The organism is Psychrosphaera sp. B3R10, from assembly GCF_018861025.1.
Lineage (GTDB): Bacteria > Pseudomonadota > Gammaproteobacteria > Enterobacterales > Alteromonadaceae > Psychrosphaera > Psychrosphaera algicola.
This window is the reverse complement of record NZ_JAHKQH010000012.1, coordinates 1-47,194: the sequence shown is the minus strand read 5'-3', so window position 1 is coordinate 47,194 and position 47,194 is coordinate 1. Positions and strand designations below refer to the sequence as shown.

The 47,194-nt window shown below is 40.9% G+C and carries 25 protein-coding genes; 14 read left to right on the top strand and 11 right to left on the bottom strand.

The window, feature by feature from the left end; all coding sequences use genetic code 11:
- Positions 1 to 1,383: 1,383 nt before the first annotated feature.
- Positions 1,384 to 2,367: an alpha/beta hydrolase gene (locus KO525_RS04845; protein ID WP_215962666.1), complete on the bottom strand. Its 984-nt coding sequence runs from the start codon at positions 2,365 to 2,367 to the stop codon at positions 1,384 to 1,386.
- 427 nt (positions 2,368 to 2,794) lie between these two features.
- Here KO525_RS04845 and KO525_RS04840 point away from each other — a divergent pair, with 427 nt between their 5' ends.
- Positions 2,795 to 4,225, top strand: a complete 1,431-nt coding sequence (locus KO525_RS04840) for an arylsulfatase (RefSeq protein ID WP_215962665.1) — start codon at positions 2,795 to 2,797, stop codon at positions 4,223 to 4,225.
- Positions 4,226 to 4,370: 145 nt separating this feature from the next.
- On the opposite strand, the gene KO525_RS04835 is transcribed toward KO525_RS04840, so the two are convergent.
- From KO525_RS04835 to KO525_RS04815, 5 genes are all read right to left on the bottom strand, one after another.
- On the bottom strand, positions 4,371 to 5,450 hold the full coding sequence (locus tag KO525_RS04835) for a glycoside hydrolase family protein (protein ID WP_215962664.1): 1,080 nt from the start codon (positions 5,448 to 5,450) through the stop codon (positions 4,371 to 4,373).
- Between the two features lie 62 nt (positions 5,451 to 5,512).
- Entirely contained in the window at positions 5,513 to 6,931 is a 1,419-nt protein-coding gene (locus tag KO525_RS04830) for a sulfatase (protein ID WP_215962663.1), read from the bottom strand.
- A gap of 59 nt (positions 6,932 to 6,990) precedes the next feature.
- The gene (locus tag KO525_RS04825; RefSeq protein ID WP_252736633.1) at positions 6,991 to 8,559 is read right to left on the bottom strand and encodes an arylsulfatase; all 1,569 of its coding nucleotides are present in this window, start codon (positions 8,557 to 8,559) and stop codon (positions 6,991 to 6,993) included.
- On the bottom strand, positions 8,559 to 9,914 hold the full coding sequence (locus tag KO525_RS04820) for a sulfatase (RefSeq protein ID WP_215962662.1): 1,356 nt from the start codon (positions 9,912 to 9,914) through the stop codon (positions 8,559 to 8,561). The genes KO525_RS04825 and KO525_RS04820 overlap by 1 nt, the downstream gene beginning before the upstream one ends.
- 322 nt (positions 9,915 to 10,236) lie before the next feature.
- On the bottom strand, positions 10,237 to 12,153 hold the full coding sequence (locus KO525_RS04815; RefSeq protein WP_215962661.1) for a hypothetical protein: 1,917 nt from the start codon (positions 12,151 to 12,153) through the stop codon (positions 10,237 to 10,239).
- A 387-nt stretch (positions 12,154 to 12,540) separates the two neighbouring features.
- Here KO525_RS04815 and KO525_RS04810 point away from each other — a divergent pair, with 387 nt between their 5' ends.
- From KO525_RS04810 to KO525_RS04800, 3 genes are all read left to right on the top strand, one after another.
- Positions 12,541 to 14,094, top strand: coding sequence for an arylsulfatase (locus tag KO525_RS04810; RefSeq protein WP_215962660.1), 1,554 nt, complete (start codon positions 12,541 to 12,543; stop codon positions 14,092 to 14,094).
- Positions 14,095 to 14,340: 246 nt separating this feature from the next.
- On the top strand, positions 14,341 to 17,064 hold the full coding sequence (locus KO525_RS04805; RefSeq protein ID WP_215962659.1) for a GH116 family glycosyl hydrolase: 2,724 nt from the start codon (positions 14,341 to 14,343) through the stop codon (positions 17,062 to 17,064).
- Between the two features lie 157 nt (positions 17,065 to 17,221).
- A complete protein-coding gene (locus tag KO525_RS04800; protein ID WP_252736634.1) occupies positions 17,222 to 18,727 on the top strand; it encodes a sulfatase in 1,506 nt (501 codons plus the stop codon).
- 116 nt (positions 18,728 to 18,843) lie between these two features.
- On the opposite strand, the gene KO525_RS04795 is transcribed toward KO525_RS04800, so the two are convergent.
- Positions 18,844 to 20,904, bottom strand: a complete 2,061-nt coding sequence (locus KO525_RS04795) for a Sip1-related alpha-galactosidase (protein WP_252736635.1) — start codon at positions 20,902 to 20,904, stop codon at positions 18,844 to 18,846.
- A 330-nt stretch (positions 20,905 to 21,234) separates the two neighbouring features.
- On the opposite strand from KO525_RS04795, the gene KO525_RS04790 reads away from it, so the two are divergent.
- The 4 genes from KO525_RS04790 (at position 21,235) to KO525_RS04775 (ending at position 27,995) form a co-directional block, all read left to right on the top strand.
- A complete protein-coding gene (locus KO525_RS04790) occupies positions 21,235 to 23,775 on the top strand; it encodes a glycoside hydrolase N-terminal domain-containing protein (protein ID WP_215962658.1) in 2,541 nt (846 codons plus the stop codon).
- A gap of 430 nt (positions 23,776 to 24,205) precedes the next feature.
- Positions 24,206 to 25,339: a hypothetical protein gene (locus KO525_RS04785; RefSeq protein WP_215962657.1), complete on the top strand. Its 1,134-nt coding sequence runs from the start codon at positions 24,206 to 24,208 to the stop codon at positions 25,337 to 25,339.
- A complete protein-coding gene (locus KO525_RS04780) occupies positions 25,336 to 25,860 on the top strand; it encodes a polysaccharide biosynthesis/export family protein (RefSeq protein ID WP_215962656.1) in 525 nt (174 codons plus the stop codon). The genes KO525_RS04785 and KO525_RS04780 overlap by 4 nt, the downstream gene beginning before the upstream one ends.
- Positions 25,860 to 27,995, top strand: a complete 2,136-nt coding sequence (locus KO525_RS04775; protein ID WP_215962655.1) for a polysaccharide biosynthesis tyrosine autokinase — start codon at positions 25,860 to 25,862, stop codon at positions 27,993 to 27,995. The genes KO525_RS04780 and KO525_RS04775 overlap by 1 nt, the downstream gene beginning before the upstream one ends.
- Before the next feature lie 60 nt (positions 27,996 to 28,055).
- Here KO525_RS04775 and KO525_RS19940 read toward each other — a convergent pair whose 3' ends face one another.
- Genes KO525_RS19940 through KO525_RS04755 form a run of 4 tightly spaced genes read right to left on the bottom strand, consistent with a single transcriptional unit; the run spans position 28,056 to position 31,312 of the window.
- On the bottom strand, positions 28,056 to 29,228 hold the full coding sequence (locus KO525_RS19940) for a sensor histidine kinase KdpD (RefSeq protein WP_215962654.1): 1,173 nt from the start codon (positions 29,226 to 29,228) through the stop codon (positions 28,056 to 28,058).
- Positions 29,225 to 29,926, bottom strand: a complete 702-nt coding sequence (locus tag KO525_RS04765) for a response regulator transcription factor (protein WP_215962653.1) — start codon at positions 29,924 to 29,926, stop codon at positions 29,225 to 29,227. The genes KO525_RS19940 and KO525_RS04765 overlap by 4 nt, the downstream gene beginning before the upstream one ends.
- The gene (locus tag KO525_RS04760; RefSeq protein WP_215962652.1) at positions 29,923 to 30,306 is read right to left on the bottom strand and encodes a DUF3019 domain-containing protein; all 384 of its coding nucleotides are present in this window, start codon (positions 30,304 to 30,306) and stop codon (positions 29,923 to 29,925) included. Before KO525_RS04760 ends, KO525_RS04765 begins: the two co-directional genes overlap by 4 nt.
- 1 nt (position 30,307) lies before the next feature.
- Positions 30,308 to 31,312 (bottom strand): MipA/OmpV family protein, encoded by a 1,005-nt coding sequence (locus tag KO525_RS04755; protein ID WP_215962651.1) that lies wholly within the window; start codon positions 31,310 to 31,312, stop codon positions 30,308 to 30,310.
- A 195-nt stretch (positions 31,313 to 31,507) separates the two neighbouring features.
- Between KO525_RS04755 and KO525_RS04750 the strand changes: the two genes are divergently transcribed.
- From KO525_RS04750 to KO525_RS04725, 6 genes are all read left to right on the top strand, one after another.
- Entirely contained in the window at positions 31,508 to 37,360 is a 5,853-nt protein-coding gene (locus tag KO525_RS04750) for an autotransporter outer membrane beta-barrel domain-containing protein (protein WP_215962650.1), read from the top strand.
- A gap of 57 nt (positions 37,361 to 37,417) precedes the next feature.
- Entirely contained in the window at positions 37,418 to 40,210 is a 2,793-nt protein-coding gene (locus tag KO525_RS04745) for a TonB-dependent receptor domain-containing protein (RefSeq protein WP_215962649.1), read from the top strand.
- A 49-nt stretch (positions 40,211 to 40,259) separates the two neighbouring features.
- Complete coding sequence (locus KO525_RS04740) at positions 40,260 to 42,299, top strand: S9 family peptidase (protein ID WP_215962648.1); 2,040 nt, start codon at positions 40,260 to 40,262, stop codon at positions 42,297 to 42,299.
- On the top strand, positions 42,296 to 42,823 hold the full coding sequence (locus tag KO525_RS04735; protein ID WP_215962647.1) for an energy transducer TonB: 528 nt from the start codon (positions 42,296 to 42,298) through the stop codon (positions 42,821 to 42,823). Before KO525_RS04740 ends, KO525_RS04735 begins: the two co-directional genes overlap by 4 nt.
- A 264-nt stretch (positions 42,824 to 43,087) precedes the next feature.
- Entirely contained in the window at positions 43,088 to 44,350 is a 1,263-nt protein-coding gene (locus KO525_RS04730; protein ID WP_215962646.1) for a TIGR03032 family protein, read from the top strand.
- Positions 44,351 to 44,665: 315 nt separating this feature from the next.
- The coding region (locus KO525_RS04725; protein ID WP_215962645.1) for a thrombospondin type 3 repeat-containing protein at positions 44,666 to 47,194 on the top strand (2,529 nt) is incomplete at its 3' end.

Genomic DNA, 47,194 nt, shown 5'->3' with positions numbered 1-47,194 from the left:
CACAAAACGTCATCCCCTAGCTTGTAATATGAGTCGAGCCTTAGCGATATTTGGGACCTCCAACCAAGTGCAGAGGAAGTTCATAATTCGCCTTGCAGGCTGCGCCTTTCTTTGCCTTGCAGGCGGCTATTTCGACTGCGTCGACCTTACTTTTTGCAACAGCCCAAAAAGTAGGCAAAAAGGCCGCTTTCGGCCAAATCCCTAATCCTTATTTAAGATTTATATTATCGTCGAAGACGGGATGAAAGTATGTCCATATACAACCATCCCTTGCAACGGCGTCCCTGCCGTTCACTTCGAGATAAAAATCTCAACTAAGGGGGATTTAGACGAAGTTATATGTAGCCTGAACTTTAGGTGTGATAAAACGTTTTTTTAGAAAAACCGTCATTCCAATTAAACAGAAAAACCGTCATCCCCGTAGCTTGTAAAGTTAGGCAGTCTAAGCGATATTAGGGATCTCCAACCAAGTGCAGAGGAATCACATAATTCGCCCTAAATTGGCTCATAAGTTCAGAACAAAAACCGTCATCCCAAAAGAGCCACAGCGATATTAGGGATCTCCAACCAAGTGCAGAGGAATGTCATAATTCGCTTTCAACTGGCTCATAAGTTCAGAACAAAAAACGTCATCCCAAAAGAGCCTAAGCGATATTAGGGATCTCCAACCAAGTGCAGAGGAATGTCATAATTCGCTTTCAACTGGCTCACAATAACCAGAACAAAAAAACGTCATCCCAAAAGAGCCTAAGCGATATTAGGGATCTCCAACCAAGTGCAGAGGAATGTCATAATTCGCCCTAAATTAGCTCACAATAACCAGAACAAAAAAACGTCATCCCCGTAGCTTGTAAAGTTAGGCAGCCTAAGCGATATTAGGGATCTCCAACCAAGTGCAGAGGAATCACATAATTCGCCCTAAATTGGCTCATAAGTTCAGAACAAAAAACGTCATCCCGTAGCTTGTAAAGTTAGGCAGCCTAAGCGATATTAGGGATCTCCAACCGAGTGCAGAGGAATGTCATAATTCGCTTTCAACTGGCTCACAATAACCAGAACAAAAAAAACGTCATCCCCGTAGCTTGTAAAGTTAGGCAGCCTCGGCGATATTAGGGATCTCCAACCGAGTGCAGAGGAATGTCATAATTCGCTTTCAACTGGCTCACAATAACCAGAACAAAAAAACGTCATCCCCGTAGCTTGTAAAGTTAGGCAGCCTAAGCGATATTAGGGATCTCTAACCGAGTGCAGAGGACGTTAAAAATTTCAGCAACTCTGACCCCATTGGTCGGAATACATAGAGTTTTTTGTTGCGGGATAAAACTAATGGCTTAGTTTTATCCCGCACGGTAGGTATTGTGGGGTTGGTGTTTACTTACTTACCTATTTAATGATTTTAATAGTTGGTTGGCCTTCTAAATACCCTAGAGACGTTAAAAATTCGTCTAATTTGTATAACGTATCGGTAAAATTCTTTTTAGAGTTGTAGTTGAAGAATCCGTGTTTCCCGCCTTTATACAAATACAGTTCAGAGCGAGAACCTAATGCCTGCATTTTGTCTCGGAACGACTCAGCTGTCGCAACTGGTACAAGATGATCTTTTGTCCCTAAAAATACAATTGTTGGCGGCACATCTTTTGTTAGATTATGCATTGGCGAAAAATCCTGCCAGTAATCTTTCACGCGATTAAAGCCATAACCTGCTTTGCTATTGTCATAAACCGGGTTAAATAATGCTAATGCACTAGGCATAGTGTCGATGTTCAAATTATCATTTGGGTCGTCAAATTTTGATATGGTTGCCATAGCTACTGCCAAATGGCCACCTGCAGAACCACCTGACGCAACAATTTTGTTCGGGTCGATGTTAAATTGGGCAGCATTTGCCTTAAGCCAGCGCATTGCGGATTTAGCATCCATTACCGCTTCTTTTGGAGTCGTTTTGTTGCGACTTTTAACTCGATATTCCGCTGCAATCGCCACCATTCCACGAGAGGCTAAATATTCACTTTGGCGATAAAATTGTGCTGGACTACCACCGTTCCAACCGCCACCGAAGTAAAATAGTATTGCAGGGCGTTTTTTGTTGGTATTGCTTGATGGTGGCAAGAACACATGCATCTTAAGTTGTGTCTTCCCTATGGTTTTGTACAAAACTTTCTTGTCAGGTTGCGGCACTGGATCTGCTTTTGCCTTCGCTTTCGCTTTCGCCTTCGCCTTCGCTTTTGCCTTTGCATCTGATTTAGATGCAGAACTTACTTTTTCCGACGAAGCGTCAATAGTCGACTTTTCTACTGTCACTGCCTGTTCACTCGCGCATCCGGTAACAAATACACAAGCAAAAAGTAAACTGAATATTAATTTCATTTATGGAGCCTTTATAATTCTAATTAGTGACCTTTAAAACAAGGTTAAAACCGAAAAAGCGTAAAAATATGTATTAACTAAAGTGCATACAGATTGGGCACGACGCATTCGATTATTTGTCGGGTTCAGTTTAACTTACAATTTAAAGCCGCAAAGGTTGATACATAAGATTTTAGTGGTATTTTTTTACGGTTGTTGCCAATTAAAACTGTTTTAATTTTATGGTCAATAATTTTGATAATATAAAGCACATTGGACAAGGATTTAATTTTCCAATTGCAATTTTTGCTGTGCGAATAAAAAATTATTCAACGTTATTGGTAAATAAACCGTTTTAAAGAAGAAGAACAACATGGCAATACTCCGTCAAACAGGGTACAAATTTCTCACCACTTTTACACTACTTTCGGTCCTTTCGGCCTGTAACATGTCATCGACAAAATCCGTTTTAGAGAGCAAAGTAGAAAATCCGTCAAAATCACCAACAAAACCTAATATCGTTATCATATTTGCAGATGACATGGGGTTTGGTGATATTCAAAGTTATAACACCGACAGCCTTGTGCCAACGCCTAATCTAAACGCACTTGCATCTGAAGGTATGAAGTTTACTGACGCTCATTCTTCTTCAGCCGTTTGTACACCGTCACGTTATTCATTGTTAACCGGGCGTTATGCCTGGCGTACAGCGCTAAAGAAAGGAGTGCTTGATGCAGAGTCTCCGCTGATGATAGACACTAAGCGCGAAACTATTGCTGGCTTGCTAAAAAAAGCGGACTACGAAACGATTATGGTTGGTAAATGGCACTTAGGACTAGGGGAAGGTAAACCTGATTATCGTGGCCAGTTATCACCGGGACCAAATGTTCTTGGCTTTGATTATTTTTACGGCATCCCTGCATCATTAGATATGGGACCTTATGTTTATATCGAAAACGAACACGTTGTGACGCCATTAACAGGTAATAAAATCGCAGCGAGCAAACATAGAAGAGGCGGTGGTGATGGCTTTTGGCGTAAAGCTGAAATAGGTGACGGCTTTAAACACCAAGAAGTACTGCCTAATTTAACTAAAAAAGCGGTAAGCAAAATTGCTGAAGCGGCTAACAAAGAGAAGCCATTTTTTATGTACTTCTCACTCCCTTCACCACATACACCGTGGTTACCAGCTAAAGAATTCCAAGGCGTTAGTGGTGCAGGCACTTATGGTGATTTTGCCGCTAATACAGACCATGTTGTTGGTGATGTTTTAGCTGCAATTAAAGCCGCTGGCATTGAAGACAATACGATAGTTATCTATTCGTCAGATAATGGCGCGCACTGGAAACCAAATGATAAAAAGAAATATGCGCATCGCGCAAATGGCGAATGGCGCGGACAAAAAGCCGATATTTATGAAGGCGGACATCGTGTACCACTTATCATAAAGTGGCCTGGTAGAGTTGAAACAAATGCCGAATCGGCTGCCCCAATCGTATTAAATGATATTGTTCGCACTATGGCATCAATTGTAGGTGTGCAACCAGGACAGGGTGCTGCGACAGACTCTTTTGACTTTTCACAGGTATTACTTGGGCAGAGCGACAAGTTTGACCGCGCACCTATGATCCATCATTCAATTAAAGGTCGTTTTGCTATTCGAGTTGGCGATTGGAAATTAGTGGAAGGCAAAGGAAGTGGTGGCTTTTCTAAACCGGCTAATATAACACCTAAAAAAGGTCAGAGCCCGTTTGAGTTATACAACTTGGCCCTTGACCCTGCAGAAAAAAATAACCTGGCAGATAAAGAACCAGCCCGAGTAAAATCGATGTTAATTGAACTTAACGATATACGAAACCACGAAACGGTTTCATTTTAGGAAGGGAACTAAACCTTCGATATAAAAAAGCTAGGGCACTTAACATGCCCTAGCTTTTTTTGCTCTAATTCACCAATCAATAATCTCTATTTTGCAATAAAAGCAAATGAACTTACTTTTATTGCACTAGAGGAATGATACGTAATTACTTAGTGTCAGCTTCGATAAACTTAATCTTAAAGACATGAGACCGACTACCATGACCCGGTGTAGAGTTAATCCCGGTAGCCATATATAAATATGCTGGCTTGCCGTCTTCAAACAAGATCTGAGGACGTTCTAGACGACCGGTTAAGTCACCACGGTAGACCGTATTGTCAGCCAATGTTTCTTTGCCAACGTAATGATCTAACGCTTCAAAGCTTCGAGTAACGTTTTCCCAAGGAAAAAACAAACCGTCATCTGATTGCCACAACAGACCACCGCCGTGTGAACCTTTTTTACTGCCAAAGTCACGACTTAAAAAATAAACCGACTCATTCATCTCAAACGCGTATACATCTTCAATACCGCGCCAGTCAGGGGTCACTTGTTTAGTGTAGTTGTAAGGGCCTTCAAGCGTATCTGAAATGGCAACACCGTAGGTATATGCCCCCCATTTTTTCTTTGGATTTTTTTTCAGGACAGACTTGTTATAAAGAAAATATTTGCCGTCTACTTTGAGTAACGTCGGATTTGAAACCCCAAGCTTAGCGGTTTTATTCCAGCTATTTTCATGGGTGCCTTTTCGTAAAATCGTGCCATCGGGTTCCGCACCAGCAGCCGGACGCCAGTTGTCGTTTAAATCGTCTGCAACGTACATAATAATGCGCTGGGTCGCCAACTTATTGTCTTCATTAACAATAAAGCTCAGGACATAGCGGCCATCAATCTTTTTAATCGTTGGATTATGCGGAGCATTAAATTTGCCACCTTTGTCGGCCACAGCGATACCAACAAATTTAAACGGGCCTTGAGGTGTATCCCCAACATAGTGACCGATTTCACTTTCTTTAAACCAACCACTAAAGTCTTTTTGTCCATCTAGAGACCACTGGGCAACATATAAGTGAACCTTGCCATCAGGTCCTATAATCGGCGATGTGCCCCATATGTGTTTGCCTTTGGCTTCTAGCGCGACGCCAAGGTATTCATATTCTAACTTATTCGGTTTGGCGATACTCGGTGAAGGCATTGCGCTTAATATCACTGAGATACACAAGATTAACATAACTTTATACTGCATTTGTGAAACTCCAATTTAAAAAATCTGTATTTAATTTGTTTTTAAAAATAAACAGCGACTATCTACCAGCTCGCTTTATTAGGGTCGTAGTTTTTATTAAGAGGCATAGTTTGGGCGCCGACTTCTAGTCGCCACTGGCGTAATTTTGATAACAACGAAGCGGTTAATTCGGGCTGTAAATGCGCGATGTTGTGCTGTTCGCCAATATCATTTTTCAAATTATAAACCTCAATTTTTTGGTCATTAAAAAATTCAATAAGTTTAAAGTCACCGTCTCGGATCGCGCCAGAAGGCTGACCTTGACGGTGATAATGTGGGTAGTGCCAATACAAGGCATTGCGATGTAATGTTGCTGACGGTTCAAAAAACAAGTGAGAAATATCAACGCCATCTAATGTTGAAGTTGGCGTTTTTGCTCCGCTTATTTGGGCAAATGTGGGCAGCAAATCCACCGTACTAATTAATGTATCTGATGTTTGATTCGGTTTGATCTGTCCGGGCCAACTGGCAATAAATGGAATGCGAATTCCGCCTTCATAAAGCGTCGCTTTACCATTTCGAAGTGGCGCATTATCCGTTGGTCGTCCCGTATCATTTTTATCTAAACCACCGTTATCGGACAACAGGATGACAAGGGTATCTTCGGCTAAATTATTGCCATTTAAGTAATTCATCACAGTCGCTACGCTATCGTCGAGAGAATGCAGCATCGCGGCGTATTGGCTATTATTTTGGTTCGATTTAACCCATTTTTTTCGTTCGTCATAAAGGGCTTTGATGTCATCATTAAAATGCACTTTGGTATGAACGCTATAGTGAGAAATAGTGACAAACCAAGGTTTGTTTTGGTTCGATATTTGCGAAATATAGTCTATTGCTTCATTGGTCAGTTGATGGACACCTTTTGGATCTTGTTTGTTATGCACGCCATTGAGACTAAAATCTTGATGTCCGGCGTCGAAACCATGGTATTGGGCTGCGATATTTTTTTCGCTGTCTTGTTTTGTTAATGGTCTATCGACAAACTCTTTAAGACCCTTTATATGCCATTTACCAAACCATGCGGTTTTATAGCCGTTATCTTGCAGGACTTCGCCTACCGTCAGATCCTTTGCCTTAATGCCATCTAAATTCCATGCAGGAACTGAGTATTTTTCGTTTGGATATTGCCATCCTGGGATCCAGTCGGTGACGTGCAATCTGGCAGGGTGCTGGCCGGTTAATATGCTCATACGTGTTGGTGAACAAATATGTGCGGCGGAATAGGCTTGGGAAAACTTGATGCCGCTGTTGGCAAGTTGGTCTATGTTTGGTGTCTGATAAAAGTCACTGCCATAACTCGATAAGTCTCGCCAGCCAAGATCATCAACTAGGATCATCAGAATATTAGGCTGTTTACTCGTTTCGGTTTGCGCAATCGCACTCGACATAAAACTAATACAGCTATAAAACAACAGTAAACTGATTAAGGGCTGTTTCATTTTACATGTCCTAAATGGTATCCCCTTAGTGTTAACTAAGGGGATGTTGTTTCTTAACGCTAATAACGGCCTTGGATGATTTCATCAAGACGTCTTTGAAGCTTTGACGCTAACTCTGGATTTTCCGCAGCAAGGTTATTCAGCTCACCAGGATCGGTTGATAGATCATAAAGTTGATCCTCGTTTACGTAGCCGCCTTTAATTTTTTTGGATTTTATAAAATTCGGCTTTTTGTTCGATTTAGGTATGAATTTAAACTGGTTATGGCGCAACGCCGAATTCCCCAATGACTCTTCAATCAAATCAACTCGGCCATTTTCTGATTTGCCTAACCAAACAGAAAGCTGATCTAAACTGTCGACAGCCTCATCATCGGCTAATTTGACGCCAACCAGTTTCGCCAATGAGCGGTAAATATCCATTTGTGAAACTAACGCATCGTTCACTTGTGGCTGAATGGTTCCTGGCCAGTAAACGAGCGTAGGTACACGTGTTCCAGCTTCTAAACGACTGTATTTGCCACCGCTAAATGGTCCCCCAGGTTTATGGTCGCCAAGCATATTCGCGGCATCATCAAAATATCCGTCAAACAAAACTGGGCCATTGTCACTGGTAAAGATGATCAAGGTATTTTCAGCTAGTCCTAAGTATTCAATTTCTTTTATGATACGGCCTGTGATCCAGTCCATTTGAGCAATAGCGTCACCACGTGGCCCCATTGTGCTTTTACCTTTAAAACGAGGATGAGGCATTCTTGGTACGTGAATGTCGTGAAATGATTTAAATAAGAAGAATGGTTTTGCTTTATTTTTTCTAATAAAATCAATGGATTTTTCGGTAAATACTTCTGCAAAATCTTCGTCTACCCAATGAGCCGCTGTACCGCCATCCATGTGACCTATGCGACTTACACCATTTACGATGGTTTTGTTATGTTGGCCATCCGCTTTATAACGAAGCAGTTCTGGATTTTCATAACCAGTTGGCATATCGCCAATTTTTTTCTTGTAATTAACTAATAGCGGATCGTCTTTTTGCAAGTTAACGACATTGTGATCTTCAACATAAACCGTTGGTACTCGGTCGCCTGTAGCAGGAATCAAAAAGCTATAATCAAACCCTATTTCGAGCGGGCCCGGTTTTATGGCTTTATTCCAATCTAGATTGCCATCGCCTAAACCAAGGTGCCATTTACCAATAACCGCGGTTGTATAACCCGCTTTTTTAAACATGGATGCCATAGTGGGTTTGCCCGGCTGAATTAATGCAGGAGCATCGCCTTTTAAAATTTGCGCATTATTTCTAAATCCATGTTCCCCGGTTAATAAAGAGTAACGTGACGGAGTGCAGGTAGCCGCAGAAGAATGGCCGTCGGTAAAACGAATGCCGTTTGCTGCAATACGATCAAGCTCCGGGGTTTCAACGCCTTTTGCGCCGTAACTGCCTATGTCGCCATAACCTAAGTCGTCAACATAAAAGATAACAACATTTGGCGTAACCTTATGTTTTGAGCCCTCGGGCATCACATTATCATTCATAGTGCTAGTTGCGTTTTGAGATGATTGCCCACAGCCTGACGCCAGCGCCGCTAGCGTCATCGCAAACAATATTTTTAGTTGCGCTTTCATTACCTTCCCTTATCTTGAAGTAGTTTTTTATTAGTATGATTTAGAGTGAATTCTGGATCAAATTTGGGATTTAGCTCTGTTGGAATTGGCGCATTTATGGCAGTGCGCCAAGCATTAAGGTCTTTGCTTAAGCTATTAACTATTTTAGGTAGATAAAGCGCTAAATTTACATGTTCACCTAAATCATTTTCTAAGTCATATAACTCAAATACGTTATCTTCGAAATAATGGTGTAGCTTCCATTTTCCTTGGCGCATAGTCGAGCCTGGCCGAGTTCGAAATAGCGGGTCGCGACTTTGATCGGCGCTTGCATTGTAAGCCTGTAAATAGATAGGGAAATGCCAGTATAGGTTTCTGTTTTCGAGTGTTTTGTTGTCAAACCAAAGTGGTGATAAATCGCTTCCGTCTAACGTTTGTTTACTTACATCTGCATTGATAACGCTAGCTAACGTAGGGTAAAAATCAGCATTTATGACCGGGGTTGCATCGGTTCTTGGTGCAATACGACTTGGAAAAGAAACAACAAGTGGCACACGTGTTCCACCTTCATAATAACTGCCTTTGCCGCCTCTTAGTGGGTCTTGGTATGAAATAGAACGGATCCCACCGTTGTCAGAAGTAAAGATAACAAGGGTATTGTCGAGTAGTTTTTGCTGCTCTAACGAACGCATTATTCTGCCAACGTTGATGTCCATTAGTTCAACCATTGCAGCAAACGTAGCGTGTCGTTCATTGCGAATAAGCGGGTGATTTAAATACTTTTGTTTTACCGACTCGGTTGCTTCAAGGGGGGTATGAACCGTGTAAAAAGGAATGTAAGCAAAAAATGGCTGCTCTTTGACCGCCGATATCCAATCGATAACTTCGCTAGTGAGGCGGTCAGGCAGATATTCTCCGTCAGGGCCATCGGTGATGAATGGTAGGTTATAGGGACTAAAATAGGTTTTTGGATGTCCCTTTTGATACCCCGCCACATTGTGATCAAAGCCCTGTGTTTTAGGATCTAAACCTAAATGCCATTTACCAAAGTTGCCTGTGGTATAACCTTGTTTCTGAAACATTTCAGCCATGGTAATGACATCGTCTTCCAAATCATTCGTATTGGGCTCTGGGATCAGTTTACGTGTTTTTGCATTGCCACGAGTTGAAGGCGATACGGTATAAACACCGTGGCGCGGCGAATATTGACCACTCATCAAAACCGCTCGACTAGGTGCACAGTTCGCAGCCCCGGCATAAGCATCGGTAAAGGTAAGTCCTTTAGATGAAAGGGCATCAATGTTCGGGGTTTGAAAAACACCAGAGTGGTCGTTATAGCCAACATCTGCCCAGCCTAAATCGTCAACTACGATCATGACTACATTTGGCGTCTGTGCTGAATAAGCATTAAAGCAACAAATCGATAGGAAGAAACTTACAATAGTGAGCGTTCGCATTGGTGTGTGTAATTTTTTGATTATATTGGTTAATAACAAAAAAGCGGGCTGAACCCGTAAATTTGTTGCCAACATGAATGGTTGTTTAGGATTAAACCTGTATTAAATCAAAAATCAGTTAAAGATGTTTCGACAATTGGTTTGAATTAAAGTTAGGAAGGTTAGGAAGGTTTACTAAATTGGTGATTTTCTAAAAGGCGCCAGCTTGCGGTTTAGGCAAGCCTTGCGCATTGAATTGACGTTACTCTGTCTGCGGTGACCACTTAATTATAAAGGTTGCACCCGGTTCTACAGTTATATCAAAATCTGTATTTGCTCGCTTCATAGCACCTAATGGTTCAAGTGTAATAGCGTTAGGATTTGACTTTGAATTATCGATAAGTGGATTGCCAACCGTCGACATCAATGCCCATACTTCTGCCTTCATTGGCGTTTCTGTTTTAAATCCATCCATCGTAATTTTAGCAACCGTTCGCTTTCTGTCAGAGGTATTCGTTAATACCACCCCAACGTGTTTTTGATCAGGGCTGACACTAGCGGTCGCTAAGATTGCAGGTATTTTTTTCCTTCTAAATTTGTTTTGAGCGCCACTGACTTCAACTTTCACAAACTGCTGTTGCATATGTTTGGCAAATATTTCAATAGGGAAGGCACGTGAGCGTATTACGCCGTCATCGTTAACCATAGGGGTATTGTTATTGAGAAATAAGGAATGACCCATTAACGCGGCAACGTCATCACTGTACTCGTTAATTACGGTATGCATAATTGCCAATTGGTTTATGTGATTTTTTAAGCCATATTCGGTTAACCAAATTTGCTCTTTACCGGTTAACGATGGGTTATCGTAGTTGGCATTCCATTCTTTGATTTCTTCAATTTTGTGGCCGATGCCCAAACCTGCATATATCGCTTGCGTATAGTTTTTATGAGCTTGTTTAAGGTCTCCAGGGTAATAATGCTTGGCAATACCGTCAAAAGGTTGTTTCGCTTTGGCCATATGTTTAAAGAATGACTCTTTCTCGAAACTAGAAATGATTTGAATCGACGGATCTACCGCTTTCATTTTATGGTAATAGTCGATAAATCCTGGTTGTTTACCTGTGAGGTAATCCAATTTAACAAACTCATTACTCGGTGGGATCATGCCGTTGACGCCATCGCCAAATGTAATTTCACCGATTTTAGTGTCTAAAACGTAATGTTTATCTTTAGCGCCAGATTGCTCAAAACTTGAGACTCTTTGCCACAAGGTTCCATCAATTCGAAGGTTAAAAGGTTGTTTAGGGTCGTGCAAACTTACCGGTGCAAACTTCACATAGAGTTTTTGATTTGCCGCTGTTGTGGTTTTTATATGACTGTCTTTCCAACTTGTTTGTGCTGCAGCTTTTTGACTTTTGAAGTATTTGTAGCCACCAAAAACATATCTATCGGCATCGCCAAACGCCAACATGCCATTGGTTCCTTTAGCATCGTCTTTTTCGACATTTGCATTACCACGTTTGCCATCGAGTTCCGTAGGATAGGAGCCCCAGTTTAATTCCCAGTTACCAAAGACTTCGTTGCCAATTTCCCAATATTTAATACCGTAAGGTTCAACATGGCCATTTTTGGCACGTTCTGCGGCCCAGTCTTTGCCACCATTAGGGTTTTCCCCGACTTTCGCATTCATGTATTCCACCCAATCGGCGGCGTCTTCAGGCGTTTCATATCCCCAGGCAACCATGATCACGCCGTGAGTAAAGCTGGTGGTTTCTAACAAGCGCCCAAATTCATCCGGGCCAAATTCGTTTGACCGATTACTTTGATTGTTACCACTGACATTATCAATACGTTGAGAAACAGGACCAATTGCTCGTTTCCATTTATATAAGTTAGCTTCAGAACCCCCTGGGAAACGATATGACTGTAAGCCCAGTTTTTTAGCCGCATTCATTTCAATAGGATCAAATTCACCATTGGCTTTTAAAATGCCCTGGCCACCTTTTGGGTAGATGTTATTGCCACCATAATAGAGGGGATTTTGTTGTCCTATAACATCGCTAACGTTGATTTCAACTTTAACCGTTTGGTCGGCGAAGCTGAACATGGAAACAGTAGAAATTAATAAGCCTGCTATACAGGTCTTAACTGACAACATTTGTTTATTGGAAGACATAATGGGTTACTTATTGTTATTTTTTAATAGTAACAGTCATTTTAGAAAAACCCGTAAATTATCAATAGAGTTTAACGCTCGCTATTACGCTCTTTGTTCTGCATATAATGACACAGACTCTAGGCAATTTGTCGGCGTACTAAATTGTTTATATAAAAGAATTTATTAGGGATAATTTCAACTTTATTTAACAAAATTCAACTTTTTTTACGGGTTTAGTTTCCTTACAAGGTTTGTAATTCAGAGCTGGCTATTAGCGCTGGTAATGAGCGACAACTTTAAGTAGCAAATTTAAGAGCTAATACATTAATTGTTAATATATAGGCACATGATAGATCGATACCTCAGTGTCTAAATTACTATGTATCGAGAGTTAGGGTAAATTTTATGAATTTGAGCAATTTATTTGCATTAACAAGCTTAGCGGCATGTTTGAGTCTGGCTGGTTGTTCTGGTGCTTCTAAGAGTGAAAGCGACACAGTAGCTAACGTTAAACATGATAAACCTAATGTTATCTATATTTTGGTAGATGACTTAGGTTATGGCGACATTGAACCCTTTGGTCAGGAAAAAATTAAAACGCCAAATCTGCAAAAAATGGCAAATGAAGGCATGACCTTTACGCAACATTATGCAGGTAACACCGTTTGTGCTCCTTCTCGTGCAGCTTTGATCACAGGTCAACACTCTGGTCATGGTCAAATTCGTGGTAACTATGAACTTGGCGGATATGAAGACGCCGAAGAATTTGGTCAAATGCCTTTGGTTCCAAATTCACCAACTATTGGTAAATTAATGCAGAAAGCGGGTTATGAAACTGCGCTTATCGGTAAATGGGGCTTAGGTGGGCCTGGTTCTTATGGTTTACCAACCAAACAAGGTTTTGATTACTTCTTTGGTTACTTAGACCAAAAACAAGCGCATAACCATTACCCAACACATTTGTGGAAAAACGAAGAGTGGTTCAAATTGGACAACGAGTGGGTTCATCCACATGCACCATTCCCTAAAGGTGCAGATAAAAATGATCCGTCTGTTTACGAACAGTGGAAACGTCCAGACTTTGCTCAGCAACGTTTAACCAACGAAGCACTAGAGTATGTTGAACAAAATAAAGACAAGCCGTTTTTCTTATATCTAGCTTACGCTGCACCACATGCGGCTTTACAAGCACCAGATGAAGAAATTGCAAAATATGACTTTGAAGAAACGCCATATGACGGTTCGACAGACGGCGGTTATTTACCATCGCTTAAACCAAGAGCAACTCGTGCAGCAATGATTTCGCATATTGACGAAGGTGTTGGTCAATTGATGGCAAAACTTAAAAAGTTAGGTCTTGACGATAATACATTGGTTATCTTTACGAGTGACAACGGTCCAAGCCCTGAAGGTGGCGCAGATCTTGAGTTCTTCGAGTCTACAGGTGAACTTCGAGGCATCAAACGTGACCTTTATGAAGGCGGTATCCGCATGCCTATGGTTGCTCGCTGGCCTGAAAAAATAAAACAAGGCGTGCGTAACGAACATATTTCAGCATTCTGGGATGTTATGCCGACATTAGCCGACATCGTTGGAACTGAAGCACCTAAAGAAACAGACGGTATTTCATTTTTACCAGCACTTACTGGCGAAGGTCAACAGCAGGAACACGACAATTTATACTGGGAATTCCATCACTGGAATGGCACTCATTCACAGGCCGTGCGTATAAATGGTGTTAAAGGTTCTGACTGGAAAGCGATCCGTTATTTCAACGGCAAGAAAGGTAAGCAACCTAAAGTTGAATTGTTTGACCTAACTAATGATCCAAGTGAATCAACAAACCTTGTGGCTAAACACCCTGAGATTGCATCACAGGCATTAGAGTTAATGGACAATTCACGTACTCGTTCATTTATCGATACTTGGAACTTCGATTATTACAAAGGTAAGAAGTAACTTATCTCTGAGTAAAACTATTTTTTTAGTTGTGTGTGTTTTGGGGTGCCTTTTGGCACCCTTTTTTTTACCTACTGCTGAATTTGCCATTTGGTAAAAAGCATAAGTTAAAAAACATAGTTAACAAGAAAAACAAGAACGGCGTTAATAATGAAATCGAAGGTTACGGCGTTCCCATAAAGTAGAAATCAATAATAAAAAGAACCACATAATTTGGTTGTTAAAAAACTGCGAAGTGAGGGGAACATGGATAATTCAATCGACAAAAAACAATCATGCTGTAATACATCGAATCACAGCGAACCCGAGTCTAAAAGCCGTCGACAGTTCGTAAAAGGAAGCGGGTTAACGGCATTAATGTTAATGGCTGGCAGTCGCAACGTTATGGCCGGCCCATTTAATATGAAAGACTACAATGAAATTATCCCAGCCGATAAAAAATTAAGTAAGCAGTGGATAGCCAGTTTGTATGAACGTGGTAAAGCCATGACAGCAACTGGGGATAATTTAAAATACATTGGAATGCCAATTAATGGTATCTGCACTGGGCAGGTCTATTTGGGGGGGGACGGAACTTTATGGCGTTGGAATATTACCGGTAAACGAAACGTTAAAAAAGAAAACCCGAGAGGTGAACGATACTTAGACCCAGATGTTGCTGAGTCACCACTCAACCAAGGGTTTGCGATTAAAGTCGATGGCGACGTAAGGACTTTGGATTCAAAAGGCTTCGCTAACATCGTATTCACAAATCAATACCCAATGGCAAATGTGGATTTTAAAGATTCAAATTGTACAGTAGACGTTGCATTACAGGCCTACACCCCATTTATTCCATTAAATCGTGACGATTCGAGTCAGCCAGTTATCGTTATGAAATATACCTTAACCAATCGTTCAACAGTGGTAAAAGACACCACTATTGCTGGTTGGATACCTGATGTTATTGAAGTCGAGAAAGAAGATAAACGTTCAGTGTCTAAAGCGTTTGTATATAGTGAGTTGGATTCAATAGCGACAGTAGAGAGTTATGCGTTAGTCGACTCGACTCGTAATGGCGAATTTGGTGCTATGGCAATTGGTCTATTAAATCAAAAGAGCCCGAGCTTGATTAACTTATCCGCTGACGCTGCGAGACCCGATTCCGTTTTCTGGCCCACCGGGAAAAAGACCAAAAATGGCGATGTTGTCAGCCATCAATTATCTGATAAACAATGTGGCGCACTTGGCCATAACGTAAGGCTTGAACCCGGTGAATCAAAGACAGTGTCATTTGTTTTATCTTGGCATATACCGATGACAAATTATGATATTGCGTTTGGTCGTAAAAAGAGCAACAAAGTATTTGCGCCCAATCATTATGCGACACTGTCAACATCGGCTTCTGATGCGGCAAATAAGTTAGCAAAAAGAGAACAACAACTTCACGCTAATACGCAAAAGTGGACGGACACATGGTACGACTCAACTTTGCCATATTGGTTTTTAGAGCGCACGTTTTTAACTGTTAATTGCGTTCAAACTGAAATGGGCCAGCGTGTTGCTCAAACAGGCACAGCGCCTGAACATTATAATTTTTATGAAGGTGTTCGATGCTGTCCTGGTAATTGCACCCATGTTTTTCATTATGCCCAAGGACTAGCTCGCATATTTCCGTCAATCGAAAGAGAGTGTCGAGACAAGATTGAGTATGGCTTAGGGTTTGACGAGCAGACTGGCGTTATGCATCACCGATATTCAAATACAAAATTTGGTGATGCCATCGATGGTAATTGCGGCACCATTATTCGCGTTTATCGTGAACATCAAATGACAACCGACTATCGTTTTTTAAAAAGTATATGGCCTCGGACTAAGTTGTCTATGGAACATGTTATTGAAAAATGGGATGCAAATGAAGATGGAATGTTGGAAGGGCCGCAACACAATACATTGGATGAACCTTGGTATGGACAGGTTCATTGGTTGATCAATCTTTACCATGCATCGCTAAAAGTTAGTGCCGTTATGGCGCGCAAGATGAACGAGCCAAAACTCGCTGAGCGTTACGAGTCCATTGTCGCAAAAGGCGTACCTGCTATGGTGGACTTATTGTGGCGAGAAGATTTTGGTTATTTTATTCATAAACCAGGACCCGGTGAAAAAGAAAAACATGGTTCTACTAATGGCTGTCACATCGACCAAGTACTAGGTGATTCGTGGTTACTCAATGTCGGCATTGATAACATTTTGCCAAAAAACAAAATTAAACAAAGCTTAGAGTCACTTTGGAAATACAATTTCACGCCGGACGTCGGCGCCTTCAGAGCTAAGATCACCGAAGGTCGTTGGTATGCAGGAGAGGGGGACGCAGGCTTGGTGATGAGTTCTTTTCCTTTCGGTAAAATTGAACCTAAAAGTGGTAAAAAAAGTTACGCCGGTTATTTAAACGAATGCATGACCGGATTTGAGTGGCAAGTAGCTGCCCACATGATTTGGGAAGGAATGGTTGAAAAAGGACTCGCTATTGGTAAAGCAATCAACGACAGGTATCAGCCTGAACTCCGTAATCCCTATAATGAAATAGAATGCAGCGATCATTATTCGCGGGCAATGGCAAGTTATGGGGCTTATACCGCGATGTGTGGGTACCAATATGACGGCCCAGACGGGTTCTTGGCATTCGCACCCAAATTGCAGCCTGAAGATTTTCGAGCGGCATTTACTGCTGCAGAAGGTTGGGGCAGTTTCATTCAACTTAAAAATGGTCGTCGTCAAATCGTATCTTTAGATCTACGTTACGGTCAGTTGGCATTGAATACGCTTAAATTGGCAAAACTCGATGGTGTTCAAGCAAATCAAGTCGAAGTAACTATTGATGGGCGCAGTGTTGACGCTAAGTTAAATAATAATGAGGGAAGTTTAGTGGTTACTTTTGAACAGAGGCTGACGCTAAAAGAACATCAAATGTTAACGGTGGAACTTAGCTAGCGGTTTTCTAGGTTGAGCCCACATATGATGGCAAGGTGCGTCCCATTCAATGATTGGATTTCGCCTAGCCTGTGTTATTAGCAGTGTTATTAGCAGTGTTATTAGCAGTGTTATGTCGAGGCTCTACATTAAGCGATTTTGTTCAAAGGATACAAAAATGCAATTTTACACAAAACTAAAATTTACTCGAGTCTGCTTGCTTACCTCGATGGTATTATCAGCCCTAATGTTAACGGGTTGTTTAACAACAGAGCAAGCAAAACAGGAAGCAACTATTGACGTTGAAAAAAACGTGAAACAACCGGGCAAACCCAACTTCATTGTCATCTTTACTGACGACCAGGGATATGAAGATGTAGGCGTGTTTGGTGGTGATCATGTTGCCACACCTAATTTAGACCAGATGGCCGCAGAAGGACTTGTCCTTACCGACTTTTATGTGGCGTCTCCGTTATGTTCGCCCTCCCGAGCGGCGTTAATGACAGGAAGTTACCCACGACGTATTAACATGGCAACGGGGTCAAACTTTCCTGTGTTACTGGCAGGGGACAGCAAAGGCTTGAACCCAAGTGAAATCACCATAGCTGAAACTTTAAAAGAAGCTGGTTATATCACCGGTATGTTTGGTAAATGGCATTTAGGGGATCAACCAGAAGTACTCCCCACTCGACAAGGTTTTGACGAGTTTTTTGGCTTGCCCTATAGCCATGACATTTCGCCAACACATAAAAAACAAGCACGATTTAAATTTCCAGACCTCCCTTTAATGTCCGGTGAAACGGTTATTGAACTTAACCCAGACCCCGCAAATCTGACGAGGAGAATTACTGATAAGGCGGTGGACTTTATCAAACGGCATAAAGATGAATCGTTTTTTTTGTATCTGCCACAACCTATGCCACATGCCCCATTACATGTGTCAAAAGAATACTTAGCGACTATTGATGACAACACCAAAAAGCGGTTAGGTATTTCCGACCAAGATATTAAGCGTGGACTGAAAAAAGCAATGTATCCCTTGGTGATTGGCGAGCTAGACTCTGCCGTTGGACGAGTTTTAGATACACTTAAAGAATTGGAATTAGACGCCAATACGATAGTCATTTACACCTCAGACAATGGACCCGCAGGTAAACTCAATTCTGATGGTAGCAAACGCTATTTGTCTGGCCGTAAAACATTAACGTTGGAAGGTGGTATGCGCGTACCAACCATCGCCTGGGCACCGGGAATGATAGCCGCAAATACAATATCTAAGGAAGTTACCACGAGTATGGATATACTACCGACGTTGGCAGCAATCGCGGGGGCAAAAGTACCGGCAGATAGAGTCATCGATGGTAAAAATATTTGGCCAATTTTAACCGGGAAAAAAGATGCCAAATCACCATATGATGCGTTTTTCTATTACCGAGAAAATACGTTAGAAGCGGTACGAAGTGGTGATTGGAAATTATCAATAAAAGGGGTACGGCCGGGGCTATACAATTTGGTTAAAGACCCAGCTGAAACACACGACCTAACAAAACAATTTCCAAACAAAGCCGAGCAATTATTGGCACATATAATCGACTTCGAAGCTGAACTCGGTATAGATAAAACCGGTGCCTGTGCTAATTGTCGACCGGCAGCTGAAATTGAAGACCCCAAATATATTAGGTAAACATCATAGATAAATGACCTTAGTAAATCGTTTAGCTAAATAACAAAAACCGACGCAGTGAACGTCGGTTTTTTGTTTTCTATTCCCTTTAAACCAAATAATCTAGGACGACACTATTAGCGGGTAACTGTCAGCTGTGTTCTACCTATTGCTACCGGTATATTGGCTAAATACAGGCCATTCCCTAAAGATTTAAATGAGTGTTCTGCCATTTTTGGCGCGCCATTTTGACTCCATATGAGTAGCGGCCCAGATTCCTCCAGCGTAAAGCTAATCTGGGAGTTTGTTACAGAAGTGAGCGTAACCGCCGCTGCAGGCAGGTATTTATCCTGACGACCGATAACGGCCCAACCGTTAACTTTAGGGTATAAAAACACCATTTTAGCGTCGAAATTGGCGACGTTTGTGGTAAATGACTGAGTCAAGTTATGAACAGATTGTGTTGCTGGGTCAAATAACAACAGACCATCTTTAGGCAAGTCCCATGGACCATTGTTTGGCTGCAGCAGTTCACCGGCAAATGGATAGTCTTTTGTGTTTATATTGCCCGTGAGCGCTTTACCGCTTTCGGTAAAGTTAAATAAGGCTATCGCGGCGACGCCATCTTGCATCGGCGCAATAACGCGAAAAACCTGTTCATCTCTAAATGGGTGAATAAAAAAACTTTCCGGCAACAGCGTTGCGGGAGCCGAAGTTCGCAACAACTTGCCATCTTCATAGGCAAATGGCAAAAGCACTTCAGGCTTTATCTTTGACGGCTCGTCAGAAATATAAACGGGACCGCCGGCAATGGCGCGAGCAACTGTCATTGGTTTCACGTCACGCGCATCATGGGTATGAAACATATCAAGGTCGCCCCACACGGTTTGGCCCATCCACAAATGATTCGCAAAACTTTGGTAGGTATTCGATTTATTTTTGTCCTTATCCGCTTGGTTATAATCCGGGCTTGAACGGGTTAGGGCGCTGTATTTGGTTTGCAGAGAATTGATATTTGGTTGGGCGATGCAGTTCAACAACGGTAAATTCATATCATGGGTGGCATTTTCTAAAGCCTCATTGTTATGACGCATTGCGCCAACTGGATCCGTTGTACCTTTGTATAAATCAAATGTTCGAGTATGAAAGTCGACTTTTATGAAGTCAAAACCGTTATCTTTGGTATCACTAACCATTTTGTCATAAAACGCTTTTGAGGCTTGTTTAGTGCCATTTGGTAGGAGGCTTCCTTTTTTTACGGTAGGACTAAGATAAGGTTTAAGATCTGACATAGTATGATCATTAGATACACCACCCATATACCCACCAAAATTACGCCAAATGCCAACCCACTTTATTTTCTCTTCGTTTTTAAGCTCCATGATGGGCTTCCAACCATTGGCAAACTTTTTCTTGTTAACACCAAAACTAAGTAGTTTGCTATTTTTAGCATCCAAGTAGCCATCGTCGACCATTACCCAACGAAACGGTGCCGTACTTTGATCTAGGGTATGAAACGCATCTGAAATAATGTCTTCAGAAATATTCTTTTTGTAATGCTCCCACGAACACCAACCTAAATAACCATAGGGTTGCTCAGGATAATTTTTAAATGCGCGGGGCGCGGCAGCAACGTAACCAGACTGAAATACCTGTTGCCAGGCATTTTGAGTTGCTGAATATGGCGAGTCGCCATAGGCCCAAATCAGAAGGGGGATTTTGCCCGATATCGTTGCCGTACCGAAATTACCGGTTTTTAATAATAGTTGTTCTTGTGCGACAAAAAACTGGCCGTAAACTTTTTCTGAAGCCATTGGCAATAAAGCCAAATATCTTCCGTCATACAGTTCAAGTAAAATATATTGACCCTGTTGAATATTGATGTGGTCTTTTCGGGATTTTGAAGGTTGGTAATCTTGCAGTTCACTTAAGGAAGTAAATGCAATTGCCTCGACCCGATTACCTCTAGCCACAACGCCTCGGCCAAAAGCGGTGAATGGCCGGTAGTAAACACCTTGTTTAAACTTAGGCAAGTCGATAACTCGAGTTAGCACCATTCCATCGTTATCAGGCTTAATCTTATGCAGTGGCGTTTCGACCAATTGACTCGCTTTGGTCGAAATAGAAATCGGTTTGCTAGCAAGAGTTGCACTGGTAAACGACAATAGAATTAAGCTCAACATCAATGTGACTTTCATGGAAATTTCCTTAACTTTTTATTTGATAACCATGCAGCTCAGTGTGAGCCAACTTAAATTCTTCAGAGTTTCATATAATTTAAAGTCACTCAGACGTTTATGGAGGGAACTGCAATAAGTGCTCTTTAAAAAATGAAGCTTTTTATTTAAATAGTTTTAGATACGCTTTTAAATTTTATTAATTATAAAAATACAGTATTTGTTTGTTATTTTATGTTTTTGGCTTACTATTTGTATTTACGGTATATAAAAGTGATTTTTATTTTTTGATGTAAATACACTTACATAAACAGATCCAAAACAATAACGATAATAAAAAGAGAAGCAATCATGGCGTTTGTCTATAAGTTCAAACTCTTTAAAACAGCAGGGATCGTCACTTCACTTATCCTTATCAATGCATGTGCGATATCTGATTTAGCCGGAGCAAGATCGGCCGGGGAGCAGGCGCAAGCCACTAGTTTGAGCACACTATATTTCACAAAACCGGCAACGGTTGATATTAATGCCAGCGATAAAAACGACACTAAAAACCGTGGCCGTTTGTTTATGAGCGAAGCCTTACCTCTTGGCAACGGTCGATTTGGTGCTATGTTTGCTGGTGGTATTGAAAGTGAATATCTTGTATTTAACGAAATTAGTCTTTGGGCAAATGCCGTCCGTGGCCTTAGCAACGTTGAACAATCGGGCACGCGACTAGGTGCACATCAACACTTAGAAACCGTCAGAAAAGCGGCTCGGGACAGTAAGTTTGGTAAAGATAGCGACTCGGTTGAGTCATTAGGAACTAAGTATCTCGCAACAAAAACACCGTTAGGTCATTACGCACCATTTGCCGATCTGAGGATAGAAACGGGACAGCAGCGACAATCTGTTTCTGCCTACCGCCGAGAATTAGACATTGCTAATGGCGTGGGGACTGTACGATATGAAATAGATGGCGTTAAATATACCCGAGAATATTTTTGCAGTTTTCCAGATGATCTTTGTATGATCAGAATGCAATCTGACGGCGGTGTTATGGATCTCAGGCTGACCGCAGCATCAGCCCACGACAAAAAAGTGATTTCTACAAACGGTAATGAACTCCGCCTACATGGGTATTCTCCAATGGCGCAGGGTGACGATATTGAATTTTTGCAAACCGCAAAAGTGGAAGTGAACTCGGGTGGCAAAGTCGCTTCATATGCCAACGAATTGCATGTCACGGACGCGTCAGAAGTGGTCATTTATGTGACGGGTTATACCGACTATTTACCAAACTACCCCAACTTTAAAGGTCGTGACTTTCTTTCTGATACTAAGCAAACGCTTAATAGAGCCATTGCCAAAGGCTACTCCAAGATTAAAACTGATCACGTAGCTGACGTTAATTCATTGATGCAGCGGGTCGAGTTTAAGCTAAACGCAGAGCTATCTGATTTACCAACAGACAAATTAATTACCCAAGGAAAGCCACTTGAGCTTTACCCTTTATACTTTAATTATGCCCGCTATCTACATATCAGTTCTTCACGCAATGCGTCAGTACCATCCAATTTACAGGGCCTGTGGAATACATTAGAAAAACCACCTTGGAATTCTGATTACCATACGGATATAAATATCCAAATGAACTATTGGTTAGCCGAAACAACCAATTTATCAGAAACATTTGAACCCTTCGTTAATTGGACCAAAGTGGTTGCGAGGTCTGGGCAACATACCGCAATGGAAACGTTTGGTGTTAACAAGGGGTGGTCTATTGGACTTAACAGTAATGTATATGGCTTTACTGCCCAAAACGTACATGGTCGTCGTATGCAACAGGGTGGGCATTGGGTGACTCAACATTTGTTCGAGCACTATGCCTTTAATAAAGACGTCGCGTATTTAGAAGACATTTATCCAGTGCAAAAAGGCGCATGTGAATTTTTTGCAGGTCATGTTGCGCCGTGGCAAGACGGCACAAAACTCGTTTACCCAACCTGGTCACCTGAAAACTATTTTTTATTGGATGAATTTGGCAAATATAACAAACAAGCGTGGGGGGCAAGTTATGATCAGCAGTTGCTTGTTAATCTGTTCACTGATTGCATCGAAGCCTCTACGGTATTAAACCGAGATGTTAAATTCCGAGAAGCATTACAAAAGCTTATCCCGGAGTTAACGCCACAAAAAATTAATGCCCATGGCATGATCCAAGAATGGCCAGCAGACTTAGACGATCCTAAAAATACGCACCGCCATTTGTCACACCTCATTGCATTGCATCCAGGTCGTGACTTTTCACCGCTGACAACCCCTAAACTCAGCGCGGCGAGTGAAAAAGTGATGATGGCTCGTATTAAGCGCGGAGAATGGGCTGCGGCATGGCGCTCGGCCTTGTGGGCTCGATTAAGAAACGGCGAAGAAGCGTTAAGTTATTTAGACGACTTAGTATTAACCCAAAAAGCTGACAATATGTTTAATGGTAAACCGTGGCAAATAGATGGAAATCTAGGAGCTGGGGCTGCAGTGGCTGAAATGTTGTTACAAAGCCATCTTCGTAGCATTAACCCCAACGCACAAAACATAGAAGAAGCAGCGTTTGTTGCCTATCAAGAAGATCCCAAAAAAACAGGGCAGTTTATCGCGGTAACGCCGCCTCGAACGTTAATCAACGCACCTTATATTCTCGATTTGCTTCCCGCCTTACCGAAAAAATGGCAACAAGGCAGTATTCGGGGGCTAAAGGCCCGTGGAGGTTTTACAGTTGATATCAGTTGGGACAAAGGCCTGTTAACAAATGCAACGATATATGCAAAACATGGGGGAACCTTTCGGATTTTTGCCAATGGTAAATTGACTAAAGAGATAACCTTAGAAAAAAATGGAACCTATATTTTGTAAGAACTCATAAAGCACAGCTCAAATTCAGTTCGTCGACTTATCTAATTCAATAGATTGGTTAAGTTGGCGGAACATTCATAAATTGATGTTTTACACGGCAAGTCACACCGCTGGGTTAGTGGCATGGAAAGGTATTGTAAAACCGCAGAGTCTTCGCAAAAATCCACAAACGTTATCTAAAAAAGCCCAAACAACGCCATTTAACGTAACTTGTCACTAACGGTAGCGATGTAAGTTTATCATCCAATCTCTTCATTTTTGAGGATATATTCCACACAATAATGCGTTTATTTTAGTCGAATTGAGCGGTTCTAAATAATACCCATACAAAAAATGTGAGAAAGTAGTGTCAAATTGCGCACTAATTGGGTAAATTACTGCGCAGGAAAATAATTATAAATAAACAGGGAGTGAATAGGCGTTTTAGAGAATGTTACGTACAGTATTAGTATTAATTACCTTATTTTTGTCCAATTTAAGCTTTTCCAATGGCTGGGAAGAACAAACTTTTCAAGCTGAAATTGGTGCCGAACACCAAACTCACAGCGCTGATGAAAGTGGCGCAAGTTCTTCCGTATTTATTCAATCTCATTTAACTAAATTGATCCAAGGTGTTGGTATTAAAGTTGGCGGAAATATAAGCCAATTGCAACCTGATTCAGAAACATTTGCTGCCCATACGAATTACAACTTATCCCTAGGTAGTCGTATATTTTTAAGTCCAAACGTAAATTGGGACTTATCTGCTGTGACTTCTGAACAGTTAACGGGTGAAGACCCCATGGCCGCGGTTTATCGAGATGTTCAGTCACCATTTAATTTAACGAATACCCAAGCCTATACAAGTCGATTTAACTTTGGCTCAGACCAAGCTAAACGCGCTCTTATGTTGACTTACGAACATATGAATGATGAGTTAGCGTTAACTGAGAAGTTTATCAATTATGGGCAAGATACAAGGCAAAACTTGAATACGCGTTTTCAAAATCGCATAACAGAAGATACATTTTTGGTCGCTGAGTATAAATTTAGTCAATTTGAAAAGTCATTTGCAAGCTCATCTGAGTCGACGCTTAATTTAAATCAGTTGTTAGTGGGCTTTAAAACCTCCTATTTGTCCAATAGCCGAATCGAGTTTTTAGTGGGGAATAGCAACTCAAAAGACTCTTCTAAAGATAAAAGCGACGACACGTTTTCTTGGAAAATGACCAACAATCTGAACCTTTCTGATTACTTGATTTGGAACGTCAGTATTAGCGAAGATACACAGGATTCTAACGACGAAAGCTTCATTTCGGCGAAAACAGTCGAAATAGCTACCGATTTAAGGTATTTATTAACCGATAACGTGAATATGACAGTTGAACTTAGTGCTAAAACTCGTCAATATGGCGATACAATAAAAAGTAAGCAAGAACTCGCCCAGTTTTCAATCGCATATCGGGTTCTTGAGCAGCTAAACTTACATACAGCAATCCATTGGTATAGTAATGACGATTCGCGCGATCGTTACGATCTAGATGGTTACCAGTGGAGTATAGGGGTGCTTTGGCGTTTGTTATGAGAATAATAACAACAATAAAAATAACAATAATAAAATGTGTGTTATTGGTTTCAAGTTTACTCGGAGCAGCTGAATATCAGCTGGGGCCAGGTGACGAAGTTGAAATATATGTTTTTCAAGAGTCAGAGCTCACTACAAAGGCACAGATCAGCCAAGCCGGCAATATCTCCTTACCACTCGTAGGTCAAGTTCCACTTGAGGGCCTAACCGCAAAACAAGCTAAATCCAAAATTGAAGACATGTATCGCGATGGTTATTTGGTTAATCCAAATATCACCATAATTGTTCGTCAATATCGTCCGTTTTTTATACACGGCGAAGTGAAAAACCCAGGCAGTTATAAATACCAAGCCGAACTTACAGTAGAGCAAGCAATAGCATTGTCGGGCGGTTTAAAAGACAGAGCGTCTAGCTCCAAGTGGATCATTCTAAGAGGCTATCCTCAACAATCCTTTGCCGCCGAAAAACAAACGGTCATCATGCCTGGCGACGTCATTAAAATAGAAAAGAGCTTCTTTTAATGTCGCAAATCGAAAACCAATTAATTAACCATGAGGAGGAAATAGATCTTGGCGAACTATTTACGATCTTGTGGCAACGTAAATGGTTTATCATTTTGTTTGTCATTATGTGTGCTGCCGGAACGTATAAGTATTTGACGCTTATCCCAGACCGTTTTACCTCGTCTATCCTCATTATGTTCAAAGAGTCAAACTCAAATAACGACGCAATGGCGAGCATTATGAGCGGAGGGCTATCTGCCGCAGACGATACTGAAACTGAATTAGAGTTACTTAAAAGTCGACGCTTTGCTGGCCAAATCGTCGACAATTTGCACCTGACTAAACACCCTGAATATATTCTGAACAACGACAAGTTTTCTAATACGTATAATGATACGTCGATCCGCAGAAGCCATGCGATTGATGTGCTCAGTAAAAATATGAAGATAGATAAAACATCTGGCACCAACTTAGTTAGAGTCAGTTATGTTTCTTTATCTGCAACTCATGCCGCCACCGTCGCTAATGATATTGCCAAAACGTTTATTAACTTTAAGCAAGAACTATTGGAAGGCAAAAATCAAGATAGATCAGCTTGGTTATCTACTAAATTACTCGGTGTGAAAATTAGTTTGGAAGATGCAGAAGCCAAGATAGTTGAGCATCAAAACGAAAATGACTTTGTTGATATCAATAGTGCCATCGCCATAGAAAAGTCAAAAATGGCGCAGATGACAAAAGAAAAGTTAACTTTGTCGAGCAATATCGATGAATTAAAATTGCTAAAAGAGCAGGTCACTCGATACGAAAAATCCCCAGAAGAATTGGCCAATTTACCTGGGTTTAGTACGTCGGCGACGATAATGGCTTCTAAGAATGAGTTTAACAATAGGCAACTCGAATTTGCGCAAGTTAAGTTGCGCTACGGCACAAAACATCCCGCATTTAAAAAAGCCAAACAATCGTTAGAAGATGCAAAAGTGAAAGTGGTTTTAGACTTTAAAGATCATGTAAATATGCTCGATAAAAAATTCAGCCTTTGGCAGTCAAAGTTGCTTTCGGTCGACAAACAATTGCATATATCTAATCAACGATTAAAACGTCTCGGCGCTATTGAGTTTGATTACCAAAAGCTTCGCAGAGAGTTCGACGCCAATTTACAACTTTATGAAAACCTAGTTAAAAAGCTAAAAGAATCAAACATGATGCAGGATTTGGCAAATGCGTCAAATGTACTTTTGGTCGAAAAAGCAGAAGTGGCGACTAAAGCGGATAATAAAAAGAAACCGTTAATTATGGCGCTGTGTATTTTATTAAGTGGCTTTATCGCCATGACGTTTGTCCTTATTCAGGCGTTTTTAGCCAACAAAATTATCCAGTTCAGAAAGGTAGTGCGTCAATTTGATACTAAACTTGTTGGCATTATTCCAAAAATTAAAGTAACCAAAAACAAAGACAAACCGCTTTATGCGTTGGATATGAACAAACACGAGCAGTTTTTTGAAGCGCTCAGAACCACCAGAACAAACATTTTACTCGACAACAAACTTGCAGCTCAAAAAGTGATTGCAGTTACGTCAATTACACCAAACGACGGAAAGTCGACCTTATCGATACAATTAGCGGCGAGTTTTTCGGAATTAGAGAAAGTTATACTTATCGACGGTGACCTGCGTTTTCCTTCTATTGGCAATACTCTATGCCAAGACGTAAACCGACCAGGGCTTACTAATTTAATTGCCAAAAAGAGTAAATTATCTGATTGTATCTTCCGCGAACAGGGCTACGGCTTTGATGTATTACCGGCAGGTTTTGTTGCTAAAAACCCATTGTTGTATTTATCACAACCGCGATTAAGCAAGGTTATCGAGTTCTTTAAGACTCGATACGAGCGCGTTGTTATCGAATGCCCACCAATTATGTCGGTGAGTGACGCTTATGTTATTTCTAAACATGTCGACAGTATCTATTTGGTTGTTGATGCTGAGAAAACTAATAAAGCTGATTTAACCAATGTATTAGAAGAGCTAAAACAAGCGAAAGTTGAAGTCGGTGGTGTCATCATGAACAAAGCGAGACGTTCACAAGGCTATTATGGTCACAATTATTATCGCTCAAGCCGCTCAGACTTTACTGGCATAAAGTTCGCGTAGTCATTTTTTGTCGGTTTTGGGATAGGTAAAAGAGCACTTAATACTTAATTTAAAGTTATCTTAATTTATTGGAAGTTGTATTGTCATTTTTGCACCACCCTCGGTGCTCGCATCAATCGTAAACTTGCCGTTATGCCTAAGGGCGACTTGTTTGACAATATAAAGCCCCAGGCCAAAGCCGTGATGGTTCTCGCCATTGGCACTGGATTTTTGAGTCTGTGAAAATCCCGGCCCATCGTCTACAACGATAAAATCAATATTAGACTCTGTTACCAGTATAGACACTTCAATTTTGCTTTTTGCGTAACGCAGAGCGTTATTAATTAGATTGGATAACGCGAGATCCAACTGCAAGCTATTTGCTTTAAATGTATAGTTTGAACTCGGGGGGATAAAACTTACTTGTTTTCCGGTTTCAATGTATTTATCTTCCATCTCTTCACTAAAGCGATACAGATCAATCTCTTCCATATAGTTTTCATCGGTGATTTGACTACGGCCAAATTCTAAATATTCATGGGCCAGCGTTTCTAATGCGTTAATATCGCGTTTAAATCGAGCTAATTGTTTTTCAGGAATGTCAGCCGAAATACTTTGTAAGATGAATTTCATCCGAGCGAGTGGAGTTCTTACCTCGTGAGCAATGATATTAGAAAGATCTTTGTGTAATCGTATTTGATCTAATAATTGATGGCTCATTTTATGTAATGCTTGAGCCAATGGAAATACGCTTGATTTAGGCGATGTGTTTAAGGGTTGAGAGCTGGGCTTAATGCCAAACTCAATTGCGCATTTTTGTAAATAAGCCACATCTCTAAATAATGGTCTTAATAACATTAAAAAGACTAAGGCTAAGGTGCAGTAAAAAATAAATATGCTCAAAGAATCTTTAGGTTCTTCCCATTCCTCTGCAGGCACGGGGCCCCATTGAATTACTTCTTTTTGATTCAACGCCTTAACATAATAACTGTTTACACCTACCGAATAGGCAATGATTTCGTTTTGTTCTAAAGAATCTTGTAATTCTAATGGTAATTGGATATTCGCTTTTTCAATGATTTTAAATTCGGCAGAAGTGTTATTTTGCAAGCCTGTAAATATGTCGTCTACATTAACTGTATGGTAGAGCGGGGGGGCAAAGTAGACTTTATATAATTGAGTAAAACTTATAATAAATAAGCAGGCGACAACAAAAAATAATACGTAAAAACGTAGGAAGTTATTTTGTTTCACCGGATATGAGCCCAGTAGTTAAAGATGTATCCTTTATTGCGAATGGATTCGATAGACAATTCTTTTTTACCAATGGATTCCATTTTTTTTCTAAAGCGACTCACTCTTAAATCAGCAGAGCGGTCAACGCCATCATAAGCCCGACCTATCAAGTCTAAGAAGATAACTTCTCTGCTTATCACATTGTCTCCATGCGCGACAAAAAACCAGATTAACTCAAACTCTTGGTTCGTCAATTTGATATTTACATCGTTGTAATCCATTTGTTTGTGTAAGTTATCAAGTTTTAGATCACCAATGTGAATAATATCACCTGCCGCCGCGGGATGAGAATGTCTCAAATGGGCTCTAATGCGTGCTAATAGTAAGACGGGTTCAACTGGCTTTACGATATAATCGCATGCACCTGAGTTTAACCCTGTTATTTGCGAGTCATTGTCGGACAAGGCAGTTAAAAACAAGACGGGTAACTGAACTGGTAATGCCAATTGCTCTATTAATTCAAAGCCTTGAATGTCAGGCAGATTCACATCACAAATAATTAAGTCAAATGAATTGGCGTTTAGAGCGGCTCTCGCTTCTTCACCCGTTTCAACCCACGTCGTTACAAACTCAAAGTCATCTAAATACTCTTTGGTCAGCTCAGCAAGTGGCTGGTCATCTTCGATAAGTAATAAGTTAAATTTTGTCTCGTTCAAAATAGTACCCATCCTAAATTTCGCCTAGGGCGAGTTTTTTTAGCTTTAATTTTGGCAACACTTAACAATTGAGCTGCTAACAATTCGTCATTTTTGTCTTTAATCTGCAAATATGTACTTTCAGTTAACGGCAAAGAATATCGTTTTAATAATTTATCGGTTTGAACAAAGCAGTCAACAAAATGGGGGTCGTCGATTACAATACAAAAGTCGGTCACGTCTTGGAATTCGACTTTGATATTAAACTCTAATTGGCAATGCTCTTTACCAATATGTGTGACACACATTTCCGGTGAAATCGCCAAAACATTTGGTTTTTCAACCCCATAGGCGTTAACTACAAAACATGTCAAAAATACAATTAGAGCAAATCTATTCACGTTAATACCTATAACTAAAGCCGACAAATGTTGAAGTGAAATTGTCTTTTTCAACAAGAGGGGAGGTAGTTAAATTACTATCGAGCCAGCTGTGCCTAAGTAAAAACTTCATAGAAAAATGTTTGTTAAATGGGTAGCTTAGATATAGTTCTGCCGATTTATTAATCGCATTGCCCAAAGAAAGGTTTTCACCAAGAAAAAACTCACCGGGATGCAGTTTATAATAGTAATCAATTAAATCATGTGTCTTATAAATAACGCTGGCACTTACCGCAGTGGTCACTTTATCCCATACTTTCATATGACGGACCTTAAAACTGGCTTCCTGCCCGTCATGCACACCACTTATATCCGTACTTACAATGAATTTGGCATCCCAATTTTGAAAACGATACGAGGTCACGAATCCCCCCATGTAACTTAAATCGCGATCAATTTCGTCAAATTCTCTTTCCATTGGAAATCTATCACGCCCACCGAGCGGTCGGTTGACGGAAAAATCTAAAATGCTCGAAATTGTTAGTTTTTCAAGACCATCTAGTTCAAAAAAGTAGCCATCATCATTGAAGTAGCTAAATACATCGATGATAAAGTTGTCGGTTTCTAATAAGGAATAACCCATCACAAAATTTTCAAGATAGAACCTTTCACCGTAATAGCTGAACTCCGGTAAAACATAAACTTGTAGGTCATTTCTCGCGGCAAGTGGGTTTTCTACTACGCCATATCCTGCAGAAATCTGAAAGTTGAACTCATTGGTAACAATGGAATAGGGCCCTGTATCGTCGATTTTAGTTAGGGCGCTATCGAAGGCCGCATAACCGCCATTTAAGGCAAGTTCCACTTCAGCGATATCAACCGGTTTTGGCTCAGACTCAGGAATAATGGGCTGATTTGGCGCCTGTTTTGGTTCTGGTTGGTTTGTATTTGTAGCAAGTACAGTGGTTGAAAATATAAAACCGAAACAAGCCAATAGAAAACATCTATTAGTCGATGAAACTTTCATAGTTAATAAATAAAGTTCTTAAAATGATGACCTGAGTCTACCCCTATTTTATAGAAGAGGACAAGCCCCCCGTACAATTCGGTACATAAATGCTTTGGATATTTTGCGCACGCTCTTGTTTAATCCTGCAATCGAATAATTGTTATTCATTAATTCATATAACTAGTAAAACCAAATCTAGTAAGGATTTTAAGTATGTCTCAAACACAAAGTATTCCTTCCGTTCATAGGAAGTTAACTAATGCCATTCGGCATGCGTTATTTACTTCTGTCGCGGTTTCAAGCTCGTTGGCATTTGCCCCTGCAGCGTTAGCTCAAAATATTACACCGCCAGCAACAACTGTGGGTGAAGTGAGTGCGGCAACTAGCAAATCCGTGCAGGATGAAACCGTAGGCTTTGCCGTCGCAGATTTAACTAAAGTTGCGGCAAATGACGGCTTAATTGATCCAATCGACATTCATGAAACTGGCACTGAAGAAGTGTACATCGGAAATTCAGGTGATATTGAAGCAGGAAATGCGGAAGTTGTTGGAGCAGATCAATACGAAAAGACTTACACAGATGTTGGTTTCACAGAATCTTTGGCGACACAATTAGGAGTGAATCCTGCTCAATTTGTGGTTATCGGAACGATGGATACTGCAGCTAATGGTATTCAGGTTTCGTTATTAAACCCTGCACAAAGAGATTTACAAATAGAAGCGATCAATGCGGATGATAGCCTTACAGATGAAGAAAAATCTGAACAAGTCGCAGCGCTTTTAGCTGAACCAGCCTGGGATAATGTTGATGAACATTTAGCAGTTACTTTTGGTGCTGATGTAACGCCAGACCAAGTAATAGCTGAATTAGAAAGTGCTGGATTTGTTTTGTCTGATGAAGAGAAAACTGGCATAGCTGAACGTATGGATAACTATGATAGTCGCGAAGATATCACTATTGTGGTTGCCCCAGAAGGAGCCTTAACAACTAAAGATTCTATTGGAATTACCGCCAGCTCAGAAGCTGGGGATATCCTGATCGAAAATTCGGGTGACATTACGGTTGGCTCTGGTGACTCAGTGACCTATTTAATTGATGGAACAGTTGAAATTAAAACTGGTTTCTCACAAATCGACACCTTCGATAAAAATGATGATGGTCTAGATGATACCGCCATTATGGCTTATGGCAGAAGACTACATTCACCTGCCGGTGTTAATACCCTGACGGTTAGTGCTACAGGTGTCGAAGTTGCATCTGTATCGGGTAATATTGAAGTAGTAAATGACGGTGCAATCACGATAGGAGACAGAGCTAAAGGTATCAGTGTCAGTACTCAAACTGGTGATGTGCTTATCGAAAATACAGGAGATTTATCGACTGGCTATAACGCACAAGCTATTTCTGTGGGGACTGGCTCAGTAGTTAAAGATGTATTCCAATACGATCACACATGGTCAGAAACTGAAACAGTTGATGTTAATGGCAATGAGCAAAAGGTTACTCGTGAGCACATTTATAATGACATTACGTTTTATAATGTGGATAGCAGTGATACAGAAGTGACCATTACCAATGATGGCGCGTTAACTGTAGGTGCGGGGAGTAACGGCGTATTTGGTCACAATCCATCGGGTGACTCTGTGGATATTACCAATTCTGGTGATGTTACTTTGACAGAGGGGACTGGTGGCGGCGCTATCGTAGCGTCAACCGTTAACCTTGCAAACTCTTATTACAATGAAATAGACGAAGCTCAAAACAAAACAGTTGTTGCTGACGGGGCTGTGCAAATAGGGACTAAATTTGTAGATAACGAAGCAGTAAAAATATACTCAGAAGTAACCTATAAATATTACCATAACGTTCGCGAATATATAGGTGATAGAGGGGATATAGAAATCACCAATAATGGTGATTTAGATTTGAGTTTAGCCAATTCGGCGGTTGGTATATATGCGGCGGGTAATGGTTCCACCACTATTGTTAATAATGGTGAGTTAAAAATTAGTCGGGACTCCGTTGGTATTATGTCATCAGGTTTAGGTGAGACTTATGTTAACAGCCAAGGTGATATTGAGTTACTGGAAACAGGTTCTGTTGCAATCAACATAAATCATGTTGCAACTATGAGTACGAGTAATTTAGAAGTTGGTGCTGTTGGTGTTAATGCTGATGTTATCGCTCAGTTCGCTGGTCAAGGTGAAGGGGACGCTTTACTGGTCAGTAGTGGCGACATAATACTGACAGAAGATAATACAACACCTGAGCATACATTGTATGTGTATAACAATGCGGGTGAAAAAATCGCTTTAGCAGAAGTGCCATTAACTACAACCGGTATTCAGCTAACTGCAATGGGGGCTAACGTTTCCAGCAATGCAACGATAGCTGCTCATTATGGACGTGGCGATGACGAGGTTCTCGGTGCGAGTAGTGTCATATTCTCTAAATCTACCATTATTAATGACGGTAATATCAAATTAGGCGATAAATCTAACGCTATTTCAGTTAAACAAAAGTTTGGTGAAGTCGAAGTTATAAATAATGGAACCATTGAAGTAGGCAAGGGGTTCCACCATAACGCGCCTGAAACATATAACGCATTTTGGACGTACTCTCACGGCATCCGCGCAAGTAATACTACGGTTGAAGGTTTTGCAAGTCATCGAATTATTAACTCTGAAACTGGGGTTATTATTACTGGTGATTTAGGTCAGGGCATCTTTTCTCAAAGCTGGCACGGTCCGTCGTATGTCAAAAATGATGGTTATGTAAAAGTTGGAAATGGCCATACAGTAGGTCCTGCTGAAGGAGGACGAGACAGTTATAACTATCGCCAATCAGGTGGCATCACTTCAGCAGTTGCTGGTGGTTTAGATGCGTATTCTGTGGCCATTAATAATGGCGAAATAGTGACTGGTGAAATGGCTCACGGTATTTTTGTTTCCAACGTAAGTACGACAAAAGAAAATTTCGAAAACGTTGAATATGATTATACAGCCTCTGCTAAAAACTATGGAACTGTCACAACAGGTGATAATGCAAATGGCATGGCAATCTTTGGCTTGTATGCTTACGGGCTAAATGAAGGGGATATTACCATTGGTGATAATGGCCCTAACGATAACAACTTTGACTTCTTCCAGCGTGGAGCTGGTATGCGTGCTTTGGGCAATGCATGGAGTGAACAAAGTGGTGGAGTCCAAAGTGCGTTGCTTAATAAAGGTTCAATTACCGGTGGCGAAAACGTTGCTGGAATGGAGAACCGTGCTGTATTTGCCGGCACGATTAACTTCGGTCAAGGTATCATTGAAACCGGTGACGACTCATTTGGAATGAGCACGGTAGGTCTTTATCAAGCGTATACCGTAAATGCAGGTGAAATTAATGTAGGTAATGGATCCGACGGCATGAGAGCAGAATCTTATGCATCAAACGCTATAAATGTTGGTGACTTACAAGTTGGAAACCAAAGTTCAGGAATGCATACTTTAGGTTTATCTGGCACTACCTACAATGGAGGTACTATTACTGGTGGCGAAAATTCAAACGGTATCAGTATAGAGTCAATTGCCATAGCCAACACAGAATTTGACAGCCCGTTAACTAAATATACCTATGACGAAAATAATGAAAAAGTTACGCTAACTATATATACAAGAGTTAATGGAGAAGATGGAACTCCATTAGTTGTTGTGGCGGATGATGATGGTATTTTTACGTATTCAGATGATTCTGGTGAAAAATATTCAACACAAAAAATAGTAGACGAAAATGGCAATGCAATCTTAACCAATGACGGTTTAGAGCAAGCCTATATTATTCGTTCAGTAAACCGTTCTCAGGTCCGTTTAGGCTCAATATCTCAACAAAATACGAATAATAACGGCACCATCAATGCGACCAATGGTATCTCTATTTCTGGTGATAATAAGCGCCTAAGCTCAGGTAACTCGGCGACAGGTGTTGAATTAGCCTTCGCTGATAAAGCGACATTGGCTACCGCTTATAATGATGGTGTGATCAATGCAGTTGAGTCAGGGATCGTAGTCGAAAATCTTACCCAAGCATTGCTAGTTAACCGCAATGAAATTAATTCTGATATTGGTATTAAAGTTTCAGTTAATTCAATTAACGAAACTGAAGAGTCCACTTTATCTTTCAGCCCAGTTTTGATTAACGGAGAAGAATCAATTGTATTTGTTGAAGATGCAAATGGTGATCTCGTTTCAACTGTAGAAATGGCTCCAGATATGGTTGAGCTTCGCGATGAAAATGGTTTCTTGATGCTAGACCAATTTGGTGACCAAATCATGGTCCAAGAGTGGGAAACTGTCACAGTTGATGCTGTAAACGCTATTGCTCAAGTTGGAAATGAGGGCGTTATCAACGCTCGAGTGGGGGTGCAAGCTCATATAGACGGTGCAGAAGTTGGTAATGGCAGTTTATCTATCGTCAACTCTGGTCAAATGTTAGCTACCGAAAAAGCTGTCATGGTTACAGGCGATGTTAATACAACTATTTTTAATAGCGGTGTTATTACAGGTGATATAACCACAACTGATGGTGATGATGTATTTGATAATAATTTGAACGCGGCAAGAACGGCTGCTGGTCAAGTCGTATTAGAAAATAATACATTTGATTTTGGTGCTGGTACTAACGTTTTCAATAACACGTTCGGTGATATTTCATTTGCTGGCAATAACGTCATTAACCTTGGTGAGTCTGGCGAAATGAACCATTACTCAGCGACAGACAGTTATGTTTCTATTACTTCGATAAACGGTAGCTCGTCTGATGAATTACGAGTTATAGGTGACATGAACTTCTTAACTACTGGCACAAATGCAGGTTTAGTGATGTTAGAAGTTGGCATGGACGGTAATGACCAATTTATCATCGAAGGAGATTTAAAAGTTGGTACTGAGCAACCTGATGGAGAGTTTTATGCGCGTAGCTTAAATGTGGCAATTGCTCCGGCAGGCCAATTGAAAGGTGAAGCGAGTTATATCTTACTTTCAAATGACGAAGCTGATGGAGCATTAGTAACGGCAACTGGTGAACAAACACTGAAAGACATTTCATTTGCAGGCGCAACAGGCTCGTTTGCAGGAACAATTGTTGATACTGAAGAAGTCGAAGAGAACGGACAGCAAGTACTTAAAGTATCGTTTGGTTTGTCTTCATTAGGTGCAACGGCTAGCAGTATCTCTCATATGGCGTCAAATTACTGGGCACAGAGTGTTGGAAATCACTTCACACGCCGAAGTGATAGTTCTGATGGCTTTAGCGCAACAGTTGATTCATTCCATACTGATTCTGACATGGCCGTGGCCGGTGATGTTGCAGCACAAGACTTAACGTTTGCTCAACGAATGAGTGGCTTAAATGTCTCAGCACAATACAAAGTATCTGACTTAACCTTCGGTTTTAGCGTTGGTCAAGGTAATGCGGATTCCTCTCAAAGTGAACAACAATCTACGGCCAGCTTAGATATGACTTCTGTAGCTATCTCAGTAGGTTACACGCTAGGTGACGTTTATTTAGATGCGGTATTAAACCAAACTAAATTTGAAGGGAAACTAACAGCATATGACTCATCAGCTCGAACAAAAGGTGAGGTGCTAGGTGGCTCAATAGAGGCAGGTTATAAGCTCGAGTTATTCGGATATAACGTCATACCACATGTTCAATTGTTAACAAGTGAAGTCAGCTCTGACGGATTTACAGATTCGACATCGGCCTATAACTATGCCTTTGACAATGATGTAAGCCAGCAAATAAAAGCAGGGGTTCACTTAGACAAATACTATGAATTATCAACAGGTTCAGTCACACCATATGCAACATTGAATGTGGTAAGTACAGCAGCTGAAAATCAAGTTATTTCTAATGATGTGTCATTCCTAAGTGACATCAGTGGTACTGGCTACCAATTTGATGCAGGTGTGAATGCAGTATTTAAAGAGTGGAGCATTAAGAGTTTGATCGGCATTTACGATGGCGAAGCAAACAAAAATGGCTTCTCAATTGGTTTCTCAGCAGGCTACCGCTGGTAAAAGGTTGGAGGGGCTTAGCCCCTCTACGGAAAAGTATTTAAGTTATTAGGATATATCATGATATTTAATAAAAAGAAGCTAGCCAGTGCAGTATCTTTATTGTTATTGGGCTCTTTGAGTTCAGTTGCCCTTGCAGCTCCAGAAACAGAAAATAAAAGTTCGGCTGATTTAACGCAAGTTGAAAAAACAAGCGATAAAAAAGTAGCGTCGAAAGAGAAAAAAGAAGATAAAACTGTAGAGCGCATCGTCATTACTGGTTCATTTATACCACGTGAAGGTTACGACGGTGCAGAGCCAATGACCATCATCGATGAAGAAGAGATGAAAGCAAAAGGGTTGTTGACAATTGCCGATGTAATCGAGTCTTTGTCAGAGAACTCAGGTTATTCAGAGGGTGATTCAGGTAACTTGTTATCGGGCTTTACCGTCGGCGCACAGGAAGCTAATTTTAGAGGATTAGGCACCGGACGTACATTGGTACTAATCAATGGTCGCCGAGTTGCAGATTACCCATTGCCATTTGGTGGAGAACAAAACGGGGTGGATTTAGGTTCAATCCCAAGAAGTGCTATTGCTCGTGTTGAATATTTAAGTTCAGGGGCATCGGCTATTTATGGTTCGGACGCCGTTGGTGGGGTACTTAACTTCATCACCAAACGAGACATGGAGCAAACGTCGATTTCAGGCTACTTCGGCGGCTTTGAAGAAGGTTATGGTGGTACAGGTAACATTTCTTTCATTAGCGGAAACGCCTGGAGTAAAGGGTCGTTAACGTACGGTATCGAAGCTTTTACTTCAAAAGCGACAAGCGCGGATGAAGTTCCATATTTACAAGACCGCCGTTATACAACGACAGCAATATCAGCCGCAGAGTATCGTGCAGGTCAAATCTCACAGGATAATCCTTACGTATCGCCAGATATGGCTTGTGAAGACATGCAAGGAAATATGACGGCATCAGAAAGCACCGGCGATGTTGGAAAACAAGCCTGTACGTATGATGGTTCTGAAGGCATTGCCATGAATTCAGATTACAACAAAGTGTCATTTTTCTTAGATGGTCGTTACGACTTTACTAATGACGTAACTGGTTTTGCAACGTTGTTAGTGTCATCGGCTCAGGCAAAAAGTTCAAATCCTTCGTTAAACTGGAACGGTTATGTCTATGGTGAACGCGGTTTACGTTCAGACCGTTTGTATGTCTCACGTCGTTCATTTGCGCCAGATTTAGGTTATTCAGAATCTGAATACAATATGGATGTTGTTACAGGTGTCGTTGGGGTTGAAGGTATTTTTGAAATGTTCAACGAAGATTGGTTATGGGATGTATCAATTTCTAACTCACGCTATGACCAAACTCAATCCAGTGATGCATTGAAAAAAGAAGCTGTTGAAGCGTGGTTGTTTGAAGGTAGTGAATATTATTCAGAAGTCGCTGAAACAACTTATGAAGTCGACAATGACTTTTTTGATGATGCCTTTGTCAATAATATTTTTAGAGACGCTTCTGCGGATCGAGATTTATTAGTGGGCCAAACTAATACTGAAGCCAGTTCAACCGCGTCGTCTTTCCAAGCTAAATTAGCAGGTTCAATATCGGATTTTGGATTGTTATATAACCCAATGCAAATGGCATTGGTGCTGGATTACAACCGTTCAACTACCGAAGTGGTGCCAGATGCACGTGCACTAGGAGAAGACGGATTGAGCTGGATGAATATCGGTTCAGTTTACGCCAAAGGTACTCGTGAACGTTATGCCGCAGGCGTTGAGTTTCGTTTACCATTAACTCAAAAGTTAGAGGTAACGTTAGCGACTCGTTATGACGAATATAACGACGACAGCTCAATCGGCGGACGTCAAACCTCCCAAGCGAAATTTGTTTATTTGTTAACGGAAGCGATAAAAATGCGTGGTGGTATGTCACAAAGTTTCCGAGCACCAGATATGTTTAATATCTACGGTGAATCAAAGGGATTCACTGGGGCGACTGATTTATTATCACCAGGTTGTTATGACGGCGAAGCATTTGTTGGGAACTGTAGCTCATCGATTATTCGTTCAACGCGCAGTGGTTCAGATAAATTGGAAGAAGAGAAAGGTTCAGAAAAAAGCATCGGTTTTGCGTATTCACCAAACTTAAATTTTGGTGTATCGATTGACTGGTGGTCAATTCGCCTGAACGACATGGTAACCAGTGAAAGTGCTTTCGACCTATTTGTAGGCGAATGGCAGTGTGAAAATGGTGAACGTAATTCAGATAGCCAATTCTGTGAAGATGTAAATTCAAGAATTCAACGTGATTCGGTAACAAATGAATTAATCGGAGTGACCATTCAACCACAAAACCAAGAATTTGTGGAAAAAGAAGGGCTTGATATTCGCGTAAACGGGAACTGGGAATCAGCCGCGTTAGGCCGTTTTGGTGCTGGTATTAGTCATTCAGCAACATTAAAACATGATTGGTTGCGTTTTGCTGGTGATGAAGTCGTTAGTTTAGTTGATGGACAACTGGGGTTATCAACGCCGAATTCGGTAACAAACTTGTACTTAACTTATTCAAATAATCTTACAGGTTTCAGACGTATTAATTCGAGCTTATTTATTCGTCGCCAGTCAGCGGTTAACAATTTCATTGGTACTAAGAAATTACCGCCATATTACACAGCTAATGCAAGCGTTAGTTACTCATTTGATAATCACTTAAATTTACAATTTGTCGTGAATAACTTAACAAATGAGATGCCTGTTACTGATGAAACAAGTCCTCGCTGGCCTTACTACTGGTCACATTTACAATCGCCATTAGGGCGTTCAGTGGCATTGTCATTTAGTTACCCATTATTCTAGAAGGATGCATTGCAGGCTGTAAAAAGCCTGCAAATGGCAGGAGAAAGAAATGAAATTTTCAAATTTAGTAAAAGCGGCAGCAGTGCTATTAGGCTTATTAAGCCTAAGTATTAAAGCTCAGGTGCCTATTGAAACATTTTTCAAAGGTGTGTCTTACGCCAATATGCGCTTATCACCAAATGGTAAGTTTTTAGCTGCTGGTAAGGTATTACCAAGTGGTGAAATGCATGCGTTTATCATAAACCGCAAAACCAATGAAATGGTTTCTGAAATGAAGTTTGCCGGAAAACTAGGTGTGAGCTCAGTAACATGGTTAAACGATAAGCGTGTCATTGTAGGTTTAGGCTTTGCGTCGGAGATGAGCGAAGGTTTTGGCGGCATTGGTCAATTACTCGGGATGGACATTGATGGCTCGCGTAAAGATATTTTATGGTCAGGTCAAACTTCGGATTACGGCGGTAATGAAGGGATGAGATTGATTGGTCCATTGGATGCTGAGAACTACTTAATCTCGGTTTATCCATCGGGCAGTGGTATGAGTAAATTCCCTTATACCTACATCTATAAATTAAACATGTATACCGGTGAAGCGACTAAGTTATATCGTTCACCAATTAGAGCGGCATCGCCAATACGTAAGAAAGATAAAGAAACGGGCGAATGGGAAGTTACCCATTGGGTAGGTAAAGCGGCAGATAGCTTTTCTTCAACAGTTGTATTAACAAAAAAAGAAGATGGTAGCTGGGAAGAAATTCGCTACGAAGAAAATGAAGGAATGCGTATTCCTAGAGGTTATAGCTCAGATGGTAAATGGTTATATGTCCGTGACACGATTAGTGCACCAACCTCAGCCGTTGTGAAAGTGAATGTCAAAACTGGCGAAGAAACAATCATTTATCGTCATCCAAAAGTTGATGTAAGCCAAATGTTTCAAGATGACAATGGTGACTTCTGGGGGGCTTTAATAAATTATGACTATCCAAAAGTAGTGATATTGGATGAAGACAACTATTACGCTCAAGTTCAATTGAAAATGGAAGCCGCGTTTCCAAATCAAGCAATTCAGATTGCTTCTAAAACGGCTGACAGCACTGAATGGTTGATTCATGTGTCGAGTGATAAACACCCAGGTAAGTATTACATATTTAATCAGTTTGACGGCTCATTGAAGTTTGTTGTTAATCGTGCCGATTGGGTCGACCCGAAAGAAATGCCAACGACGCACGCTATCCGTTTTAATGCACGAGACGGATTAGAAATAGGTGGGTATCTGACAGTTCCAAAAGGTAAAAACGCCAAAAATTTACCGCTGATTATTTTACCTCACGGTGGACCACATGGGCCAAGAGATGTATGGGGATGGAATAGTGAGCGCAATATTTTAGCAAATGCAGGTTATGCGGTATTAGCTGTGAATTATCGAGGTTCGGGCGGCTTTGGTCGAAATTTCCAATACGACTGGTATGGTCATTGGGGATTAGAGATGCAGGATGATTTAACAGATGCAACTTACTGGGCAATAAACAGCGGAATTGCAAATGTTGATCGCGTTTGTATTTACGGTGCTTCTTACGGCGGTTATGCCACATTAATGGGATTGGTTAAGGAACCTGACTTATATAAATGTGGGATTGGTTATGTTGGTGTTTATGACTTAAACGTCATGATGTACACCGGTGACGTAGCAATGCGAAAAGCAGGTAAAAACTACTTGAATTGGGCATTGGGTGATACCGAAGAAAAACGTAGAGCACAGTCTCCAGCGCCAAATGCGGAGAAAATTAATTCACCTGTCTTTTTGATGCATGGCATGTTGGATTATCGTGCTCACTTCGAAAACTATGTGGTCATGCGTGATGCTTTATTAGAACAAGATCATCGTTTTGAGACTTTGTTAATCCCGCGCGCAGGGCATGGTGCAAGAGACCAGTCATCACGTAAGCAAATATTTTGCAGAATGTTAGACTTTTTTGACCGCCACATTGGTGAAAAACCGGATCCAATGAGAGCACCAAGCACAGATTGTGATGTAGAGGGCGTAGATCCTTTACCGTTTGAGTACTTCGCAGGAAAAGGAGCATACAAATGATGAATATACGTTTCCTTGGTTTATTCGCCATCGCGTTATTTGGGTTTGCAGCTCAGGCGTCAGAACAGGTGGACTCAGAGGCGGTTATTGTTGAATGGCAAGCACCTGATTGCAGTTCTTATACGTCATATAAACGATGCAGAAATGCGGTTAAAACTGAATATCGTCGAATGCGTCAGCAAGAAATGAAATCTCAAGGGTTATCATTTTGGTATTACGAACGTCCTAGTTATAAAGGTGACAGTCAAAAAGCGTTGAAAGATGAAGTACCGGGGATGTTGACTATTGCATTTGATGTCGAGAAAGATGGCACAACATCAAATGTAAAAGTCACAGCGGTATCGTCGGAAGAAGCTAAAGTCTATGGCGAGACGTTAGTGAGTGCGATAACACAATGGACATTTGTTCCTTTGGACAACAAAGTTGAGGGCGTGACATGGCGCACCGAGTTGTTCTTTGAGGAGGAGGCTTGCAAGGATAAGCCAAAAGAAGGAGTAGAAAAAAAGGAATGTTACTCCGATTAACATAGTGAAAATCATCAAAACCCAGCATATGCTGGGTTTTGTGTTTTCGGCAAATAAGCTTGTAGTGACCTTCTTTTAATTCGAGCCTTGGTATTGGAACGCGTTAAACAGATAAGTATGGCATCAAACGATTGTACAAATTGCTACTTAAAATGACGGTTTCGACGGCTGTATGCTATTTAATCACTACGTTGCTTGATATAGAATCGTTGACACTAAAATTGTGTAAGTGCTTAAAGGCCAATAAAGGCCTGGAGATTATCAATGCCTGAGCTAAAAAATAAAGAAGCAGAACTAACAACGAAGCCCGTTAAAAAGGCAGCATCAAAAGCGACGGCAAAAAGAACGTCAGCAAAACAAGCATCTACAAAAAAAGTAGCATCGACTAAAAAAGCGACCGCTAAAGCAAATGATAAAACCGATCAAGTTGTTGATTTGCCAGCGTCGGATGAAAATCAGAATACTGAACAACCAGCGCAGGAGCCGGTTACAAAGTCGTGCTCTAAAGGTTTATCGAAATGGATTGTTCGCAATAACATGTCTTTGGCATTTACCTCTTATCAATCGGGACGAGTCTACTTTGTAGGTGCAGATCCAGAAGGTAGGGTGTCATTCCATGAACGCGTTTTCCAACGAGCTATGGGTATTGTTGGTAACGAACAACGCATCTATATGGGCGGTCTTTATCAAGTTTGGCGTTTTGAAAATGTATTACAGGCAGGTCAAGTTGCCAACAAGATGTTTGATAAATGTTACGTCCCACGTAATGCCCAATTTACCGGTGAAATAGACATTCATGAATTAGGGATCCAAAAAGACGGTACAATTGTATTTGTGAATACAAAATATAATTGTTTAGCCGTTCCTTCAATAACACATAGCTTTAAAGCTATCTGGAAACCAGAGTTTATTTCTAAATTGGTACCAGAAGATCGTTGCCATTTAAATGGTTTGGCAATGGTAGATAGCAAACCTAAATACGTAACAGCAGTATGTAAGTCGGACACAATCGATGGTTGGCGTGAGCGCCGTCACGATGGTGGCATTATTATTGATATAGAAACCAATGAAATTGTTTGTGAAGGGTTATCAATGCCGCATTCCCCTCGTTGGCATGAGGGCAAGTTATGGGTGCTTAATTCTGGCACAGGTTATTTAGGTTATGTTGACTTTGAGCAAAAGAAATTTGTTCCTCATACCTTTGTACCTGGTTTCGCTCGCGGCTTAGGACTTCATGGTAATTTTGCCGTGGTGGGTTTGTCTAAACCTAGATATGAACGTTTTGAAGGATTAGATTTGGATAAAGCCTTAGCTGATAAAGATTCAACAGCATGGTGTGGATTGCAAATCATAAACTTAACCACTGGATCTGTAGAAGAATGGATCCGACTAGACGGTCCAATTTCTGAATTATTTGACTTAACATTGCTCCCAAATGTTAGGTGTCCGATGGCAATTGGACAGCAAAATCAAGAAAACCTATCAATGGTTACATTTGAACACGAGACATTAAAGACTTCCGTTTAAAGACTAATCCCAGCCTAAACAGAAGAGCGTCGCCGGGTAGGCATAACTACCCGGCTTTTTTATTTATACCTACTCAAAAATGCCTAATCCACTATTCAGCGTCATTTAGAACACCTGCTTTTTTCCAAAATTTCTTATTGTACAAAATGCTACACAACACGTTTGGACTCTGCTTGTTAACTTATATAAAACACTAGTATGGCTAAATATTTATCAATTTTTAAAGTTTTGATGAATTAACGGTTTTAAGCGATAGAAAGCGATATTTAGCCCTATTAACAACAAACCGGTACAAAAAGATACTGGGTAATTCACATGAATACGGAGCACGTAATGCAAGGTATAGACAACAACTTTAAGCGATCTGTTGTAGCTGCAAGTTTGGCTACAGTTTTATCTACAGGCGCTAATGCGGCAACAGCACCAGAGCCAGTTATGGTTCCATCAATAAACTCTGGAAACGCCAATGGTAGTTCAATTAGTAATATCGTTACTTTAGGTGACAAAATCTATTTTAGAGGTATTCATGCAGAAGATGGGTACGCTTTTTGGCGAGCTAACTACGATGGCTCTTCCCCGGAAAAATTATCAACGACCTACTCTGAAGATGTTGCGGTTCGACCTGATAACTTAATTAGTTATAACGGGAAGATTTATTATCAAGGTATTATAGAGAGTTCTGGGATCTCTACTAAAAATGCCATGTTTGAGTATGATCCAATAACGAATACGATTACGGATTTAGATCTTAATCCTGGTGATTCTTTTAATTATAGCGACACTTTCAAAAACCCATATGTCTACAATGGCAAGCTCTATTTCTCCGCCCAAACAGGCGAGACTCGCCCAGTTCCATCCACAACATCTATTACGGGTGATTATGAACTTTGGGTAAAAGATGGTGATGCAGCGCCAGTTAGATTAGCCGACATTAATTTAGGTGAAGAACCTTCAAATCCTAATTACTTCACAGCTTACAAAGGTAAATTGTATTTCCAAGGCCGCACCGCTAGTCAAGGTGTTGAGTTAATGGTTTATGATGATTCTCAGCCTGTTGAAGCCGGTATTAACCCTTCAGTAGTATTTGATTTACCTGGTCAAGATAGCAATAGTAATCCTAATTCAAGTTCTCCAGCTGAATTGGTTGTTTATAACAACGCTTTATACTTCACAGCGACAATGGAAGAAGCGACTGGTAAAGAAATTTATTTCTATACAGGTGAAGGCGAGCCCACTCTATTGAGTAATGTTACTAGCGAGGGACAAACAGAAGCTCCGTCAAAATTGACTGTTTATGCAGGTCACTTATTATTCACGGCGGGTACAGGAATTAATAGTGGTTCAAGAATTTGGATTTACAACTCGTTAAATAGTGCACCAGAATTATTGTCAAATAAGATACCAGGTGCAACTCAAGTTGAAGACGCAAATCACTTTACGGTTTACCACGACCGTTTATATTTTGAAGGCAATCAAGGCAACTTTAAAGATTCGTTATGGGTGATGGATGGAATTTCATCGCCAACGTTAGTGACTGACTTTAACCCGGTTAATATTGATGAAAATGATAATTTAGTTAGTGAGCAAGTGTCGGCGCTAACAGTAGCCAATGGCCGCTTATATTTCTCTGCAAATGCGGGACAAGGGCAAGAGTTATATATCATTGACGAGTTCTTAGATAGCGATGGTGACTTAGTTCGTGATGAACTAGATGCGTATCCAAATGACCCAACTCGTTCACAGTTTGATGAAGGAGAGGGTGGTAGCTTTTTAGATAGCGACGGGGACGGTGTTCTTGACCATCTAGATTGGGCTCCGAATGATGCTTCTGAATCGAAAGATAGTGATGGAGATGGTGTTGGTAACAACGCTGATGCCTTCCCGTTCGACAAAACTGAAACGGTAGATACCGATGGAGATGGTATTGGTGATAATGCCGATCCATTCCCAGAAAGTGCCGATTCGTTTGATTCAGACGGCGATGGTGTATTAGATGTGGTAGACGCATTTCCTTTAGACCCAACTGAAACCATGGATAGTGATGGCGACGGTATTGGTGATAATACGGACAAATTCCCTCAAGACGCTATGTACCATGCTGATGCTGACAATGATGGTGTAGCTGACTCTTTAGATGCTTTCCCTACAGATGAAAATGAGTCAGTCGACTCGGATGGTGACGGTGTAGGTGACAATGCAGATAAATTTCCGAACGATAAAGCAGCCTCAATAGATACCGATGGAGATGGTTATCCAGATTCGATAGTTGCAGATATAGCAACTGATTTAGTCGTTGATTCATTTCCAGATGATGCAACTGAATTTGTCGATACTGACCAAGATGGAGTGGGTGATAATGCGGATGGCTTCCCCACAGATAATACTAAGTCAGCAGACTTAGATCGTGATGGAATCGAAGATTTAGTAGATACAGATCAAGACGGTGACGGTTACAGTGATGAACTGGAGCTGGAATTTGGCTCAGATCCAATTGTTGCAAGTTCAATCCCTTATCAAAAAATTGAATTGGCCTCAGATATTCGTGCAGGGTCAAGTTCAAGCACGCCTAAATACTTTACCGAATTTAATGGTAAGACGTATTTCCAAGCCAACGGTGGCACAAACGGCATTGAGCTGTATGTCTATGACGGTACGTCAACGGAGTTAGTATTTGATATCCGAACTGGCACAAGCTCAAGTAGCCCTGTTGAGTTGGTTGTCAATGCAACTGGCGATACGATGTACTTTGTGGCCAGCGACGGTACTGATAAGGCGCTTTGGTCACTAAGTGATGTTGATGGTGCCGTGCCAGTTAAAGTGGCTGCATTTGCAACAACCGCAGAT

What these genes read in the sequence shown, in the direction of transcription:
- KO525_RS04755 (WP_215962651.1), bottom strand. Translation starts at nt 31,312, where the DNA reads ATGAAAGTTTCATCGACTAATAGATGTTTTCTATTGGCTTGTTTCGGT.
- KO525_RS04830 (WP_215962663.1), bottom strand. Translation starts at nt 6,931, where the DNA reads ATGAAACAGCCCTTAATCAGTTTACTGTTGTTTTATAGCTGTATTAGT.
- KO525_RS04800 (WP_252736634.1), top strand. Translation starts at nt 17,222, where the DNA reads ATGCAATTTTACACAAAACTAAAATTTACTCGAGTCTGCTTGCTTACC.
- KO525_RS04775 (WP_215962655.1), top strand. Translation starts at nt 25,860, where the DNA reads ATGTCGCAAATCGAAAACCAATTAATTAACCATGAGGAGGAAATAGAT.
- KO525_RS04845 (WP_215962666.1), bottom strand. Translation starts at nt 2,367, where the DNA reads ATGAAATTAATATTCAGTTTACTTTTTGCTTGTGTATTTGTTACCGGA.
- KO525_RS04785 (WP_215962657.1), top strand. Translation starts at nt 24,206, where the DNA reads ATGTTACGTACAGTATTAGTATTAATTACCTTATTTTTGTCCAATTTA.
- KO525_RS04790 (WP_215962658.1), top strand. Translation starts at nt 21,235, where the DNA reads ATGGCGTTTGTCTATAAGTTCAAACTCTTTAAAACAGCAGGGATCGTC.
- KO525_RS04735 (WP_215962647.1), top strand. Translation starts at nt 42,296, where the DNA reads ATGATGAATATACGTTTCCTTGGTTTATTCGCCATCGCGTTATTTGGG.
- KO525_RS04805 (WP_215962659.1), top strand. Translation starts at nt 14,341, where the DNA reads ATGGATAATTCAATCGACAAAAAACAATCATGCTGTAATACATCGAAT.
- KO525_RS04840 (WP_215962665.1), top strand. Translation starts at nt 2,795, where the DNA reads ATGTCATCGACAAAATCCGTTTTAGAGAGCAAAGTAGAAAATCCGTCA.
- KO525_RS04825 (WP_252736633.1), bottom strand. Translation starts at nt 8,559, where the DNA reads ATGAAAGCGCAACTAAAAATATTGTTTGCGATGACGCTAGCGGCGCTG.
- KO525_RS04740 (WP_215962648.1), top strand. Translation starts at nt 40,260, where the DNA reads ATGAAATTTTCAAATTTAGTAAAAGCGGCAGCAGTGCTATTAGGCTTA.
- KO525_RS04835 (WP_215962664.1), bottom strand. Translation starts at nt 5,450, where the DNA reads ATGCAGTATAAAGTTATGTTAATCTTGTGTATCTCAGTGATATTAAGC.
- KO525_RS04745 (WP_215962649.1), top strand. Translation starts at nt 37,418, where the DNA reads ATGATATTTAATAAAAAGAAGCTAGCCAGTGCAGTATCTTTATTGTTA.
- KO525_RS04730 (WP_215962646.1), top strand. Translation starts at nt 43,088, where the DNA reads ATGCCTGAGCTAAAAAATAAAGAAGCAGAACTAACAACGAAGCCCGTT.
- KO525_RS04750 (WP_215962650.1), top strand. Translation starts at nt 31,508, where the DNA reads ATGTCTCAAACACAAAGTATTCCTTCCGTTCATAGGAAGTTAACTAAT.
- KO525_RS04820 (WP_215962662.1), bottom strand. Translation starts at nt 9,914, where the DNA reads ATGATCGTAGTTGACGATTTAGGCTGGGCAGATGTTGGCTATAACGAC.
- KO525_RS04815 (WP_215962661.1), bottom strand. Translation starts at nt 12,153, where the DNA reads ATGTCTTCCAATAAACAAATGTTGTCAGTTAAGACCTGTATAGCAGGC.
- KO525_RS04810 (WP_215962660.1), top strand. Translation starts at nt 12,541, where the DNA reads ATGAATTTGAGCAATTTATTTGCATTAACAAGCTTAGCGGCATGTTTG.
- KO525_RS04780 (WP_215962656.1), top strand. Translation starts at nt 25,336, where the DNA reads ATGAGAATAATAACAACAATAAAAATAACAATAATAAAATGTGTGTTA.
- KO525_RS04795 (WP_252736635.1), bottom strand. Translation starts at nt 20,904, where the DNA reads ATGAAAGTCACATTGATGTTGAGCTTAATTCTATTGTCGTTTACCAGT.